We start from the raw sequence: 55,949 nt of genomic DNA, 5'->3' as shown, positions 1-55,949 counted from the left end.
CACCGGCCCCAAGCCCGTCACGTCAGGCGAACCCCAGGATCTGAAACAGAACACGACTCACGAGGCGAGCCCCGACCTCAAAACCAGGTCACTAGGTCCTCTCGTCATGCTCCCGCCTGCCCCTCCGACAGGCCCTGGCGGCGACGGCCGCCACCGCGGCCGCGAGAGGCGGTCGGCGCCGGCGGCCGGAGGTGGAGGGCGTGTGACGGGGCCGGGGCGGAGGGCGCGTACCCGGTCCGGAAGAGAGCCGCGGCCGTGGTGGGGGCTCGGGGGTCTTCCCCGCCACGGCCGTCACCGCGAACAACGCGCCAGGGGCCCGGGTGGTTACGGGCCATCCGGGCCCCGCACCTCGGCCGGGCCCCGCCGGGCGCGTCCTCCGTTCGGCCGAGTCCGTCCGGCACCCGGTTGCCCGCGCACCCTGTCGGCAGTTGACTCGGAGGCCGGGGGTGACCGCGAAAGAGGTGGCAGTCATGCTCTCGGCCCGAAGCCTGTTCCAGGAGATCATCGACAACGACGAGTCCTACCGGCTCTTCTGCTCCATCGCGGCCAGCGGGGAGACGCAGGGCGGCTGGGAGAACGCCCGGATCGCCGCACTCGTGCCGACGGGCATGGCGGACATGGCCCCGAAGATCACCCGGCACGGCGCCGACGAGGACAAGCACGGCCGGATCTTCCAGCAGCTGCTGAGGAAGCGCGGCCTGGAGCCGGTGCCGGTGCCGCCCGAGACGGACTACACGATGCTGCTGGAGAAGAACGGCATCGGCCTGGCCCATGCGAGGCTGCGCGCGCAGGAGCGGCTGACCGAGGAGGACATCGTCGTGTACCTCTCGCACAGCCGGGTCACCGAGCAGCGGGCCGCGGACCAGATGGTGATGCTCAGGAAGTACTTCGGGGACCACCCCGAGGTCGGCCGGGCCATCCGGATGATCAGCAACGACGAGGACAACCACCTCGCGTACTGCCACGAGGAGCTGCTCCGGCTGAACCACGAGGGGTACGGCCGCACGATCCAGCGGGTGCTGCGCGAGAGCGCGCTCGCGGAGATCGTCATCTACCGCGACGTCAGCCTGGCAGTGATGGAGCACATGGGCCGGATCCTGAAGTGGCCGAAGGCGAAGTCGGCCGCGCTGGCCGCCGGCATCCGGGGCATGTACGCGTACGAGCGCTTCGCGGGCTGGCACCGGGCGGTCGGCCTGGCCATGCCGGAGCGGCGCGACGCGCTCGGCGGGCCGGTCACCCCGGTGCCCGAACCGGTCTGACCCGGACCGGTCCGATCCCGGCCGGGCCGGTTTGACCTGGACCGGCCCGACCCCCATGGGTCCGAGTCCGGCCCCGACGGGTTTGACCCGGAGAGGGCCGGGTCTACAGCCAGCCGCGGCGCTTGAAGAGCCGGTAGAGCCCCCACACGGTCAGGCCCATCAGCAACAGCACCCCGGGATAGCCGAGGCGCCAGCCCAGCTCGGGCATGTGGGCGAAGTTCATGCCGTAGATCCCGGCCACCATCGTCGGCACCGCGGCCATGGCCGCCCACGCGGAGATCTTCCGCATGTCGTCGTTCTGGCGCACGCCCATCTGGGCGAGGTGTGCCGAGAGGGCGTCGCTCAGCAGCCGGTCCAGGCCCTCGACGTACTCGTTGGCCTTGGTGAGGTGGTCGGCGACGTCCCGGAAGAACGGCCGGGAGTGCTCGTGCACGAAGGGCACCCCAGGGCCCGCCAGCCGGGCCATCGGCTGGGCCAGCGGGGCGGTGGCCCGCCGGAACTCCAGGACCTGGCGCTTGAAGCCGTAGATCCGCGCGGCGGTGTTCCTGGGGTCCCCGCCGTCCGGCTGGAACACCTCGGCCTCCAGCTCCTCCAGGTCGGCCTGGAGCTCGGCCGCCACCTCGATGTAGTGGTCGACCACCATGTCGCTGACGGCGTACAGCACGGCCGTCGGCCCGTGCCGCAGCACGTCCGACTCCCGCTCCAGGCGGCTGCGTACGGGGGCCAGCGCGCCGCCCCGGCCGTGCCGGACGGTGACCACGAAGGAGTCGCCGACGAAGACCATCAGCTCGCCGGTGGTGACGGTGTCCCGCCGCACGTCGTACAGCACCGGCTTGAGGACGACGAACAGCGAGTCGTCGTAGACCTCCAGCTTGGGCCGCTGATGTGCGGTCAGAGCGTCCTCGACGGCGAGGGGGTGCAGGCCGAACTCGCTGCTGACGTGGTCGAACTCCTTCTCCGTGGGCTCGTGCATGCCCACCCAGAGGAAGGCGTCGCCGGCGGCCCGTGCCTCCTCGAGGGCGTCGGAGAGGTCCGCCGGCCCGGCCACCCGCTTCCCGTCCCGGTAAATCGCGCTGTCCACAATCATTCGGGCATTCTTCCCCGGCCCCGCCCGGGGCGCACGCCAGCGCCTACGCTGGGGGCCATGGCGACCTTGATCCTGGTGCGGCACGGACGCTCGACCGCGAACACCTCCGGCGTACTGGCCGGATTGACCCCCGGCATCGCCCTCGACGAGCACGGGGCCGCGCAGGCGGCGGCCCTGCCGGGCCGGCTGGCGGGCCTGCCGCTGGCCGCGGCGGTGACCAGCCCGCTCCAGCGCTGCCGGGAGACCCTGGCCCCGCTGCTGGCCGCGCGGCCGGAGCTGCCGCTGCACACCGAGGAGCGGATCGGGGAGTGCGACTACGGCGACTGGTCGGGCCGCAAGCTCGCCGAACTGGCCGACGAGCCCCTGATGAAGGTGGTCCAGCAGCACCCGTCCGCCGCCGTGTTCCCGGGCGGCGAATCCATGCGCACCATGCACTACCGGTCGGCGGAGGCGGTGCGCGAGTGGAACACCCGCATCGAGGCCGAGCACGGCCCGGACGCCCTGTACCTGATGTGCTCCCACGGAGACGTCATCAAGTCCCTTGTGGCGGACGCGCTCGGCCTGCACCTCGACCTGTTCCAGCGGGTCTCCGTCGAGCCCTGTTCCGTCACCGTGATCCGCTACACCCGGACCCGGCCCTTCCTGCTCCGGCTGGGCGACACCGGCGACTTCGCCTCGCTCGTGCCCCGCGAGCCGTCCCCCGAGGGCGGGACGGAGGCCGGTGATGGCGGGAACGCGGTGGTGGGGGGCGGTGCGGGCGCGGGTTGATCCACCGGCGCAGTAGGGTGGATGAACCTGAAACATGCTCTGCCCGCCCTGCGCTGTCGGCGCCGATGAATCTGGAGACTGGACGTGCCCCGTCAGGTGTTCCTCTACGACCCGCCGGACCGCTTCGTGGCCGGCACGGTCGGTCTGCCTGGACGCCGTACGTTCTTCCTCCAGGCCTCCGCCGGCCCCCGGGTCACCAGCGTCTCCCTGGAGAAGACCCAGGTCGCCGCGCTGGCCGAGCGGATGGACGAGCTGCTGGACGAGGTCGTCCGGCGCACCGGCGGCAACGCTCCCGTCCCGGCCGTGGCCCCCGCGGAGGCGGCCGACACCGCGCCGCTGGACGTGCCGGTGGACGAGGAGTTCCGCGTCGGCACCATGGCGCTGGCCTGGGACGGCGAGGAGCAGCGGATGATCGTCGAGGCGCAGGCTCTGGTCGAGCTCGACGCGGACTCGGAGGAGGACCTCGCCGAGGCCGAGGAGCGGCTGCTCCAGGACGAGGAGAACGGCCCGCCCATGCTGCGGGTGCGGCTCACCGGGGCGCAGGCCCGCGCCTTCGCCAAGCGGGCCCTGGACGTGGTCAACGCCGGGCGGCCGCCGTGCCCCCTGTGCAGCCTGCCGCTGGACCCGGAGGGACACGTATGCCCGCGCCAGAACGGGTACCGCCGCGGAGCGTGACGGTGGAGCCGAGCGTGCCCGCCGCCGGGGAAGCGGGACGGACCGCGACCGAGGAGCTGCTCGCCCTCGGTGAACTGACCGTGCGCGGACGGATCCGCGAGGCGTCGAACGCGGTGTTGCTGTGCGATGTCACGCGTGACGGTACAACGTCACCGTGCGTGTACAAGCCCGTCGCGGGGGAGCGCCCGCTGTGGGACTTCCCCGACGGGAACCTGGCCCGCCGGGAGGTCGCGGCCTACCTGGTCTCCGAGGCCACCGGCTGGGGCCTGGTCCCGCCCACCGTGCTGCGCGACGGCCCCTACGGCGAGGGCATGGTCCAGCAGTGGATCGACGCCGGCCCGGACGCGCCCGAGGAGGCCCTGCTGGCCCTCGTCGAGGGAGAGGAGCCCGGCGAGGGCTGGAAGGCCGTGGGCTTCGCCGACGTCGGAGAGGGCCGCACCGCCCTCCTCGTCCACGCCGACGACGAACGGCTGCGCCGCCTCGCCGTCCTCGACGCCGTGATCAACAACGGCGACCGGAAGGGCGGCCACCTGCTGCCCGGTCCCGGCGGGCGGCTCTACGGCATCGACCACGGCGTCACCTTCAACACCGAGGACAAGCTGCGCACCCTGCTGTGGGGCTGGGCGGACGAGCCCCTCACCGACGAGGCCCTGGCCGTCCTGGACCGGCTCGCCGCGGAGCTCGCCGCGGGAGCCCCCCTCGCCACCCGACTGGCCGAACTGATCACGGCCGCCGAGCTGGCCGCCGTACGGGACCGAGTGGGCCGGCTGACCGCCACCGGACGGCACCCCAAGCCGAGCGGACAGTGGCCGGCGATCCCCTGGCCACCGGTCTGACCTCCCCAAACGGGCAATGCACAGGGGCGGGGCAGGCGCAAGAGCGCCTATTCGGCCAACCGCCCGGATCCCGTTCGTTTCCGGAACAGGTGTCCGGTTAGGCTCAAGGCATGCATGCCTGGCCCGCTTCTGAGGTTCCCGCCCTGCCCGGCAAGGGCCGCGACCTCCAGATCCACGACACCGCGACCCAGGGGAAGATCACCCTCGACCCCGGTCCCGTCGCCCGCATCTACGTCTGCGGCATCACCCCGTACGACGCGACCCACATCGGTCATGCGGCGACCTACAACGCGTTCGACCTCGTGCAGCGCGTGTGGCTCGACACCAAGCGGCAGGTCCACTACGTCCAGAACGTGACGGACGTCGACGACCCGCTGCTGGAGCGGGCCGAGCGCGACGGCCACGACTGGACCGAACTCGCCGAGCGCGAGACCGCCCTGTTCCGCGAGGACATGACCGCCCTGCGGATGCTCCCGCCGCAGCACTACATCGGCGCCGTCGAGGCCATACCCGGCATCGTCCCGCTCGTCGAGCGGCTCCGGGACGCGGGCGCCGCGTACGAGCTCGAAGGCGACGTCTACTTCTCCGTCGAGTCCGACCCGCAGTTCGGCAAGGTCTCGAACCTCGACGCCGAGGCGATGCGGCTGCTCTCCGCGGAGCGCGGCGGCGACCCGGACCGCCCGGGCAAGAAGAACCCGCTCGACCCGATGCTGTGGATGGCCGCCCGCGAGGGCGAGCCCAGCTGGGACGGCGGCACGCTGGGGCGCGGCCGCCCCGGCTGGCACATCGAGTGCGTCGCCATCGCCCTGGACCACCTGGGCATGGGCTTCGACATCCAGGGCGGCGGCTCCGACCTGGCCTTCCCGCACCACGAGATGGGCGCCTCGCACGCCCAGGTGCTCACCGGCGAGTTCCCGATGGCCAAGGCCTACGTGCACGCGGGCATGGTCGCGCTGCACGGCGAGAAGATGTCGAAGTCCAAGGGCAACCTGGTCTTCGTCTCGAAGCTGCGGCGCGACGGGGTCGACCCGGGCGCCATCCGGCTCGCCCTGCTGGCCCACCACTACCGCGAGGACTGGGAGTGGACCGACCAGGTGCTCGCCGACGCCGAGGCGCGCCTGGCGCGCTGGCGCGCGGCCGTGTCCTGGCCGGACGGCCCCTCGGCCGACGCACTGGTCGAGGAGGTCCGCGAGGCCCTCTCCGACGACCTGAACGCCCCGGCGGCCCTCGCGGCAGTCGACCGCTGGGTGGCGCTCCAGGAGTCCGCCGGCGGCTCCGAGGGCTCCGCCCCGGGCGTGGTGTCCCGCACCGTCGACGCGCTGCTGGGCGTCGCGCTGTAGCCCGCGGCCTGCCGCACACGACCCGGCCCCGGCCGGACCGCTCGCGCGGTCCGGCCGGGGCCGGGGTGTTCCCGGGGGACTACGCCTCCGGCGCGTCCGGCTCCGTGCCGTCCTCCGGCTCCCCGCCGGCCTCCGGCTTCGGCTTCGGCCGGGTCCGCCCGCTCGACGTGTCGCGCAGGTACGAGGCGTCCCCCGACTCCGTCGCATGACCCACCGCGCCCCCGGGCGCGGGGTCGCGCCGCCGCAGGTACCGCTCGAACTCGCGGGCGATGGCGTCGCCCGAGGCCTCCGGCAGGTCCGCCGTGTCCCGGGCCTCCTCCAGCGTCTGGACGTACTCCGCCACCTCGCTGTCCTCGGCGGCCAGTTGGTCCACGCCCAGCTGCCACGCCCGCGCGTCCTCCGGGAGCTCGCCCAGCGGGATGCGGAGGTCGATCAGGTCCTCCAGCCGGTTCAACAGGGCCAGCGTCGCTTTGGGGTTGGGGGGCTGCGACACGTAGTGCGGCACCGCCGCCCACAGCGACACCGCCGGAACTCCCGCGTGCGTACAGGCCTCCTGGAGCACGCCGACGATGCCGGTCGGGCCCTCGTACCGGGTCTCCTCCAGGTCCATCGCGCGCGCCAGGTCGGGATCCGAGGTGACCCCGCTGACCGGCACCGGCCGGGTGTGCGGGGTGTCGCCCAGCAGGGCCCCCAGGATCACGACCATCTCGACGCCCAGCTCATGGGCGAAGCCGAGGAGTTCGTTGCAGAACGACCGCCAGCGCATGGACGGTTCGATGCCGCGGACCAGCACCAGGTCCCGCGGTTTGGCCCCGCCCACGCGCACCACGGAGAGCCGTGTCGTGGGCCAGGTGATCTTCCGTACCCCGCCGTCCAGCCAGACCGTGGGACGGTTGACCTGGAAGTCGTAGTAGTCCTCGGCGTCGAGCGCCGCGAACACCTCGCCCTTCCATTCCCGGTCCAGGTGCGCCACCGCACCGGAGGCGGCGTCACCCGCGTCGTTCCAGCCCTCGAACGCGGCCACCATGACCGGGTCGATCAGCTCGGGCACGCCCTCAAGCTCGATCACCCAGGTCTCCTTCCGAAGTTTCCTTGTGTACGGGCATCAGCCTACGGCTTGGAGCTGCCCCGGCCCACAGGCCCGCAACCGCCCCGTTTCACGCCGATCCCCGCTCCAGCAGCCCCTTCAGGGTCCGTTCGTTGCGCGGAACCTCCTTGCGGGCGTGGGGCCTGACGACGAGCGGGACCAGCACCCTGCCCTTGCCGTGGCCGTGCAGGTCCAGGTCGAGCGTCACCCGTGAGCGGGTGCCGTCGTCGAGGGCCTCGACGGTGCCGTGGAAGTCGGCCCGGATGGGGCCCTCGTCGCCGTGCAGATGCCAACTCCTGGGCGGATCCACCTCGGTGACCTCCATCACCGTCTGGATCTCGCGCTTGCCGATCCGGCGCCTGACCTCCACCCGCTCGCCCACGTGCAGGGGGCCGGAGGCCGGCTGCACGGCGATGGCGCTCTCCTGCCACTCGGTCAGGTGCGACAGGTCGGTGAGGTAGGAGAAGACCTCCTCGGGAGGCCGGGAGATCTCGATGCTTTCCTTGATGGCGGACATGGCCGCCCCCTTCGCATCCCCCCTGGTCGTCCTTTCGTACAAATGATCCCATGGCGGGGCGGGGCCCATCAATGCCGGACGGGGCGGCTTCCTCCCGGAAGCCGCCCCGTCACATGTCACACCGCGATGTCACACCCCGTGGCGGAGCATCTCCTCGACGCGACCGCGCACGGCCTCGTCGTCCAGGCCGCGGATCGTCACCGTCGTACGCCGGCGGAGCACGTCGTCCACGGTCTGGGCCCACTCGAAGTCGCGGGCGTAGGCGACCTGCGCCCAGATCTCCGGGCCGTCCTCGTGGATGCGCTCGCCCAGCTCCGGGCTCTCGTTGACCATGCGGGCGATGTCGAAGGCCAGCGAGCCGTAGTGGGTGGCCAGGTGGCGGGCCGTGAGCGGGTCCATCCGCATGCCGGGCTCGCGGTCCACCAGCAGCCGGTGGGCCACCGCGTTGGGGTTGGCGACACCGGGCAGCGGCACCCGGCGCACCAGCGACTTCACCGGCTCCATGTCCTCGGCCAGCGCCCCGCCGGGCAGCTTCGCGAGCTTGTCCATGACCACGCGGCCGATGTGCCGGTACGTGGTCCACTTGCCGCCGGCCACGGACAGCATGCCGCCCTTGCCCTCGGAGACCACGGTCTCGCGCTTGGCCTTCTCGACCCCGCCGGGGCCGCCGGGCAGCACCCGCAGGCCGGCGAAGGCGTACGTCATCAGCGAGCGGTCCAGGTCGGCGTCCTTCACGGAGAAGGCGGCCTCGTCCAGGATCTGCTGGATGTCCTTCTCGGTGGCGCGCACGTCCGCCGGGTCGCCCTCGTACACCTCGTCGGTGGTGCCGAGGAGCAGCTGGTCCTCCCACGGGAGGGCGAACGTGATGCGGTACTTGTCGATCGGGGTGGCCATGGCGGCCTTCCACGGCGACTTGCGCTTCATCACGATGTGCGCGCCCTTGGAGAGCCGGATCGACGGCATGGAGTGCTTGTCCTCCATGCGCCGCAGGTGGTCCACCCACGGGCCGGTGGCGTTGAGCACGACGCGGGCGTCGACGCCGAACTCGGTGCCGTCCAGACGGTCCTTCAGCTCGGCGCCGGAGACCCGGCCCTGCGTCATGCGCAGGCCGGTGACCTCGGCGTGGTTGAGGACGACCGCGCCGGACTCGACGGCCGCGCGGACCGTCATGACCGCCACGCGGGAGTCGTTCATCTGGTGGTCGTAGTAGACGGCCACGGCCTTGAGGTCGTCGGTGCGCAGGGCGGGGTTCTCGGCGGCGGCACGGGCGGGGGATATGACCTTGCCCATGCCGTCGCCGAAGGCCGAGAGGGCGGAGTACGCGAAGACGCCCGCGCCCAGCTTGGCCGCGCCCACCGGCCCGCCCTTGTAGACGGGCAGGTGGAAGGTGAGCGGGTTGACCAGGTGCGGGGCCACGTCCTTGGCCAGCACCCGGCGCTCGTGGTGGTTCTCGGCGACCAGCTTGACCGCGCCGGTCTGCAGGTAGCGCAGACCGCCGTGGACGAGCTTGGAGGAGGCCGAGGAGGTGGCGCCGGCGAAGTCGCCGGCGTCCACCATGGCGACCCGCAGACCCGTCTGGGCGGCGTGCCAGGCCACCGAGGTGCCCAGGATCCCGCCACCGATGACCAGGAGGTCGTACGTGGCCTTCGCCAGCTGCTCTCTGGTCTCGGCGCGGCTCGCGTTGGCTCCGGCGCTCTGGTGCGTCCCCAGGGCGGGAAGGGTCTGCAGGCTGCTCATCTCTTACTCCTCGTCAGCTCTTAAGCGTCGGCGTCGACTCCTGAGCCGGGGCTCAGTTGTCCTCGTCCTCGTCGATCCAGCCCATGGTCCGCTCGACGGCCTTGAGCCAGTTCTTGTACTCGCGGTCCCGCTGGTCGGCGGGCATCCGCGGGGTCCACTCGGCGGCCCGGCGCCAGTTCGCGCGCAGCGCGTCGGTGTCGGGCCAGAAGCCGACGGCCAGGCCGGCGGCGTAGGCGGCGCCGAGGCAGGTGGTCTCGGCGACCATCGGGCGCACCACGGGGGCGTCCAGGAAGTCCGAGAGCGTCTGCATCAGCAGGTTGTTGGAGGTCATACCGCCGTCGACCTTGAGCGCCGACAGCTCGACGCCGGAGTCCTTGGTCATGGCGTCGGTGATCTCGCGGGTCTGCCAGGCGGTGGCCTCCAGCACGGCGCGGGCGATGTGCGCCTTGGTGACGTACCGGGTGAGGCCGGCGATCACACCGCGGGCGTCGGAGCGCCAGTACGGGGCGAACAGGCCGGAGAACGCGGGCACGAAGTAGGCGCCGCCGTTGTCGTCGACGGAGGAGGCCAGGGTCTCGATCTCGGCCGCGGACTTGATCAGGCCCATCTGGTCGCGCATCCACTGCACCAGCGAGCCGGTGACGGCGATCGAGCCCTCCAGGGCGTAGACCGGCTTCTCGTCGCCGATCTGGTAGCCGACGGTGGTCAGCAGGCCGCTGTAGGAGTTGATGATCTTGTCACCGGTGTTCATGAGCATGAAGGTGCCGGTGCCGTACGTGGACTTGGCCTCGCCCTCGGAGAAGCAGGTCTGGCCGAACAGGGCCGCCTGCTGGTCGCCGAGCGCCGAGGCGACCGGCACGCCCGCCAGGACGCCGTCCTTGACCTCGCCGTAGACCTCGGCCGAGGAGCGGATCTCGGGGAGGACCGCGGCCGGGATGTCGATGGACTGCAGGATGCGCTCGTCCCAGGACAGCTCGTGCAGGTTCATGAGCAGGGTGCGGGAGGCGTTGGTGACGTCGGTGACGTGCCGGCCGCCGTCGACGCCGCCGGTCAGGTTCCAGATGACCCAGGTGTCCATGGTGCCGAAGAGGATGTCGCCCGCCTCGGCGCGCTCGCGCAGGCCCTCGACGTTGTCGAGCAGCCAGCGGACCTTGGGGCCGGAGAAGTACGAGGCCAGCGGGAGGCCCGTCTCGCGGCGGAAGCGGTCCTGGCCGACGTTGCGGCCGAGCTCCTTGCAGAGGGCGTCGGTGCGGGTGTCCTGCCAGACCAGCGCGTTGTGGACCGGCTCGCCGGTGTTCTTGTCCCACAGGACCGTGGTCTCGCGCTGGTTGGTGATGCCGACGGCCTTGACGTCGGCGGCGGTGATGCCGGCCTTGTCGATGGCGCCCGCGACGACTTCCTGGACGTTGGCCCAGATCTCGGTGGCGTCGTGCTCCACCCAGCCCGGCTTCGGGAAGATCTGCTCGTGCTCCTTCTGGTCGACGGAGACGATGCGGCCGTCGCGGTCGAAGACGATGCAGCGGGAGGACGTGGTGCCCTGGTCGATCGCGGCGATGAACGGGCCGGTGCTCGTGGTCATGGAGTCTGCTCCTGGCAACTCGTGAGAGGGAGGCGAAGGTGGTTCGTGCAGCTCTTGCTGTACAGACGAATCAGACGAACGCGATCTTGTACAGACCGCCGGCGACGGCGGCACCGACGAGCGGGCCGACGACCGGGATCCAGGAGTATCCCCAGTCCGAGCCGCCCTTGTTGGGCAGCGGCAGGAGGGCGTGGACGATACGGGGGCCGAGGTCGCGCACCGGGTTGATGGCGTAGCCGGTCGGGCCGCCGAGCGAGAGGCCGATGCCGACGACCACGAACGACGTGATCAGGACGCCGATGACGCCGAGGCCCTTGCCGTTGTCCTGGAGGCCCTGCGTGAGGATCGCCAGGACCAGCACCGCGGTGCCGATGATCTCGGTGACCAGGTTCTGGACGACGTTGCGGATCTCGGGGCCGGTGGAGAAGACGCCGAGGACCGGGCCGGCCGGCTGGCTCAGGTCGGCCTTGAGCTCCGGGTCCGTGAGGTGGGCGCGGAACTGGCCGTAGTAGGTGACCCACATCAGGGCCGCGCCGATCATGGCGCCGAGCAGCTGGCCGGCGAGGTAGACGCCGGTGTCGGCCCAGTCGCCGCTCTGGATGGCGATGCCGACGGTGACCGCCGGGTTCAGGTGGGCGCCGGAGAGCGGGGCGGAGACGTACGCGGCGATCAGCACCGCGAAGCCCCAGCCGAAGGTGATGGCGAGCCAGCCGGCGTTGCGCGCCTTGGAGCTCTTGAGAGTCACGGCGGCGCAGACGCCTCCGCCGAGCAGAGTGAGCAGGGCGGTACCGATGGTCTCGCCGATGAAGATGTCGGAGCTGGACACCCGCGACTCCTTTGCCTACGTCCAGGGGGTTGGCGGAAAGCCGGGTCCCGCCGGCCTTCCGCGCACTCGGTGAGTGCGTTTTCGGCCCTGGCCTTGCCACACCCTAGCGCGTATTGCCGGTAGGTGTTCGACAATGCCGACCGATGAACGGCAGTTTTCCGCCCGTGTGAAGAGCACGTCAAGAGTCGGCGAAGCCAAAGTTCCGGATCGTTACCACGGGGTAAGACGCCCGAAACCGTGCAGGTGTACGCAGCACAAAGGGCCGGTGCGTGACGCACCGGCCCTCGTTCGCCCAGGTCGGAAGGGGTGGGGGAGTCGGGTGGCTCAGAACCGTCCTGCGCCCAGGTCCCGCGAGACGGACCGCGCGCAGTCCCGTACCGCGGCGATCAGGTCCGGCCGCACCTCGCCCGCCGGACCGCACACCCGCTCGACCGCGCCGGCCACCGCGATCGCGCCCACCGGCATCCGCCGGCGGTCGTGGATCGGCGCGGCGATCGAGGCGATGCCCTCCCAGGTCTCCTCGACGTCGGCCGCCCAGCCGCGGGCCCGCGTCAGGTCCAGCACCTCCTCGAACCCGGCCGGGTCCGTGACCGTACGGGGGGTGAACGCCTCCCGCTCGACCTCCAGGGCCTCGCTGTGCGCCACCGGGTCGTACGCCGACAGCACCTTGCCCAGCGCCGTGGAGTGCAGTGGCTGCATCGCCCCCACCTCCAGCACCTGGCGGCTGTCGTCGGGCCGGAACACGTGGTGCATGATCAGCACCCCCTGCTGGTGCAGCACCCCCACGTAGACGCTCTCCCCGCTCGCGCGGGCCAGGTCGTCCGTCCACACCAGCGCGCGGGCGCGCAGCTCGTGCACGTCGAGGTAGCTGTTGCCCAGCCGCAGCAGCTCCGCGCCCAGCTGGTAGCGGCCCGAGGCCGGATCCTGCTCCACGAAGCCCTCCGCCTGGAGGGTGCGCAGGATGCCGTGGGCGGTGCCCTTGGCGAGCCCCAGCGCGGAGGCCACGTCCGAGAGCCCGAGCCGCCGCTCGCCGCCCGCCAGCAGTCGCAGCATCGCAGCAGCCCTTTCGAGCGACTGGATGTTCCGTGCCATCGGCAGCCTCCTGAAGCCTGCGTACAAATCTGGTTCGACAATGACGAACACTATCGGTCGATGCCGACCTCGTGCACTGTTGGGAAAGTCTGTCAATAGCGCGCCGAACAGGCCAGTCCCGCGCACAGGATGCCGTCCGCTCCGTGGGACGCCCCACCCGGGGGACGAGATACGCGGTTACCCTGACCGCGTACGCCCTTGTCAGAAGGGTGTAAAGCCGACAGCCGTCGCACCCCAGGGAGCTCAACCATGGCCTCGTTGCCGAACCCGCCCGCAGACACCCAGACCCGGGCCGACGCCCTCCGAGAGGCGCTGGCCTCCCGCGTGGTCGTCGCCGACGGCGCCATGGGAACGATGCTCCAGGCGCAGGACCCCTCCCTCGAGGACTTCCAGAACCTCGAAGGCTGCAACGAGATCCTCAACGTCACCCGCCCGGACATCGTCCGCTCGGTCCACGAGGCCTACTTCGCCGCCGGCGTCGACTGTGTCGAGACCAACACCTTCGGCGCCAACCACTCCGCCCTGGCCGAGTACGACATCCCCGAACGGGTGCACGAGCTGTCGGAGGCCGGCGCCCGGATCGCCCGCGAGACCGCCGACGCCTTCACCGCCTCCACCGGGCAGCAGCGCTGGGTCCTCGGCTCCGTCGGCCCCGGCACCAAGCTCCCCACCCTCGGCCACATCGGGTACGACACCATCCGCGACGCCTACCAGGCCAACGCGGAGGGACTGCTCGCCGGCGGCGCCGACGCCCTGCTCATCGAGACCACCCAGGACCTGCTCCAGACCAAGGCCTCCGTGATCGCGGCCCGGCGCGCCCTCGACGCACTCGGCGTGAACGTGCCGGTCATCTGTTCCGTCACCGTCGAGACGACGGGCACCATGCTGCTGGGCTCGGAGATCGGCGCCGCGCTGACCTCCCTGGAGCCGCTGGGCATCGACATGATCGGCCTGAACTGCGCCACCGGCCCCGCGGAGATGAGCGAGCACCTGCGCTACCTCGCCCGCAACGCGCGCATCCCGCTGTCCTGCATGCCGAACGCCGGCCTGCCGGTCCTCACCAAGGACGGCGCCCACTACCCGCTCTCGCCGAGCGAGCTGGCCGACGCCCAGGAGTCCTTCGTCCGCGAGTACGGCCTGTCGCTGATCGGCGGCTGCTGCGGCACCACCCCCGAGCACCTGCGCCAGGTCGTCGAGCGCGTCCGCGGCCTCAGCCCCGCCGTCCGCGACCCGCGTCCCGAGCCCGGCGCCTCCTCGCTGTACCAGACCGTCCCCTTCCGCCAGGACACCGCGTACATGGCGATCGGCGAGCGGACGAACGCCAACGGCTCGAAGAAGTTCCGCGAGGCCATGCTGGACGGCCGCTGGGACGACTGCGTCGAGATGGCGCGCGACCAGATCCGCGAGGGCGCGCACATGCTGGACCTGTGCGTCGACTACGTCGGCCGCGACGGCGTCGCCGACATGGCCGAGCTGGCCGGCCGCTTCGCCACCGCCTCCACCCTGCCCATCGTCCTGGACTCCACCGAGGTCGCCGTCATCAAGGCCGGCCTGGAGAAGCTGGGCGGCCGGGCCGTGATCAACTCGGTCAACTACGAGGACGGCGACGGCCCCCAGTCCCGCTTCGCCCAGGTCACCCGGCTGGCCCAGGAGCACGGCGCCGCGCTGATCGCCCTCACCATCGACGAAGAGGGCCAGGCCCGCAGCGTCGAGCACAAGGTCGCCATCGCCGAGCGGCTGATCGCCGACCTGACCGGCAACTGGGGCATCAACGAGTCCGACATCCTCATCGACTGCCTCACCTTCACCATCTGCACCGGCCAGGAGGAGTCCCGCGGCGACGGCATCGCCACCATCGAGGCCATCCGCGAGCTCAAGCGCCGTCACCCGGACGTCCAGACCACGCTCGGCCTGTCCAACATCTCCTTCGGCCTCAACCCGGCCGCCCGGATCCTGCTGAACTCGGTCTTCCTCGACGAGTGCGTCAAGGCCGGCCTGGACTCGGCGATCGTGCACGCCTCCAAGATCCTGCCGATCGCCCGCTTCGACGAGGAGCAGGTCACCACCGCCCTCGACCTGATCTACGACCGCCGCGCCGAGGGCTACGACCCCCTCCAGAAGCTCATGGAGCTCTTCGAGGGCGTCAACACCAAGTCCCTCAAGGCCGGCAAGGCCGAGGAACTCCTGGCACTCCCGCTGGAGGAGCGCCTCCGGCGGCGGATCATCGACGGCGAGAAGAACGGCCTGGAGGCCGATCTCGACGAGGCACTGCAGTCCCGCCCGGCCCTCGACATCGTCAACGACACCCTCCTGGAGGGCATGAAGGTCGTCGGCGAGCTGTTCGGCTCGGGCCAGATGCAGCTGCCGTTCGTGCTCCAGTCCGCCGAGGTGATGAAGACCGCGGTGGCCCACCTGGAGCCGCACATGGAGAAGTCGGACGCCGAGGGCAAGGGCACCATCGTCCTCGCCACCGTCCGCGGCGACGTCCACGACATCGGCAAGAACCTCGTCGACATCATCCTCTCCAACAACGGCTACAACGTCGTCAACCTGGGCATCAAGCAGCCCGTCTCGGCGATCCTCGACGCCGCCGAGGAGCACCGGGCCGACGTCATCGGCATGTCCGGCCTGCTCGTGAAGTCCACCGTGATCATGAAGGAGAACCTGGAGGAGCTGAACCAGCGCAAGCTGGCCGCCACCTACCCGGTGATCCTCGGCGGCGCCGCCCTCACCCGCGCGTACGTCGAGCAGGACCTGCACGAGATCTACGAGGGCGAGGTCCGCTACGCCCGCGACGCCTTCGAGGGCCTGCGCCTCATGGACGCCCTCGTCGCGGTCAAGCGGGGCGTCCCCGGCGCCACCCTGCCCGAGCTCAAGCAGCGCCGCGTGCCCAGGCGCGAGACCGCCCTCCCGGAGGCGGCCGAGCCCGAGGGCACCGTCCGCTCCGACGTGGCCACCGACAACCCGGTCCCCGAGCCGCCGTTCTGGGGCACCCGGGTGATCAAGGGCATCGGCCTGAAGGACTACGCGTCCTGGCTGGACGAGGGCGCCCTCTTCAAGGGCCAGTGGGGCCTGAAGCAGGCCCGCGCCGGCGGCCCGACGTACGAGGAGCTGGTCGAGGCCGAGGGCCGCCCGCGGCTGCGCGGCCTCCTCGACCGCCTGCACACGGACAACCTGCTGGAAGCCGCCGTCGTGTACGGCTACTTCCCCTGCGTCTCCAAGGGCGACGACCTGATCCTGCTGCACGAGGACGGCTCGGAGCGCACCCGCTTCACCTTCCCCCGGCAGCGCCGCGGCCGCCGCCTCTGCCTGGCGGACTTCTTCCGCCCGGAGGAGTCCGGCGAGGTCGACGTGGTGGGCCTCCAGGTGGTCACCGTCGGTTCGAAGATCGGCGAGGAGACCGCCCGGCTGTTCGCGGCGGACGCCTACCGTGAGTACATGGAGCTGCACGGGCTGTCCGTGCAGCTGGCGGAGGCGCTGGCCGAGTACTGGCACGCGCGGGTCCGCGCCGAGCTGGGATTCGCCGCCGAGGACCCCTCCCGCGTCGAGGACATGTTCGACCTGAAGTACCGCGGAGCCCGCTTCTCCCTGGGCTACGGTGCCTGCCCCGACCTGGAGGACCGCGCCAAGATCGCGGACCTGCTGGAGCCCGAGCGGATCGGCGTCCACCTCTCCGAGGAGTTCCAGCTCCACCCCGAGCAGTCCACCGACGCCATCGTCATCCACCACCCCGAAGCGAAGTACTTCAACGCGCGATAGCGGGACACGACGTACACTTGTCGGTCCCACACAGGCCGGTCGCCTGTTCCTCCGGGCACGCCCGCGGGAAGAGGTGACCGGCCTTCTCGTCCCTTGGAGTCCGTATGACCAGCACGGTTCCCGCCTCCGCCGCCCGGACCGCCGACGGATCGGCCCTCCAGGCGGTGCTGCTCGACATGGACGGCACGCTCGTCGACACCGAGGGCTTCTGGTGGGACGCCGAGGTCGCCGTCTTCGCCGAGCTGGGCCACCGCCTCGACGAGTCCTGGCGGGACATCGTCGTCGGCGGACCCATGAGCCGCAGCGCCGGCTACCTGATCCAGGCCACCGGCGCCGAGATCACGCTGGCCGAGCTGACCGTGCTGCTGAACGAGCGCTTCGAGGCCCGCATCGCCGACCACGTGCCGCTGATGCCGGGCGCCGAGCGGCTGCTGGCCGAGCTGGCCCGCAACAACGTGCCCACCGCCCTGGTCTCCGCCTCGCACCGCCGGGTCATCGACCGGATCATGCTCTCGCTGGGCCCCGACCGGTTCGCCTTCAGCGTCGCCGGCGACGAGGTCGCCCGTACCAAGCCGCACCCCGACCCGTACCTCAGGGCCGCCACCCGGCTGGGCGCCCACCCCTCCCGGTGCGCCGTCATCGAGGACACCGCCACCGGCGTGGCCGCCGCCGAGGCCGCCGGCTGCCGCGTGGTCGCCGTACCGTCCGTCGCGGCCATCGCGCCCGCCCCCGGCCGGACCGTGGTCTCCTCGCTGGAGGACGTCGACCTGAGCTTCCTCCGGTCCCTCATGGCCCGCCTGAACTGACGGCCCCGCCGTCAAGGGATGCGGAGGCCGAAATTCCACGGTCGGTCCGCGAGTTGACGAGGTGACCTTTGTCACCCGATTTGGTCCCGCTGGGGTGCCCTGAGGGGGTCTGGACCGTTCCCATGTGTCCGGATTGATCAGCTCCTGAACCGTTTCACCGGGGAGCGGGCCCTACGGAGTGGATACGCACCCATCACAGTGCGATTACACCCCAAGTCCGGCCAGTTCCAGCCAGACCACCCGGGGCCACTATCGTCATCGCGGGCACTTCGCCGCACCCCTTCCGTGGTCCTTCCGCACACACCCCTGTGCCGGACCGCGTGGACCGATCGTCATCACACCGGCCCGATCGTTCCGCCCCGAACGGGCGGCCGCCGCGAAGTGCCCTCACCACAGCTTTGACCAAGTGCCGGTTGAGGGAGATTTTCGAGGATGAACCGCAAGACCCTGGTGCTGACGGCCGCGGCCGCTCTGCTCACCCCCGCGCTCGCCGCGTGCGGCAGCGCGACGGGAGGAGGAGCGGGCGACGGAGCCATCGTCGTCGGCACCACCGACCGGTACGAGGCCGCCGACTACGCGCCCGCACCGCTCGACCCCGCCTACGCCTACGACGCGGGTGCCTGGAACATCCTCCGCCAGACCCTCCAGACGCTGATGCACGTCCCGCGCGGCGGCGGCCAGCCGGTCCCCGAGGCCGCCTCCGAGTGCCGCTTCACCGACCAGGGCAACGAGAGCTACCGCTGCACCCTGCGCCCCGGCCTGAAGTTCGCCAACGGCGACGCGCTGACCGCCGAGGACGTCAAGTTCTCCATCGACCGCGTCCTCGGCATCAAGGACGAGAACGGCCCCGTCGGCCTCCTCTCCACCCTCGACACGGTCGAGACCAAGGGCGAGGACCAGGTCGTCTTCCACCTCAAGGCGCCCGACGCGACCTTCCCGTACAAGCTGTCGACCCCGGCCGCGGCCATCGTCAACAGCAAGGACTACGACGCCCGCAAGCTGCGCGAGGGCTTCGAGGTCGACGGCTCCGGCCCGTACACCATGAAGGCCGAGGTCAAGGACAACCGGCTGGTCCGCGCGGTCTTCACGAAGAACGAGAACTACCAGGGCGACCTCAAGCCGCAGAACGGCAAGGTCGAGCTGCGCACCTTCGAGGACTCCGCCGCCATGGGCCGGGCGCTGGAGGACGGCGACATCCACCTGATGTCCCGCACCCTCTCCCCGGACCAGATCGAGCAGATGTCCACCAGCCCGAAGAAGGGCGTCAAGCTCGTCCCGATGCCCGGCCTGGAGATCCGCTACCTCGCCTTCAACACCGAGGCCAAGCCCGTCGACCAGAAAGCCGTGCGCCAGGCGGTCGCCGCCCTCGTCGACCGCAACGAGCTGATCAACAAGGCGTACGGGAAGTCCGCCCTCCCGCTGTACTCGCTGGTCCCCTCCAGCATCGGCGGCCACGTCAACTCCTTCTACAACAAGTACGGGGACGGCGACACCGCCGCCGCGGCCCGCCTGCTGCGCGACGCCGGCGTGAAGACCCCGGTCAAGCTCACCCTCCACTACACGACCGACCACTACGGCGACGGCACCGCGGTGGAGTTCGAGACCCTCAAGTCCCAGCTGAACGACAGCAGGCTGTTCGACGTGACGGTCCAGGGCACCCCGTGGTCCACGTACCGCCCCGCCCAGAAGAAGGGCGAGTTCGCCGCCTACGGCCTCGGCTGGTTCCCCGACTTCCAGGACGCCGACAATTTCGTCGGCCCCTTCCTGGAGAAGGACAACTTCCTCGGCACCGCCTACGCCAACTCCACGGTCCGCGGCAAGCTCCTGCCCGAGTCGCGGCGTGCCGGCGACCGTACCGACGCCGCCCCGGCGCTCGCCCAGATCCAGGACATCGTCGCCGAGGACGTGCCGGTCCTGCCCCTGTGGCAGGCCAAGCAGTACGTCGCCGCCCGCGACGGCATCACCGGGGTGGAGTGGTCCGTCAACTCCATCTCCGACCTTCAGCTGTGGGAGCTCGGCCGCGGCGTCAGCGGCTGACCCACCCCAACGACCGGCAGCGGACGTCGCGGGCCGGAAGACACACAGTCAAGACAGTGAGGCACGTTCCGTGAAACGACGTAACCAGTGGTTGGCGGCCCCGCTCGGAGCGGCGACCGCAGCCGCCCTGCTCAGCGGTTGCGGTGCGCAGGAAGGCGCTTCCGAGGGCGACGGCACGACCGTCGTCATGGGAATCTCCGACGACGTCCAGGCCACGGACCCGGCCTCGGGTTACGACCCGGGCTCCTGGCTGCTGTTCAACAACGTCTTCCAGTCCCTGCTCAGCTTCCCCAAGGGCAGCACCACCCCGCAGCCGGACGCCGCGCAGAGCTGCGCCTTCGAGAGCGGCAGCAAGGTCTACCGCTGCACCCTGCGCTCCGGCCTGAAGTTCAGCAACGGCAACGACCTCACCGCCGAGGACGTGAAGTTCTCCTTCGAGCGCACGCTGAAGATCAACGACGAGAACGGCCCCGCCGTCATGCTCGCCTCGATCGACAGCATCGAGACGCCGGACGCCAAGACCGTCGTCTTCAAGCTCAAGACCCCCGACGCGACCTTCCCCAGCAAGATCGCGTCGGGCGCGGGCTCGATCGTCGACCACCGCGAGTACCCGGCGGACAAGCTCCGCACCGACGGCAAGGCCGTCGGCTCGGGCGTCTACTCGCTGGAGTCCTTCGACGACAAGGGCGCCAAGTTCGTGGTCAACAGCGCCTACTCCGGCGAGGCCAAGCCGAAGAACAACGGCATGACCATGAAGTTCTTCCACAACGACCAGGCCGCCCTGAAGGCCGCCCTGGAGAAGGGCGAGGTCGACTTCGCCTTCCGCGGCCTGGCCGCCAAGGACGTCGCCGCGCTCGGCGCCGCCTCCGGCACCCAGCAGATCGACGTCGTCCAGGGCACCGGCGCCGAGGTCGAGCACCTGGTCTTCAACATGGACGACCCGGTCGCCGGCCAGCTCGCCGTCCGCAAGGCCATCGCCTACCTCGTCGACCGCGACGCCCTCGTCCGCGACGTGTTCCAGGGCACCGCCAGCCCCCTGTACTCGATCGTCCCGTCGGGCATCGCCGCCCACACCACGCCCTTCTTCGACCGCTACGGCGGCAGCCCGCAGGCGGACAAGGCCAAGCAGGTCCTCCGCAAGGCCGGCATCGACAAGAAGGTCAAGATCACCCTCTGGTCGACCCCGTCCCGCTACGGCCCCGCCACCGACCAGGAGATGTCCACCATCGCCAAGCAGCTCACCGACAGCGGGCTGTTCGAGGCGGACATGAAGTCCGTGGAGTTCTCCCAGTACGAGAAGGACATAGCCGCCGGCAAGTACGGCGTCTACGTCAAGGGCTGGGTGCCCGACTACCCGGACCCCGACAACTTCACCCAGCCGTTCTTCGGCGAGGGCAACGTCCTCGGCAACAACTACAAGAACGACACCATCACCGGCACGATCATCCCGAAGACCGCGGCCGTCGCGGACCGCGCCTCCACCGAGGCCGACTTCACCAAGCTCCAGGACATCGTCGCCCAGGAGCTGCCGGTCCTCCCGCTCTGGCAGGGCAAGCAGTACGCCGTCGCGCGCGAGAACGTCCAGGGCCTCCAGTGGTCCCTCGACGCCTCGACCGTCTTCCGCTTCTGGGAGATCAGCAAGGGCTGACCGGAGCACCGCCCGGGACAGGCAGAAGGGCCGGGCCCACCGCACCTGCGGCGGGCCCGGTCTCCGTCGCGTCCTGCCGGCCCACGCCCTGCCGCGTCGTGTCCTGCCGCGACCGCGCCGGGTGGCCCCGCGTCCTACTGGGCCCCCGGCCGGACCAGCCCGCTCTCGTACGCGTACACCGCCGCCTGCACCCGGTCCCGCAGCCCCAGCTTCGTCAGCACGTGCCCCACGTGCGTCTTCACCGTGGTCTCGCTGACGAACAGGTCCGCCGCGATCTCCGCGTTCGACAGCCCCCGCGCCACCAGCTTCAGCACCTCGACCTCGCGCTCCGTCAGCGTGCCCAGCGTGTCCGGCACCCGCTCCTCACCCGACGGCAGGTGCCCCGCGTACTTGTCCAGCAGCCGCCGCGTGATGCTCGGCGCCAGCATCGCCTCACCCGCCGCGACCACCCGGATCGCCTGCACCAGCTCGGCCGCCGGCGCGTCCTTCAGCAGGAAGCCGCTCGCCCCCGCCCGCAGCGCCTCCACCACGTACTCGTCCAGGTCGAAGGTGGTCAGCACCAGCACCTTCGCCGGACCCGACCGGTCGGGACCCGTGATCTGCCGGGTCGCCTCCACCCCGTCCATCCGCGGCATCCGGATGTCCATCAGCACCACGTCCGGCTGCAGCGCACGCACCTGCTCCAGGGCCTGCAGACCGTCCCCGGCCTCACCCACGACCGCCAGGTCCCCCTCCGCCTCCAGGATCATCCGGAAACCGGTGCGCAGCAGCGGCTGGTCGTCGACCAACAGGACACGGATCGCCACGGAGTACCTCTTCGCAGTCGGCGCTTTCGCTGGACCGTGCCATTCTGCCCTGCGCCCGGGATCACTCCCCGGCCGGGCGCTCCGCCGCCGCCCCGCCCGCGGCACCCTCCGCACCGTCCCGCCGCACCACCGGCAGCGGGTACACCGGGGGAGTCCCCCCGAACTCGGGGCACACCGCCCGGTGGTCGCACCAGCCGCACAGCTTCGTCGGCCGCGGCCGCCACTCGCCCGAGTCCGTCGCCTCCCGGATCGCCTCCCACAGCGCGAGCAGCTTCCGCTCCACCCGCTCCAGGTCGCCCATCACCGGGTCGTACGTCAGCACGTCCCCGCTCCCCAGGTACACCAGCTGCAGCCGGCGCGGCAGCACCTGCCGCAGCCGCCACACCACCAGCGCGTAGAACTTCATCTGGAACAGCGCACCGTCCGCGTACTCGGCCCGCGGAGCCTTGCCCGTCTTGTAGTCGACGATCCGCACCTCGCCCGTCGGCGCCACGTCCACCCGGTCGATGATCCCGCGCAGCCGCAGCCCCGACTCCAGCTCGGCCTCCACGAAGAACTCCCGCTCCACCGGCTCCAGCCGCGTCGGGTCCTCCAGCGTGAACCACCGCTCCACCAGCGACTCGGCCTCGCCCAGCCACTGCGCCAGCCGCTCCCCGCCCTCGTCCTCGGCGAACAGCTCCGACAGCTCCGGCTTCGTCTCCAGCAGCCGGTCCCACTGCCCCGGGATCAGCGCCTTCGCCCTCGGCGCCGTACGCTCCGCCGCCGGATGGTCGAAGAGCCGCTCCAGCACGGCGTGCACCAGCGTTCCCCGGGTAGCAGCCTCACTGGGCTTCTCCGGCAGCCGGTCGATCACCCGGAACCGGTACAGCAGCGGGCACTGCATGAAGTCGCTCGCCCGGGACGGGGAGAGCGACGTGGGCCGCGCGGCCTCGGGCTCGGCCTGCACAGGCCCGGGAGGAGTCGTCATGACACAGAACAGTACGGCCCCGCACCGACAGAAGGACCCCGCCGGCGGGGCGCCCCCGCGGCGACGGAGCCCGCCCCGCGCATACCATCGACGACGAACCCCCTCACACTGCATGATCGAAGCATCACCATCCGACAGAAGGGCAGCCGTGGCCGACAGCGACACAGCCGGGGACGACGGAGACCGCGGACAGCGCCGCCCCGGACCCGGCGGCGGCCTCCCGATGGGCCGCCCCTTCGGCGTGCCCGTGTACGTCTCGCCCAGCTGGTTCCTCGTCGCCGCCCTCATCACCTGGGTCTTCGGCGGCCAGCTCGACCGCGTCCTGCCCGACCTCGGACTCCTCAGGTACCTGGTCGCCCTCTTCTTCGCGATCGCCTTCTACGGCTCCGTCCTCGTCCACGAGCTCGCGCACACCGTCGCCGCGCTGCGCTTCAAACTCCCCGTCCGCCGCATCCGGCTCCAGTTCTTCGGCGGCGTCTCCGAGATCGAGAAGGAGAGCGAGACGCCCGGCCGCGAATTCGTCCTCGCCTTCGTCGGCCCGCTCCTCTCCCTCGCCCTCGCCGGCCTCTTCTACGCCGGCATGCAGGCCGTCGACCCCGGCACCGTCCCCGGCGTCCTCCTCGCCGGCCTGATGATCTCCAACCTGATCGTCGCCGCCTTCAACCTCCTCCCCGGCCTCCCCCTCGACGGCGGCCGCATGCTCCGCGCCGTCGTCTGGGGCATCACCGGCAAGCCCATGGCCGGCACCGTCGCCGCCGCCTGGGTCGGCCGCGCCCTCGCCGTCGCCGTCCTCCTCGGCCTCCCCGTCCTCACCCAGACCGGCCTCCTCGGCAACGCCCCCGCCGACACCGTCGGCATGGACACCGTCATGGACGCCCTGCTCGCCGCCATCCTCGCCGCGATCATCTGGACCGGAGCCGGCAACAGCCTCCGCATGGCCCGCCTCCGCGAGCACCTCCCCGAACTCCGCGCCCGCACCCTCACCCGCCGCGCCCTCCCCGTCCCCGCCGACACCCCCCTCTCCGAGGCCCTCCGCCGCGCCAACGAGGCCGGCGCCCGCGCCCTCGTCGTCGTCGACGGCCACGGCGACCCCACCGCCCTCGTCCGCGAGAGCGCCATCGCCGCCGTCCCCGAACACCGCCGTCCCTGGGTCACCGTCAGCACCCTCGCCCAGGACCTCACCGACGGCATGCGCCTGCCCGCCTCCCTCGAAGGCGAGGAGCTCCTCGACGCCCTCCGCACCACCCCCGCCACCGAGTACCTCGTCGTCGAGGAAACCGGCGCCGTCTACGGCGTCCTGGCCACCACCGACGTCGAGCAGGCCTTCGTCCGGGCCATGGCACGGCCCTCCGCATAACCCCGGTACTCTGGTCACATGTCCGAACCGACCGGTGCCGCCCGCCGTCGCGGGCCCTTCAAGGTCGGGGACCAGGTCCAGCTCACCGACCCCAAGGGACGCCACTACACGTTCACGCTCGAAGCCGGGAAGAACTTCCACACCCACAAGGGTTCCTTCCCGCACGACGAGCTGATCGGCGCTCCCGAGGGCAGTGTTGTCCGTACCACCGGGAACGTCGCGTACCTCGCGCTGCGCCCCCTGCTCCCCGACTACGTCCTGTCCATGCCCCGCGGCGCCGCCGTGGTCTACCCCAAGGACGCGGGCCAGATCCTGGCCTTCGCCGACATCTTCCCCGGCGCACGCGTCGTGGAAGCGGGAGTGGGATCCGGCTCGCTCAGCAGCTTCCTGCTGCGCGCCATCGGCGACCAGGGCATGCTGCACAGCTACGAGCGGCGGGCCGACTTCGCCGAGATCGCCAAGGAGAACGTGGAGCGCTACTTCGGTGGCCCACACCCCGCCTGGCAGCTCACCGTCGGCGACCTCCAGGACAACCTGTCCGACACCGACGTCGACCGCGTCATCCTGGACATGCTCGCCCCCTGGGAGTGCCTGGAGGCCGTCTCCAAGGCCCTCGTCCCCGGCGGCATCCTCTGCTGCTACGTGGCCACCACCACCCAGCTCGCCCGGACCGTCGAGTCCATCCGCGAGGCCGGCTGCTTCGCCGAGCCGCAGCCGTGGGAGTCGATGATCCGCAACTGGCACGTCGAGGGCCTCGCCGTCCGCCCGGACCACCGGATGATCGGCCACACCGGCTTCCTCGTCACCGCCCGCCGCCTCGCCGACGGCGTCGAGCCCCCGCTGCGCCGCCGCCGCCCCGCCAAGGGCGCGTACGGCGAGGACTACGAGGGCCCCGGCAGCCAGTCCGGTGGGGGTACCTCCCAGCGAAACTAGGGGGAGCTCCGGCCGCGGCTGACGCCCCGCCGGGACCCCGCACAACGCACCCGCGCCGTGGCGCAGTTCCCCCGACCCCGGGGGAACTGCGCCACGGCGCCTTTTCGTTGCCCGTGGACCCGCCCGTTCCGCCTCCGTGTGAGGTGTGGCACGATGCTGGCTCCCCCTCAGCCCGGCCAGCGAACCGCACAGGAGACACCCCGCGTGCAGACCCCCGTACTCCCGGAACTGGCGCACTCACGCACCCGGCCGGTCCACTGGGTCGCCACCGCGGCCGCCATGGCCGCCGTCGTCGCCACAGCCGGGCTGCTCCAGCCCGACCGGGCCGCCGGCAGCCCCCAGGCCGCCCAGGGACCCGCAGCGACCGCACCGGACCCCGCCGGCACCGACTTCCCCCTCGACTGCCACGGAGCCCCCGAGACGGTCACCGCCCGCGCCCAGGGGGACCTCGACGGCGACGGCCGCCCCGAGACCGTCGCCGCCGTACGCTGCGACGCCGGCTCCGGCACCCCGCCGCACGGGATCTACGTACTGACCCGCGACACCACCCCCGCGGCCCGCCCCCGCGTCGTGGCCACACTCCTCGCACCCGCCCGGCGCCGCAGCGTGACCGCCCTCGCGGTCACCGGCGGAACCGTCCGCGCCGACCTGATCGGCTACTCCTCCCCGGAGGTTCCCCGCTGCTGCCCCGACGTACACCGGCGCACCGAATGGCGCTGGGCGGGAGGCAAGTTCCTGGAGGAGGAGCGCACGGTCCCGGCCACGCCGGACGGTGTGTGATCCGTCACTCCGCGTCGGGGCCGTAGACCTCGACGCCGTCGGAAACCCGACGCACGTGGATGCAGTCGCCGGGGCACTCCTTGGCCGAGTCCACCACGTCCCGGAGCAGCGGCAGCGGAACCGGCGTGGTCGCACCGGCCTCCTGGAGCAGCTCGTCGTCGGCGCTCTTCACGTACGCCAGCCCGTCGATGTCGAGCTCGAAGACCTCCGGCGCGTACTGCGCGCAGATCCCGTCCCCGGTGCACAGGTCCTGATCGATCCAGACCTCCAGGGGCTCCTGGCTCTCGCCGGCCGCCCCCGTGGGCACCTCGTGCTGCACGGTCATATCTCCCGCTCTTCCCTGCGCGCTCTGATCCAACCTGACGCAAGTCGCGCCAGCCCTGACGGGTGTTGAACACTTCGACCTTACAACCGGCCGCTTTCAGATGTTGATGGGTGGGTATTTCCTTGGCGTGAGGGAGTACGCAAGGGTGAAGATCGGACACGCCCCTACCGTCTTTGTGATCTAGGGGTTTCAATCACCACCAGCCCAGGTAGGGTCAGGAAGCGTCCAGCTCCCCTTGGAGGAGGTGAGGACCGTGGCAGCCCACGACGACGACATCAACCGCGGCATCCGGCCGGGGCGGGGGTCCGACGACCCCGCCGGCCAGGTCGCCTATCTCGAGCAGGAAATCGCCGTCCTGCGCCGCAAGCTCGCCGACTCTCCGCGACACACGAGGATTCTCGAAGAGCGGATCGTCGAGCTGCAGACGAATCTGGCGGGCGTTTCCGCTCAGAATGAGCGGCTCGCCAATACGCTCCGTGAGGCCCGCGACCAGATCGTCGCGCTCAAGGAGGAAGTCGACCGGCTCGCACAGCCGCCGGCCGGTTTCGGTGTCTTCCTGCAAGCCAACGAGGACGGCACCGTCGACATCTTCACCGGAGGCCGGAAACTCCGCGTGAACGTCAGCCCCAGCGTCGAGCCTGACGACCTCAGGCGCGGCCAGGAGGTCATGCTCAACGAAGCGCTCAACGTGGTCGAGGCCATGGAATTCGAGCGGGCCGGGGACATCGTCACCCTCAAGGAAGTCCTGGAGGACGGCGAGCGCGCCCTGGTCGTCGGCCACACCGACGAGGAGAGGGTGGTCAGGCTCGCCGAGCCGCTGCTGGACGCCGTCCTGCGTCCCGGAGACGCCCTCCTGCTCGAAGCCCGCTCCGGCTACGTCTACGAGGTCGTCCCCAAGAGCGAGGTCGAGGAACTCGTCCTCGAAGAGGTCCCGGACATCGACTACGACAAGATCGGCGGCCTGGGCAACCAGATCGAGCTGATCCGCGACGCAGTCGAGCTCCCCTACCTCTACCCCGACCTCTTCAAGGAGCACGAACTGCGGCCGCCCAAGGGCGTCCTGCTGTACGGGCCCCCCGGCTGCGGCAAGACGCTCATCGCCAAGGCCGTCGCCAACTCCCTTGCCAAGAAGGTCGCCGAGGTCTCCGGCCAGCCCGCCGGGAAGTCCTACTTCCTGAACATCAAGGGCCCCGAACTCCTCAACAAGTACGTCGGCGAGACCGAGCGGCACATCCGCCTGGTCTTCCAGCGGGCCCGCGAGAAGGCCAGCGAGGGCACCCCCGTCATCGTCTTCTTCGACGAGATGGAATCGCTCTTCCGCACCCGCGGATCCGGCGTCAGCTCGGACGTGGAGAACACCATCGTCCCGCAGCTGCTCGCCGAGATCGACGGCGTCGAAGGCCTGGAGAACGTCATCGTCATCGGCGCCTCCAACCGCGAGGACATGATCGACCCGGCCATCCTGCGCCCCGGCCGGCTCGACGTGAAGATCAAGATCGAGCGTCCGGACGCCGAAGCGGCCAAGGACATCTTCGCCAAGTACCTCAAGGCCTCCCTGCCCCTGCACGCGGACGACCTGTCCGAGCACCAGGGATCGCCCCAGGTCGCGGTCGCCAGCATGATCCAGACCGTCGTCGAGCAGATGTACGCCGAGTCCGAGGAGAACCGCTTCCTCGAAGTCACGTACGCGAACGGCGACAAGGAAGTCCTGTACTTCAAGGACTTCAACTCCGGAGCCATGATCCAGAACATCGTGGACCGGGCGAAGAAGATGGCGATCAAGAACTTCCTCGACCACAACCAGAAGGGACTCCGGGTCTCCCACCTCCTCCAGGCGTGCGTGGACGAGTTCAAGGAGAACGAGGACCTGCCCAACACCACCAACCCGGACGACTGGGCCCGGATCTCCGGAAAGAAGGGCGAGCGGATCGTCTTCATCCGCACCCTCGTCACCGGAAAGCAGGGCGCGGACACCGGCCGCTCCATCGACACGGTGGCCAACACCGGTCAGTACCTCTGAAAATCAGGGCGGCTGCGGGTGCCCTCCACGAGGGCACCCGCAGCCGACTGCATTCCCGCCCGGGAAGCCCCCACAGCGACCCGAAACGGACCACCGGCAATGACTGAAATGATCTCCCCACCAGCGCGGAGCCGCTCTAGGCTCTTCCATACCGCCGGGCGCGCAGTGCGGGGACGGGCACCGCACACGCACCGGAGCACCAGCGGTACTTGAGCGCCGCTCCCGGAGGGGAGCGCCGCCGGGCAAGGAGGGCCGCATGACCGTACGGCGAGTAATGGGGATCGAGACGGAGTACGGGATCTCCGTCCCCGGCCACCCGAACGCCAATGCCATGCTCACCTCGTCCCAGATCGTCAACGCCTACGCGGCGGCGATGCACCGGGCGCGACGCGCCCGCTGGGACTTCGAGGAGGAGAACCCGCTGCGGGACGCCCGCGGCTTCGACCTCGCCCGCGAGGCCGCCGACAGCAGCCAGCTCACCGACGAGGACATCGGCCTCGCCAACGTCATCCTCACCAACGGAGCACGGCTCTACGTCGACCACGCCCACCCCGAGTACAGCTCGCCGGAGATCACCAATCCCCGCGACGCCGTCCTCTGGGACAAGGCCGGCGAACGCATCATGGCCGAGGCCGCCGAACGCGCCGCCCAGCTCCCCGGCGCCCAGCCGATCCACCTCTACAAGAACAACACCGACAACAAGGGCGCCTCCTACGGCACGCACGAGAACTACCTGATGAAGCGGGAGACCCCCTTCTCGGACATCGTGCGGCACCTCACGCCCTTCTTCGTCAGCCGCCAGGTCGTCACCGGCGCCGGACGCGTCGGCATCGGCCAGGACGGCCGCGAACACGGCTTCCAGATCAGCCAGCGTGCGGACTACTTCGAGGTCGAGGTCGGCCTGGAGACCACCCTCAAGCGCCCCATCATCAACACCCGCGACGAACCCCACGCCGACGCCGAGAAGTACCGCCGCCTCCACGTGATCATCGGCGACGCCAACCTCTCGGAGATCTCCACCTACCTCAAGCTCGGCACCACCGCACTGGTCCTGTCGATGATCGAGGACAACTTCATCGCGGTGGACCTCGCCGTGGACCAGCCGGTGCGCACCCTGCACCAGGTCTCCCACGACCCCGGGCTGACCCACCTGATCACGCTGCGCAGCGGCCGCACGCTGACCGCCGTACAACTCCAGATGGAGTACTACGAGCTCGCACGGAAGTACGTCGAAGAGCGTTTCGGTTCCGACGCGGACGAGCAGACCAAGGATGTCCTCTCACGGTGGGAGGACGTGCTGGGCAGGCTGGAGAGCGACCCCATGAGCCTGGCCGGCGAGCTCGACTGGATCGCCAAGCGGGAGATCCTGGAGGGCTACCGCCGCCGGGACGGGCTCGACTGGGACGCCGCCCGGCTGCACCTGGTGGACCTCCAGTACTCGGACGTGCGCCCCGACAAGGGCCTGTACAACCGCCTGGTGGCCCGCGGGAAGATGAAGCGGCTCCTGACCGAGGACGCGGTGGAACGCGCCGAGAGCAAGCCCCCGGAGGACACCAGGGCCTACTTCCGGGGCCGCTGCCTGGAGCAGTACGCGGACGACGTCGCCGCGGCCTCCTGGGACTCGGTGATCTTCGACCTGCCGGGGCGGGACTCGCTCCAGCGGGTGCCGACCCTGGAACCCCTGCGGGGTACCCGCAACCACGTCAAGGAGCTGCTGGACCGCTGCCGGACGGCCGAGGACCTGGTCCGGGTGCTGTCGGGCGGCTGACCGCCGCGATCGCGGCTGAAAGCCGGCGCGTCCGGGAATCATGGAAGAGACTCCCGGACCTTCGAAAAGTACGGGACCGAAAGTCGGACCCTCCTTGTAGGGTCTGAGCAGGGTCTGATCTTGAGATCTCGAACCGAGTAGCGGGGTGAGGTAGACATGGCGACCAAGGACACCGGCGGCGGGCAGCAGAAGGCCACGCGCTCCACCGAAGAGGTTGAGGAGCAGACCGCGGAAGCGAGCTCCGACCTCAAGGAGCGCCAGGAGAAGCTCTCGGACGACGTCGACTCCGTCCTCGACGAAATCGATGATGTGCTCGAGGAGAACGCCGAGGACTTCGTGCGCTCCTTCGTTCAGAAGGGTGGCGAGTAGCGGCCGTCTGGGCCGCGTAGCCTTCGAATCCAAGGTCGGGGTGGGCGGAGTCGTCCGCGAGCGCGTGGCTGCCCCAGGGCGCCACGAGGCCACCGCGCCGGACGGACCGTCCGCCCCGATGCAATCCCGGATCATGTTGATCGCGATCATCGGACGGGTAAGGTCCGAGGCGTAACTCTGCTTCAGCTGCAATGCCGCATAGGCCAGTTCAAGGATCGGCCGGACGTCACAAGGCGTGCAGCCGCATACGTGGAAGGAAACCTGTGGAAGCCAACATTCACAGCACAGGGCGTCTGCCGGCAGCCTTCCTGACGCCGGGGTCCTCGTCCTTCATGGACTTCCTGGGGAGTCACTCGCCGGAGCTGCTGCCGGGGAACCGGCGGCTGCCGGACGGGGTCGTCGAGGCCCCGCACGGCACGACCATCGTGGCCGCGACCTTCCCCGGGGGCGTCGTCCTCGCCGGTGACCGCCGCGCCACCATGGGCAACATGATCGCCCAGCGCGACATCGAGAAGGTCTTCCCGGCCGACGAGTACTCCGCGGTGGGCATCGCGGGCACGGCCGGCCTGGCCGTCGAGATGGTCAAGCTGTTCCAGCTGGAGCTGGAGCACTTCGAGAAGGTCGAGGGCGCCACCCTCTCCCTGGAGGGCAAGGCCAACCGCCTCTCCACGATGATCCGCAGCAACCTCGGCATGGCCATGCAGGGCCTGGCCGTGGTGCCGCTGTTCGCCGGCTGGGACGAGGGCAAGGAGAAGGGCCGCATCTTCTCCTACGACGTGACCGGCGGCCGCTCCGAGGAGCACGGCTACGCCGCCACCGGCTCCGGCTCGATCTTCGCCCGCGGTTCCATGAAGAAGCTGTACCGCGAGGACCTGACGGAGGACCAGGCCACGACGCTGGTCGTGCAGGCCCTCTACGACGCCGCCGACGACGACTCGGCGACCGGTGGGCCGGACCTGTACCGGAACATCTACCCGATCGTCACCGTCATCACTGACGAGGGCTTCCGACGCCTGACCGACCAGGAGTCCTCGGAGGTCGCCCGCCGGGTGACCGACCGTCGCCTCCAGGAGCCCGACGGGCCGCGCGCCGCGCTGCTCTGACCATTCGTCACTGATTTCGTCACTGAGAAGGAAGGGACGGATAGCCGGTGTCGACGCCGTTCTATGTGTCACCCCAGCAGGCCATGGCCGACCGGGCGGAGTACGCCCGCAAGGGCATCGCCCGCGGCCGCAGCCTTGTCGTGCTGCAGTACGCCGACGGCATTGTGTTCGTCGGTGAGAACCCGTCCCGCGCGCTGCACAAGTTCAGCGAGATCTACGACCGGATCGGCTTCGCGGCCGCCGGAAAGTACAACGAGTACGAGAACCTGCGCATCGGCGGCGTGCGCTACGCCGACCTCCGCGGGTACACCTACGACCGTGACGACGTGACGGCCCGCGGGCTGGCCAACGTCTACGCGCAGACGCTGGGCACGATCTTCTCGAGCGCGGCGGAGAAGCCGTACGAGGTGGAGCTGGTCGTCGCCGAGGTGGGCACCACCGCCGCGGGCGACCAGATCTACCGGCTGCCGCACGACGGCTCGATCGTGGACGAGCACGGCTCGGTCGCGGTCGGCGGCAACGCCGAGCAGATCAGCAGCTACCTCGACCAGCGTCACCGTGACGGGATGACGCTGCCGGAGGCGCTGAAGCTGGCGGTGCAGGCGCTGTCGAACCAGGCCAACGGCGCGGACCGGGAGATCCCGGCGGACCGGCTGGAGGTGGCGGTGCTGGACCGTACGCGGACCCAGCAGCGGAAGTTCAAGCGGATCCGGGGCCGGCAGCTGGCGCGGCTGCTGGAGCCGGAGGTGACCGCCGAGGTGCAGGCGGACGCGGTGTCCAAGGACGAGGACCCGGAGGACGCCGAGTAGGCGCGGTGGTCCGCGTGGTGTGAGTGCGGGGGAGCCCCGGTCGCGATGGGCGGCCGGGGCTTCGTCGTGTCCGGAGCCGGGGCCGGGGCCGGGCCGGGTGCGCGCGGTCGGTCAGCGGGCCGGGGGCGGGGCGGTGGAGCCGCGCACGACGAGCTCGACGGGGAGTTCGGGGGTCTCCCGGGGGCGGCCTTCGAGGACGGAGAGGAGGGCGCGCATGCCTTCCTGGCCGACCTGTTCGGCGGGGAGGCGGACGGTGGTGAGTTCGGGTTCGACGGCGGTGGCGAGGGAGAGGTCGTCGAAGCCGGTGACGGAGAGGTCGTCGGGGATGCGCAGGCCGAGGCGGCGGGCGGCCTTGCAGGCGCCGGCGGCGAGGATGTCGTCGTCGCACAGGACGGCGGTCGGCCGGTCGGGGCCCGCGGTGGTGAGGGCCGCCTCGACGGCGGCCCGGGCGGCGTCGACGGTGAGCGGGGCGTGGGTGGTGCGCAGCCGGGTGCCGGGGGTGTCGCGGAGGGTGTCGGCGAGGGTGCGGGCGCGGACCCGGAAGGTCCAGGTGTCGACCGTGGAGGCGAGGTGGAGGAGGTGCCGGTGGCCGAGGCCGAGGAGGTGTCCGGCGGCCTGGCGTACGCCGTCGGCGATGGCGAGGTTGACGTGGGCGGCGGCGCCGTCGGCGGGGTCGCTGTCGAGCATGACGAGGGGGAGGTCGGCGCCTTTGATGGCTTCGAGGGCTCCGGCGGCCATGGAGGAGGCGATGACGCCGTCGAGGGCGGCGCGGGCTGAGGCGAAGGGGTCGCGGGCGGGGCCGGTGCCGTCGGGCGAGGGGTAGAGGACGACGCCGAAGCCGTGTTCGGCGGCGACGGCCGCGGCGCCGGTGTAGACGCGGGCGAAGAACTCGTTGGTGAGGGCGGGGACGACGAGGAGCGCGGTGCGGGTGCTGCCGAGGCGGAGGCTGCGGGCGGCGAGGTTGGGGCGGTAGCCGAGTTCCTCGGCGGCGGCGCGGACGAGGTCGGCGGTGCGGCGGGAGACGCGTCCGGTCCACTTGTCTCCGAGGACGAGGGAGACGGTGGCCTGGGAGACGCCGGCGTGGGCGGCCACGTCCCGGCTGGTGGGCCTCGTCACGTCGTGCCTCCGTCGTGCCTGGTGGTGGGTGCGCGAGGTGGACCCGCGGCTGTCGTCATGGTACGTATAACGGGAGACGTTATACGTAAAACCCCGGGGGTGTTCCCGGCGGAAGGGACGCACACATGGCCGCGGGATACGCGGAACTCCTCAGGACGCGGCACGCGGCACGGCTGCTGGCGGGGACGCTGGTCGGCCGGCTGCCCACGGCCACGGCGAACATCGCGATCGTGCTGTTCATCCGCGCCGAGGGCGGCAGCTACACCCTGGCCGGCGCCCTGGCGGCCGCCTACGGCCTGGCCACGGCCGCCGGGCAGCCGCTGCTGGGCCGCGCCGTGGACGTGTACGGGCAGCCACGCATCCAGCTGCCGGCCGCCGTGGTCTCCGCGCTCGCGATGGGGGTGCTGGCGCTCTCGGGGACCGGCTCGCTGGTGCTGGCGTACGCGGCGGCGATCGTCGCGGGTCTGTTCACGCCGCCGCTGGAGGGCGGTCTGCGGGCGCTGTGGCCGAGCGTGCTGGGCGGCCGTGAGGACAAGGTGCACGCCGCGTACGCGATGGACGCGGTGGCCCAGGAGATCATGTACACGGTCGGTCCGCTGCTGGTGACGCTGATGGTCGCGGTCTGGTCCCCGGCGGCCGCGCTGATGGTGATCAACGTGCTGGGCGTGCTGGGGGCGCTGGCCGTGGTGACGTCCGAGCCGGCCCGGAGGTGGCGCTCGGAGCCGCGGGAGGCGCACTGGCTCGGGGCCCTGCGCTCGCGCGGGCTGCTGGCCCTGCTGGCGGCGTTCTTCTTCGTGGGGTCGGCGCTGGGTTCGATCAGCGTCGCGGGCGTCGCGTACGCCGACGACCACGGCGGCCAGGCGGTGTACGGCTGGCTGATGGCCGCGCTGGGTCTCGGCGCGCTGGTCGGCGGTGTGGCGTACGGGGCGCGGCAGTGGGCCGGGTCCGCGGAGCGGCGGCTGACGGTGCTGGTGGGGCTGCTGGCGCTGGGGTACGTGCCGCTGCTGCTGACGCCGGGTCCGGTGCCGATGGCGGCCCTGTCGGCGCTGGCGGGCGTGTTCCTGGCGCCGTCGCTGGCCTGTGCCTTCGTCGTGGTGGACCGGCACGCGCCGGCGGGCACGGTGACGGAGGCCTTCTCGTGGCTGGTGACCTTCTTCGGGGTGGGCGCGGCGATCGGTACGGCGGCGGCGGGTCCGGTGGTGGAACTCGCGGGCACGGCGGCGAGCTTCGGCGTGGCGGTGGCCGGAGGCGGCGCGGCGTTCCTGGTCCTGATGGGCACTCAGCGGGTGCTGTGCGGTCCGGGGCGGGCGCGGCGCGTGGCGGGCTCGCCCGCGGGCCGGGGTACGGAGGAGGCCGTGGTGGGCCCGGAGGCGGGCGTTTCCGCGGGCTGATCCGAAAATGATCGGAACGCCGCCGCCGAACCCGGTTTGCGAGCACGGCTGAAGGCGTAATGTTCAGACATGGACCGCCGCATTTTCGGGCTGGAGAACGAGTACGGCGTCACGTGCACGTTCAGGGGACAGCGCCGACTGTCTCCTGACGAAGTGGCGCGCTACCTCTTCCGCCGTGTCGTGTCATGGGGCCGCAGCAGCAATGTCTTCCTGCGGAACGGCGCCCGCCTGTATCTCGATGTGGGTTCGCATCCGGAATACGCAACTCCCGAATGCGACAACGTGACCGAACTGGTCACCCACGACAAGGCGGGCGAGCGCATTCTCGAAGGCCTGCTCGTCGACGCAGAGCGCCGCCTGCACGAGGAGGGAATCGCGGGCGACGTTTACCTGTTCAAGAACAACACGGACTCGGCGGGGAACTCGTACGGCTGCCACGAGAACTATCTGGTGGCGCGGCACGGGGAATTCTCGCGGCTCGCGGACATTCTCATCCCGTTCCTGGTGACGCGGCAGCTCATCTGCGGCGCGGGCAAGGTGCTGCAGACCCCGCGCGGCGCCGTGTACTGCGTGAGCCAGCGGGCCGAGCACATCTGGGAGGGCGTCAGCTCCGCGACGACGCGGTCCCGGCCCATCATCAACACCCGCGACGAGCCGCACGCGGACGCCGAGCGGTACCGCCGGCTCCACGTCATCGTGGGCGACTCGAACATGTCCGAGACGACGATGCTGCTGAAGGTCGGCGCGACGGACCTGGTGCTGCGGATGATCGAGGCGGGCACGGTGATGCGCGACCTCACGCTGGAGAACCCGATCCGGGCGATCCGCGAGGTCAGCCACGACATCACCGGTCAGCGCAAGGTCCGGCTGGCGAGCGGCCGGGAGGCCTCGGCGCTGGAGATCCAGCGCGAGTACTTCGACAAGGCGGTCGACTTCGTCGAGCGCCGCGGGATCCGTACGGGCACGGTCGAGCAGGTGCTGGAGCTGTGGGGCCGTACCCTCGACGCGATCGAGGCCGAGGAGCTCGACCGGATCGAGACCGAGATCGACTGGGTCATGAAGTACAAGCTCATCGAGCGGTACCGCGCCAAGCACAACATGACCATGTCCAACCCGCGGGTGGCGCAGATAGACCTCGCGTACCACGACATCCACCGCCGCAGGGGCCTGTACTACCTGTTGGAGCGGAAGGGCCAGGCCGCGCGGATCTGCAACGACATCAAGATCTTCGAAGGGAAGTCGGTGCCGCCGCAGACCACGCGTGCGCGGCTGCGCGGTGACTTCATCCGCCGGGCCCAGGAGCAGCGCCGGGACTTCACGGTCGACTGGGTGCACCTGAAGCTCAACGACCAGGCGCAGCGCACCGTGCTGTGCAAGGACCCGTTCCGGTCGGTGGACGACCGGGTGGAGAAGCTGATCGCCGGGATGTAGGCCGGCCGGGCGGCCGGGTCGCGGCGCAGGGGCCCCGTAGCTTCCTCGTACGGGGCCCTTGCTACGCCTTAGAGTGGCGGCGACCGATGTGCCGTTAGAGATCTGAGGAACACGTGCGCCGACTTGCCGGCCTGCTGGTCGTCCCCCTCCTGCTGCTGTCGACAGCGGCGTGCGGTGACGACAAGGGCTCCGACTCCGCCACCGTAGAGAGCACGAACGGGGTGCCCGCGATCACCGCCGGTGCCAAGTTCGGGGAGAAGCCGACCCTCGCCAAGGGAGTGGGCACTCCGCCGAAGGACCTGAAGGTCGTGGTCATCAGCGAGGGCAAGGGCCCGAAGCTGAAGAAGGGCGACGAGGCCAAGGTCAACTACCTGGGCCAGGAGTGGGACGAGGACAAGCCCTTCGACAACAGCTTCGACCGCGGTGAGCCGTTCGCGCTGACGATCGGCGCGGGCAGCGTCATCAAGGGCTGGGACCAGGGGCTGGAGGGCCAGAAGGTCGGCAGCCGCGTCGAGCTGGTGATCCCGCCGGACATGGGCTACGGCGCCTCGGGCCAGGGCGACATCAAGCCCAACGCCACGCTGGTGTTCGTGGTGGACATCCTGGAGGGCAAGACGCCCAAGCCGGTGCCGACGTCCGCCAAGGGCACGGTCGTCCCGCAGGACGACAAGACGCTCCCGCAGGTGGGCACCAACACCGACGGCAAGGCCCCGTCGCTGGACATCCCGAAGAACGACCCGCCGAAGAAGCTGGTCTCGAACTACGTGATCGAGGGTTCCGGCGCGGCCGTGAAGCCCACCGACTCCGTGGTCGTGAAGTACGTCGGCAAGCTGTGGAAGGACGGGAAGGTGTTCGACAGCACCTACGCCCAGAACACCACGCAGACCTTCCCGCTGGGCCAGCTGACGCTGAAGGGCCTCAAGGACGGCATCGCCGGCAAGAAGGAGGGCAGCCGCATCCTGCTGGTCATCCCGCCGGACCAGGGCCTGGGTGACAAGGAGCAGGGCGGCATTCCGCCGAATTCCACGCTGGTCTTCGCGCTGGACATCCTGCAGATCAAGTAGCGGGGCCCCCGGGATGGCAAACTGTCCCGGTTGACCGGTTCGCAAGTTTGAGGAGCAAGTGCTGTGAGCATCGAGAAGCCCGAGATCGACTTCCCGGAGGGCCCCGAGCCCACCGACCTCGTCATCGAGGACATCTGGGTCGGCGAGGGCGCCGAGGCCAAGGCCAAGGACGTCGTCAAGGTCCACTACGTGGGCGTGGCCTTCTCCACCGGTGAGCAGTTCGACGCGTCCTGGGACCGCGGCCAGCCGCTGCAGTTCCAGCTCGGTGTCGGCCAGGTCATCGCCGGCTGGGACCAGGGCGTCCAGGGCATGAAGGTCGGCGGCCGTCGCAAGCTGACGATCCCGGCGCACCTGGCGTACGGCGACCGCGGCGCCGGCGGCGTGATCAAGCCGGGCGAGACGCTGATCTTCGTCTGCGACCTGGTCGCCGTCTGATCGGTTCGTTCGCGACCGTTGTGGGACCCCTGCCTTACGGCGGGGGTCCCTCGCTTTTGTCCGTGGGCGAAGGGGCGGTACGGTCAACGGTCACAAGCACGATGAGAGGGGCGAGGGGCGTCGTGGCGATTGCCAAGGCCGAGCGGCTGATGAATCTGGCGTTGTGCCTGCTCGGCACCCGCCGACCACTCAGCAAGCGGGAGCTGCGCGGCTCCATCGAGGCCTACATGGAGGCGGGCAACGACGACTCCTTCAACCGCATGTTCGAGCGGGACAAGGACGACCTGCGCGAGCTGGGCCTGGTGATCGAGACGGTCGAGGCCCTGGACGGGGAGATCGGCTACCTCGCCCGCCGCGACAGCAACCGGCTGCCGCCGGTGTCGCTGGACGCCGAGGAGGCGGCGGCCCTCGGGCTCGCGGCCAAGGTGTGGCAGCAGGCCCGGCTGGCGGGTGCCGCGTCCGGGGCCCTGCAGAAGCTGCGGGCCGCGGGGATGCCGGAGGCGGAGGACCCGTACGAGGGGCAGCACAGCGCCATCGAGCCGCGGATCCCGGTCCACGAGGCGGCCTTCGAGCCGCTGATGCTGGCCTGCCGGGACCGGCGGCCGGTGACCTTCGACTACCGCAAGTCCAACGCGGTACGCCCGGAGCAGCGGCAGGTGGAGCCCTGGGCGCTGGAGTGCTGGCGCGGGCAGTGGTACCTGGCCGGATTCGACCGGGAGCGCGGTGCGGAGCGGGTGTTCCGGCTCTCGCGCATCACCGGCAAGGTGAAGTCGCGGGCCGGGAAGTACACGGCCGAGGTGCCGGACGTGGTGACCGTGCGCGAGACCGTCGCGGGCTGGGCCGGGGAGACCGCCGACCGTTCGGCGCGGATCCGGCTGCGGCAGGGCGCCGGCTACCCGCTGCGGGCCCGCGCCACGGCCGTGCGGGACGCCGGCGGGGGCTGGGACGAGCTGGAGATCCCGTACGGGCACGGACTGGACGCCTGGCTGGTCGAGTTCGGACCGGACGTGATCGTGCTGGAGCCCGCGGACCTGCGGGCGGACGTGGTGGACCGGCTGCGCGCCGTCGCCAAGGGCTGAGGGGGACTCGTACGACATGGCCGCCAACGCCATCGACCAGACGCGCCGGATGCTGTCCCTGGTGACGTACCTGCGGGAGCGCCCCGGGGCGCGGATCGCGGACGTCGCCCGGGCCTTCGGGATCAGCGAGGACGAGCTGATCTCGGACCTCGACGTGCTGCCCATGTGCGGGACCAGCTTCCGCGGCGGGGACCTGCTGGACATCGACACCGACGGCGAGCGGATCTGGTGGCGCAATCCCGATGCCTCGGGGGAGTCCACCGCGGAGCCGCTCCGGCTCGCCGCCGACGAGGCCACCGCCCTGCTGGTGGCCGCGCGCGCCGTGGCCACCCTGCCCGGGCTGCGCGAGAGCGACCGGGAGGCCCTGCTGCGGGCCACCGCGAAGCTGGAGGGCGCCGCCGGTGACGCGGCGGGAGCCAGCTCCCGGCTGAACGTGACCTTCGAGTCCGAGGGCGGTGTCTTCGCCGACGTGGACCGGGCGATCTCCGAGCGGCGCCGGCTGTGGCTGCGCTACTACTCGCCGGCCCGGGACGAGCTGACCGAGCGGGAGGTCGACCCGATCCGGCTGTTCGCCGTCGGCCACACGTACCTGGAGGGCTGGTGCCACCTCTCCGAGGCCCGGCGCACCTTCCGGCTCGACCGGGTGGCCGAGATCCGGCTCCTCGACGAGCGGGCCGAGCCGCCGGCCATCGAGCCGCGGGACCTGTCCGAGGGGCTGGTGCAGCCCTCGGCCGAGGACCCCGAGGTGGTCGTCGAGGTCGGTCCCGGCGGGCGCTGGGTGGCCGAGTACTACCCGCACGACAGCGCGCGTGAGCTGCCCGACGGCGGCCTGCGGATCACCCTGCGGACCCCGGAGCCGGCCTCCCTGCGCCGGCTCGCGCTGCGGCTCGGCGCCGACGGGCGGATCGTCGCCCCGGCAGAGCTGGCGGACAGCGCCCGGCGGGCGGCGGCCGAGGCACTCGCCGCGTACGACGCGCACTGACCCGGTACCGCGGCGGGCGGCAGGCCCCGGCGGGCGGGCCGGCACGGGGGAAGGCGGAGCCGGGCGGCGGCCGCGGCCCCGCGGTACGACGGCACACCGCACACACGCCACGCCGGACGGCACCGGCCGGCACACCGCACACCGCCCGGCCCGGGGCCGGCACACCGAACACGACACCGAGACGGACACGGAGGGGGATCCGCGGATGACGCCGGGAATGCCGGGGGTGGCGGCGCTGTCCGCGGCGGTCGAGCAGGTGCTGTTCAAGGCTGCCTGCCCGGACTGCCGGGCCCGCTTCGAGCTCCACGCGGAGGCGCTGCGGCTGGCCATCGGCGGCAGCAAGCGGAGCACCTTCTACTCCTTCACCTGCCCCGAGTGCGGGGTGGCCGTCCGCAAGCCGGCCGGCGAGCGGATCGTGGAACTCCTCACGGGCGGCGGGGTCAGCACGCTGCGCAGCGTGTAGCCCGTCCGGGACGCGGGCACCGCCCGGCATCGGCGCGGCCGGCGGAGCCGGGCCGTCCGGGGCGGGGCGCCGGGCCGGTTAGGCTCAGCCCATGCTCTGGCCGATGCTCGCAATTGCCCTGGGGTTCCTCGGACTCGCCGTCCTGGGCGTCCTCGCCGTCCGCGTGTACGTCGAGGTCCGGCGGCTGGCCCGGCAGGTGGACGACGCGAGCCGCCGCATCGCCGGCGCGGCGGGCGACCTGGAGAGCGCGACCGCCGATCTGGCCAGGGCGGGCGGCACCCTGTCCTGACCTGCGGATCCTGCGGATCACGGAATGCGCCCCGCAATCGGGAAGACGCCAGGGGATTGCAAGGCGTTCACCGGTGCGGGTTACGATCCTTCACAGTGCGCCGCTCCCGGACGTCCGTCCGGACCGGCGTCCGCACCACTCCAGCCGCCCCGGTGAGAAGGAAGCCACACATGATCGGCAATCTGAAGCCCCTCGAGATCGTTCTGATCATCGCTGTCATCCTGCTGCTGTTCGGCGCCAAGAAGCTCCCGGAGATGGCGCGCTCCCTCGGCAAGTCGGCCCGCATCCTCAAGAGCGAGGCCAAGGCCATGAAGAAGGACGACGAGGTGCCCGCCGAGCCGGCCGCCGACCCGTCCGCCGCGCAGCAGGCCGCCCCGCGCACCATCCAGGCCGCGCCCGGTGACGTCAGCAGCTCCCGCCCGGTCAGCGAGCCGAACCGCACCGCCCAGAGCTGACACCGCAGCTCCGCCCAGCTGTTGGCCGCGCACGAGACGAGGGACGTGGGTTGCTCAAGTCTGCCCGCAAGCAGGAGAAGCAGGAGAAGGACGCCGAGGGGCGGATGCCGCTCGCGGAGCACCTTCGCGAGCTGAGGAACCGCCTGCTCAAGTCGGTCCTGGTGATCCTGGTGATCACGGTGGTCGCCGCGGTCTTCTACAAGGACCTGATCGACTTCATGCTCCGGCCGATGCTGGAGTCGGTCGGCTGCACCGACGGCGTGGTCACCCAGCGCAACGGGCGGCCGTGTGCGGACATGACCGTCAACGGTCTGATCGCACCGTTCTCGATCGCCCTGAAGGTGTCCCTCGCGGCCGGTGTCGTGCTGTCCGCACCGGTCTGGCTGTACCAGCTGTGGGCCTTCATCGCCCCCGGCCTGCACGGCCACGAGAAGCGGTACGCGATCAGCTTCGTGCTGGTCGGCGCCCCGCTCTTCCTCGGCGGCGCGGTCCTCGCGTACAACATCCTCCCGCAGACCGCGCAGATCCTGCTCGAGTTCACCCCCGAGCACGCGCGGAACCTGCTGCCGGTGGACGACTACCTCGACCTGGTCACGCGCATGGTCGTGGTCTTCGGCCTGGCCTTCGAGCTGCCGCTGCTGCTGATCCTGCTGAACTTCACCGGGGTGCTCACCGCCAGGCGGCTGGCGGGCTGGTGGCGCGCCATGGTGATCGGCATCACGGTCTTCTCGGCCTTCGCGACCCCGACCGGCGACCCGCTGACCATGCTCTCGCTGGCCGCGCCGATCGTCGCCCTGTACTTCATCGCCCTGGGCGTCTGCCTGCTCAACGACCGACGGCGGCGGCGCAACAACCCCGACGCCGGTCTGGACGACGACGAGGCGTCGCACCTGGACCTCACCCCGGAGACGATCGGGGGGGTCGAGCCGGTCGGGGCGCCGGCCGCCCTGCCCGAGCAGTCTGACGGCGGCCGGAGCCGGATCAACGGGTACGACGACGCGACCTGAGCCGGGGCCCCGTCGGCACCGCCCGAACGAGGGGCGGCCGGCGGGTGACGGCCCGGCGCGGTACGGGTACGCAGAGGGCACGGACGGTTTTCCACGAACCGTTCGTGCCCTTCGTCATGGTTCGTCACCCCTTCAATAAAGATCGCGCCGCGTGTCAGAGGTGCCGGGTAGGCTCGGAGACAAGATGACAGAGGACCTCTCACCCGCCGAGCGGTACGCCGCTTCCCGGATCCGCGCCGCAGAGGAGGCCACTGCCCTGGCCCCCTTCCGCGAGCTCTACGACTTCGGGCTCGACCCCTTCCAGATCGAGGCCTGCCAGGCCCTGGAGGCCGGAAAGGGCGTGCTCGTCGCAGCCCCCACCGGCTCTGGCAAGACCATCGTCGGCGAGTTCGCCGTGCACCTGGCCCTCACCCAGGGCCGCAAGTGCTTCTACACCACCCCGATCAAGGCCCTGTCGAACCAGAAGTACGCCGACCTGGTCAAGCGCTACGGCGCGGAGAAGGTCGGCCTGCTCACCGGCGACAACAGCGTCAACAGCGAAGCGCCCATCGTGGTCATGACCACCGAGGTGCTCCGCAACATGCTGTACGCGGGCTCCCAGTCGCTGCTCGGCCTCGGGTACGTGGTCATGGACGAGGTGCACTACCTCTCCGACCGCTTCCGCGGCGCCGTCTGGGAGGAAGTGATCATCCACCTCCCCGAGTCGGTGACCCTGGTCTCCCTCTCCGCCACCGTCTCCAACGCCGAGGAGTTCGGCGACTGGCTCGACACGGTGCGCGGCGACACCGCCGTGATCGTCTCCGAGGAGCGGCCGGTCCCGCTCTGGCAGCACGTGATGGCCGGACGCCGGATCTACGACCTCTTCGAGGAGGAGAGCGACCACGGCGGCCGCGGCTCCGCCCGCCGCGAGGTCAACCCCGACCTGCTGCGCATGGCGCGCATGGAGAACAGCAGGACGTACAACCCGCGCGACCGGCGCCGCGGCAAGATGGTCCGCGAGGCCGACCGCGAGCGGGAGCGCCGCTCCCGCAGCCGCATCTGGACGCCCGGCCGCCCCGAGGTCATCGAGCGCCTCGACAACGAGGGCCTGCTCCCCGCCATCACCTTCATCTTCAGCCGGGCCGGCTGCGAGGCCGCCGTACAGCAGTGCCTGTACGCGGGGCTGCGGCTGAACGACGACGCGGCGCGCCTGCAGGTGCGCGAGCTCGTCGAGGAGCGCACCGCCTCCATCCCCGCCGAGGACCTGCACGTGCTCGGCTACTACGAGTGGCTGGAGGGCCTGGAGCGCGGCATCGCCGCCCACCACGCGGGCATGCTGCCCACCTTCAAGGAGGTCGTGGAGGAGCTGTTCGTCCGGGGCCTGGTGAAGGCCGTGTTCGCCACCGAGACCCTGGCGCTGGGCATCAACATGCCCGCCCGCACGGTGATCCTGGAGAAGCTCGTCAAGTGGAACGGCGAGCAGCACGCCGACATCACGCCCGGCGAGTACACCCAGCTCACCGGCCGCGCAGGCCGGCGCGGCATCGACGTCGAGGGCCACGCGGTGGTGCTCTGGCAGCGCGGCATGGACCCGGGTGCCCTCGCGGGCCTCGCGGGCACCCGCACGTACCCGCTGCGGTCCAGCTTCAAGCCCTCGTACAACATGGCCGTCAACCTCGTGCAGCAGTTCGGGCGGCACCGGTCCCGGGAGCTGCTGGAGACCTCCTTCGCGCAGTTCCAGGCCGACCGCTCGGTCGTCGGGATCTCCCGGCAGGTGCAGCGCAACGAGGAGGGCCTGGCCGGCTACCGCGAGGGCATGACCTGCCACCTCGGGGACTTCGCCGAGTACGCGCGGCTGCGCCGCGACCTCAAGGACCGCGAGACCGAACTGGCCAAGCAGGGTGCCGCCCAGCGGCGCGCCCAGGCCGCGGCCTCCCTGGAGAAGCTCAAGCCGGGCGACGTCATCCACGTGCCCACCGGCAAGTTCGCCGGGCTCGCGCTGGTGCTGGACCCGGGCGTGCCGGGCGGGCGGTCCAACGGCCACCGCGGCTTCGAGTACCAGGAGGGCCCGCGCCCGCTGGTGCTGACCGCCGAGCGGCAGGTCAAGCGGCTCGCGTCGATCGACTTCCCGGTGCCGGTGGAGGCGCTGGAGCGGATGCGGATCCCGAAGTCCTTCAACCCCCGCTCCCCGCAGTCCCGCCGGGACCTCGCGTCGGCCCTGCGCACCAAGGCCGGCCACATCGTGCCGGACCGCCACAAGCGGGGGCGGGCGGCCGCGGCGGACGACCGCGAGATCGCCCGGCTGCGCGCCGAGCTGCGGGCGCACCCCTGCCACGGCTGCGACGAGCGCGAGGACCACGCCCGCTGGGCGGAGCGGTACCACCGCCTCCAGCGCGACACCAGGCAACTGGAGCGGCGCATCGAGGGGCGGACGAACACCATCGCCCGCACCTTCGACCGGATCCACGCCCTGCTCACCGAGCTGGACTACCTGCGGGAGGACGAGGTCACCCCGCACGGCAGGCGGCTGGCCCGGCTCTACGGCGAGCTCGACCTGCTCGCCTCCGAGTGCCTGCGCGCCGGCGTCTGGGAGGGCCTGGACCCGGCCGAACTGGCCGCCTGCGTCTCGGCGCTGGTCTTCGAGGCGCGGCAGTCGGACGACGCCGTCGCCCCGAAGGTGCCGGGCGGGGCCGCGAAGGCGGCGCTCGGCGAGATGGTGCGGATCTGGGGGCGGCTCGACGCCCTGGAGGAGGAGCACCGGATCAATCAGGCCGAAGGCGTGGGCCAGCGCGAGCCCGACCTGGGCTTCGCCTGGGCCGCGTACCAGTGGGCTTCGGACAAGAGCCTCGACGAAGTGCTGCGTGAGGCGGAGATGCCGGCCGGCGATTTCGTGCGCTGGTGCAAGCAGGTCATCGACGTCCTGGGCCAGATCGCGGCCGCGGCGCCCGCCGAGGGCTCCACGGTGGCCAGAAATGCCCGCAAGGCCGTCGACGCGCTGCTGCGGGGTGTGGTGGCCTACAGCTCCGTGGGCTGAGCCCCTTCGGCTGTTCCTCCGAATCGGGGAATGGCCTGATGGTGCTCTTGTCATGATCGGTCTTCCGTGCGTTGTGCGACGATCGGTCCATGAACTCAACTGGTCGTCGCGTCGGGCGTCCGCGCGCCGACCAGCGCGCGGACAGCGGGGTGCCGCCCCGGGAGGAACTCCTCGGGGCGGCTGCCGAACTGTTCACCCGCCGCGGGTACGCGGCCACCACCACCCGGGCCGTGGCCCAGTTGGCCGGAATGCGGCAGGCCACGATGTACCACTACTTCGGCGGCAAGGAGGAACTCCTCGTCGAGTTGCTGGAGTCGACGGTCAGTCCCTCCCTCGCGGTGGCCCGGCGGATGGTGGCCGACACCACGCGTCCGGCCGCCGAGCGGCTGTGGGAGCTGTGCCGCTCGGACGTGCTGCTGCTGTGCGGGGGACGGCACAACCTGGGCGCCCTCTACCTGCTGCCCGAGGTCCGGGGCGAGAGCTTCGCCGGCTTCCGCCGGATCCGCGGCGAACTCAAGTCTGCCTACCGCGAGTTGCTGCGACTCACCCCGGTCGGGGAGGAACTCGCCGGTGAGGAGGACGAGTTGGTACTGCGCAACGACCTCGTCTTCGGTCTGATCGAGGGCGTGATCCTGATCCGCGGCTCCGATCCCGGGCGCTCCGCCGTGGAGTTCGCCGAGGCGACCGCCGATGCGGCGCTGCGGATAGCGGGACTGACTCAGGCGGTCTCCTGTGGGCTCCCGTCGGCCCAGCCCTCGGGGTCGTCCCAGGCCTGAAGGGTCCGGCCGGACTCGAAGCGGTGTGCCGCGCCCGTCACCGGGTCGGTGAACTCCAGCACCCGGGCCAGCAGTTGGAGCGGGCGCCGGTAGTCGTCCGGGGCGGGGTCGGTGACCTCCGGGTAGACCGGGTCGCCGAGGATCGGCAGGCCCAGGGAGTTCATGTGCACCCGCAGCTGGTGGGTGCGGCCGGTGGCCGGGGTCAGCCGGTAGCGGCCGAGCGCGCCGCGGCGCTCCAGGAGTTCGATGCGGCTCTCCGCGTTGGGCTCGCCGGGCTGTTCCGCGGCGGCGATCACGCCGCGGGTCTTCTCGATGCGGCTGCGGACGGTGCGCGGGAGGGCGAGGGAAGGCGCGTACGGGGCCAGGGCCTCGTACTCCTTGCCGACCCGGCGGCCGGCGAAGAGCTGCTGGTAGGCGCCGCGGTCCTCGCGGCGGACGCTGAACATCACCAGGCCGGCCGTGAGCCTGTCCAGCCGGTGCGCGGGGCTCAGCTCCGGGATTCCCAGCCGGTGCCGGAGCAGCGCGAGGGCCGTCTGCGTGACGTGGCTGCCGCGCGGGGTGGTGGCGAGGAAGTGCGGCTTGTCCACGACCAGCAGGTGCGGGTCGCGGTGCACCACGCGCAGGGGGAACGGCACGGGCGCCTCGGGCGCCAGTTCCCGGTGGAACCACACGTGGTCGCCGGGGCGGTACGGGGCATCGGCGGCGAGGGGACCGGCGCTGCCGTACACCCGGCCGTCGCGCAGCAGCCGGTCGACAGCGGCCTCGCCCGCGCCGCCGCGGTAGTGCGCTCGCAGGTAGCTGCCCAGGTCGGGCCATTCGCCCTCGGGCAGCCGCAGGCGGACCGGGTCGATGCCGAGGCGCTGGGGGAGGGGCGAGGGGGGTGCGTGCGCGGGGCGTCTCATCGTGGGTCCCAGCGTACGACGCCGACCAGGCCGCCCGGGTTCCGGGCGGGCGCCGGCCGCCCGTCACCCCGGATTACGGGCGGCCGCCGGCCGCCGCCGTCACTGCTGCCGCCGGAAGGTGCCCAGGCCGTTCTCGTCCAGGTACTCCACGCGCATCCCGCCGTCGGTGAAGAACACCCCGGTGCGGCCGACGGCGTTCTCGCCGGCTGTCTGGAAGCTGAACGTGTTCCCGTCGTAGTGGGTGAGCGGGTAGTTCTGCGGCTCCGGGCCCAGGTGCAGCACGAGTTTGCCGTCCCGGCCGGCGGTGACGGTGGCCCGGCCGTAGAACGGGTTGGTGTACCTGCCGGTGTACGCGCTGTCCGGCCGGGCCGGCTTCGCGTTGGCCGGCGGCTTGGTGTAGTCCGTGTCCGAGCCGCCCTGGTTGAGCTGCTCCTCGTAGCCCTTGGCCACGATCGGCAGCCAGTCCCGGGTGGGCTTGCCGTGCTCGGCGACGTCGAAGAAGTTGAGGGCGATGGTGTCGGGCAGGCCCGAGGGCGCGCCGTTGGTCAGCACCACGATGCCGAGGTTGTCGGACGGAACCAGGGTGACGTTGGTGTTGGTACCGAGTGCGAAGGCTCCGGAGTGGCTCAGGCGCAGCCGGCCGTTCTCGTCGTAGCGCACGTTCCAGCCCAGGCCGTAGAAGCCGGGCTGGGCGTTCGCCTCGGCGGGGGGATGGCTGATGCTGTGCGGGACGTGGGTCTCGGCCAGGCCCTCGCTGTTCACGACCTGCTTGCCGTCGATCTTCCCGGCGCCCATCTGGAGGCGCAGCCAGCGGGCCATGTCCTCGGCGTTGGAGCTGACGCCGCCGGCCGCCGTCTGCGCGTCGGCGTCGCGGACGTACAGCGGCTTCCAGGTGCCGTCGGCGGTCTTGACGTGCGTGAGGGCGCGGTTCGGCGCCTTCTCGTAGTCGCTGAAGCGGGAGCTGGTGTGCGTCATCCCGGCGGGCTTGTACAGCAGGTCGTCGGAGAGCTGGTCCCAGGGCACGCCCTTGGCCTTGGCGACGGCCTCGGCGGCCGCCGTGAAGCCGAAGTTGGTGTAGGCGTAGCTGGTGCGGAACGGGGTGAGCGGCTCGTAGCGCAGACGGGACAGGATGTACTCCTGGTCGTATCCCAGGTCCTCCAGGAGGTCGCCGGAGTGGTCGGGCAGGCCCGAGCGGTGGGAGAGCAGGTCGGCCGCCGTGACGTGCGAACTCACCCAGGGATCCTTGAGGGTGACGCCCTTCAGCGGATCGTCGAAGCCGTCGGCGCCGACGGCCTGTGCCACGACGGTGGTGGCCACCGGCTTGGAGACCGAGGCGAGTTGGAAGACGGTGTCCGGGCTGACCTTCTTGTCCGGGGAGTTGGTGTCGCGGACGCCGAAGCCCTTCTGGTAGACGACCTTGTCGTCGTGGACCACGGCCACGGCGACGCCGGGCACGCCGGTGCGCTTCATGCCGTCCTGCACCTGTGCGTCCAGCTGGTCGAGCGCCGTCTGCACGTCGAAGTCGCCGGGGCTCGGGCTCGGTGACGGTGCGGCGGCGACGGCTCCGGCCACCAGGGCGAGCCCGGCGGCGAATGACAGCCCCCTGCGCTTGCTGTTGCGTCGCATAGGTCCATTGAACGACGGTCCCACGTCGCCCGCCCGGGGAGGACCGGGGTGCGAACACGCCGGTGACAGGGTACGGGGCGTCCGCGCCCGGATGCGGAAACGCCGGCGGGGCCGCTCTCGCGGCCCCGCCGGCGTGATGGGTCACAGCGCCCCGGTCAGCCCTCCTGCTCGGCCTCCACCTGGGCGTTCCAGGCGCGCTTGGTCTCGCGCCACGCCTCGTCGGTGTGGCCCAGGCGCCAGTACCCGGAGATCGACAGCCGCTCGCGCGGGACACCGCGCTCCAGGCGCAGGTGGCGGCGGAGCGCCTTCACGAAGCCCGCCTCGCCGTGGACGAAGGCGTGCACGGAGCCCAGCGGGAACTCCAGGGAGGTGACGGCCTCCAGCAGGGCCTCGCCGACCGGGCGGCCGGCCCGGTGCAGCCAGACCGGCTGCACGCCGTCGGGCGTGGTGACCTTCAGCTCGTCCGCCTTGCCCTCGACCTCGACGAAGGCGCGCACGACCGCGCCGGCCGGCATCCGCTCCATCGCGGCGGCGATCGCCGGCAGGGCGCTCTCGTCGCCGACCAGCAGGTGCCAGTCCGCCACCGGGTCCGGGGCGTAGCCGCCGCCGGGGCCGAGGAAGTGGACGCGCTCGCCGGGCTGCGCGCGCAGGGCCCACGGGCCGGCGAGGCCCGTGTCGCCGTGCACGACGAAGTCGATGGTCAGCTCGCGGTGGACCGGGTCCCAGTTCCGCACGGTGTACGCGCGCTGGCGCGGCCACTGCTCGCGGGGGAGCGTGGCGCGGATCTGCTCCATGTCCCAGGGCTCGGCGTGGGTGACTCCGTCGGCGGGGAACAGCAGCTTGACGTAGTGGTCCGTGAACTCGCCGGCTTCGAACCCGGCCAGCTCCGGGCCGCCCAGCACCAGCCGCACCATGTGCGGGCTGAGCCGCTCGGTGTGTACGACCGTGGCCGTGCCAACCATGCGCGTACGAGCCTCCTTGAGGGCGACTCCTTCTGCCACGGTGGTACCCCGTTTCCCCAGACGTGTCACTTAGGTTTGCCTAACCTAGCACCTCAGGCGCGAAGTGTGGAGACAAGCCTGTCCACGGCTCCACCGAGACCCCAGCGTCGGGCCAGGTCAGCCAGCGCCTCGGGGTGGGCGGGGGCCTTCGGCAGCGTTGCGTCGAACGGGGGAAGCGGCACGTCAGAGGCCACCCGGACCACCTTGGGGGCCACCGCCACGTACGCCCGCGCCTCGTCCAGCCGCCTGCGCTGCGAGGGGGTGAGCCCCGACGCCGGGTCGTCGACGGCGGCCATGATCCCGTCCAGGTCCCCGAAGGCGTCCAGCAGCTTGGCCGCGGTCTTCTCCCCGATCCCGGGCACGCCCGGCAGGCCGTCGCTCGGGTCGCCGCGCAGCAGCGCCAGGTCCACGTATCCGGGGCCGTCGACCCCGTACTTCTCGCGCAGCACCGCCTCGTCCGTGATCTGGAGGGTGCCGACGCCCTTGAGCGGGTACAGCACGCGGGCCTGCCGGGCGTCGCTCACCAGCTGGTAGAGGTCGCGGTCGCCGGTGACGATGTCGACCGGACCGGTGGCACGGCCGGCGAGGGTGCCGATCACGTCGTCCGCCTCGTACCCGGCGACGCCGATCCGGGCGATGCCGAAGGCGTCGAGCGCCGCCTCGATCACCGGGACCTGCGGGGAGAGGGTGTCCGGGATCTCCTCCTCGTCGGGACCGGCCGGGGTCTCGACCGCGACGCGGTGCGCCTTGTACGAGGGGATCAGCTCGACCCGCCAGTGCGGCCGCCAGTCGGCGTCCATGCACGCGACCAGCTCGTCGGGGCGGTGGTCCTGGACCAGCCTGGCGATGAAGTCGAGCAGCCCGCGGACGGCGTTGACCGGAGTGCCGTCCGGGGCCCGCACGGAGTCCGGCACACCGAAGTACGCGCGGAAGTACAGGGAAGCGGTGTCGAGGAGCATCAGACGTCGGGTCATTCTGACGATGATGCCGCACCCCACCGACCGTGACGGTGCGGGCGCAGGCGTTCACCGGGGGCGTAGAGCCGCTGGGCCGTGAGCGCGAAACGGGGGGCGGAAGCTGCGTAAGGTGCTTACAGCACATCCATGTGCGACCGGACCAAGGGGAGGGCAGCCCCGGCCATGGACGACAAGGACAAGGAAAGGGACGGCAAGGACCCGCTTCGGGTGGGTGCCGCGGTGCGCAAGCGGCGCAGGGCGCTGAAGCTCACCCTCGCCGCCGTGTCGGCGCGCAGCGGGCTGTCGGTGCCGTTCCTGAGCCAGATAGAGAACGAGCGGGCCCGGCCGAGCATGCGCTCCCTGGAACGCGTGGCCGACGCCCTGGAGACCACCGCCGTCGAACTCCTCGCGGCCTCCGACAGTGCCCGCACCGTGGACCTCGTGCGCGCCGGGGACGACACCGGGCTCGCGCCCGCCGCGGGCGTGCGGCCCCTCGTCCGCGGCCACCACCAGCTGCACGCGCTGGAGTTCACCGGGGAGCAGGACGCCGGGCGCGAGTACCAGCACCGCAACGACGAGCTGATGTACGTGGTCGAGGGGTCCTGCCAGGTCGAGGCCGAGGGCCGGGCCTACCGGCTGGAGGCGGGCGACTCGCTGTTCCTGTCCGGCGGGGTGCGCCACCGCTGGCGGGCCACGGGCGAGGGCACCCGGCTGTTGGTGGTCGCCGTCGGCGACCACGTGGACGCGGTCACCGAACCGCCGGGGCGCTGATGCGGGTCGTGCGCCGGGCGGGGGCCGGCTGATGCGGGTCGTCTCGCTGGTGCCCTCGCTCACCGAGGCGGTCGCCGCCACGGAGCCGGGGCTGCTGGCCGGCGCCACCGACTGGTGCAGCCATCCCGCGGACCTGGACGTCGTCCGCATCGGCGGCACCAAGAACCCCGACGTGGCGGCGGTCGTCGCGCTGCGCCCGGACCTGGTGGTCGCCAACGAGGAGGAGAACCGCCTCCCCGACCTCGACGCCCTGCGCGCGGCGGGGCTGCGGGTGCTGGTGACCGAGGTGCGGGACCTGCCCGGTGCCTTCCGGGAGCTGGACCGGGTGCTCGTCGGGGGGTGCGGGCTGTCCCGGCCGGCCTGGCTGGACGAGGCCGAGGAGGCCTGGGCCGCGGTGGAGCCGGTGGGCGACCTGCGGGCCGTCGTCCCGGTGTGGCGGCGGCCCTGGATGGTGCTGGGCCGGGACACCTTCGCCGGCGACGTGCTGGCCCGGCTGGGGGTGCGGAACCTGTACGCCGGCCACGCCGAGCGGTACCCGAGGGTGCCGCTCGCGGAGCTCAACGCCTCGGGCGGCGACCTGGTGGTGCTGCCCGACGAGCCGTACGCCTTCCACGCGGGCGACGGCCCCGAGGCGTTCCCGGCGATGGCGGCCGCCCTGGTGAGCGGCCGCCATCTGACCTGGTACGGGCCCTCGCTGAGCGAGGCCCCCGCGGTGCTCAGCGGGGCGCTGCGAGCAGCTTTCCGCTGACCAGCCCCCGTACGGTGTGCACGGCCGCGGCCAGCCAGGCGGCGACCAGGGCCACGTACAGGGCCAGGGCCAGCCACTGGAGGGCGACCAGGCCGGTGTGGCGGGCGAGGCCCTCGAAGCCGGTGACGCAGGTGCCGACGGGGAAGGTGAAGGCCCACCAGGTCATCGCGAAGCCCATGCCCCGGCGGGCGGCGCGGACCACCATGGCGACGGCGAGGGCGGTCCAGAGGAGGGCGAAGCCCATCACGGGGACGCCGTAGACGACGGCGAAGGCGCCCAGGGCGCCGGCGTAGGGGGCGCCGATGGAGGTGGCGGCCTGGTCGGCGAGCTGGTTGACGGCGGTGGTGGACTGCCCGAGGGGGCCGAGCACCAGGAACAGGGTGGGGGTCAGGGCCAGGGGCAGGGGCCCGCCGACGATCAGCCGGCCGAGGATCAGGGGCAGCATCAGCAGGGTGGCCAGCAGGCTGATCCCGAACATCGCGTAGCAGGCCAGCAGCATCGCCTCGCGGGGCTGGCCGGCGGGCAGGTGGGGGATGAGCAGGGGGCCGAGGGCGGCGGAGACCATGGGGGCGACGAGGGGCAGCAGCCAGACGGGGCTGGCGGAACCGGCCTCGACCTTGTGCCGCACGACCATCAGGTAGGGCACGGCCACGGCGGCGAGCAGGCCGATCGCGGTGCCGGCGGTGAAGAGGACGGCGTCGGCGGCCACGGCCGCGCCCTCCCCGATCAGGTCCTTGCCGACCAGCAGGGTGCCGCCGCCGACGGCGAGCAGCGCCATGGACAGACAGCCGTAGAAGGGGGCGACGGCGGGGTCGAGGAGGTGGGCGCGGGCCTGGTCGCGGTGGTGCAGCCAGTGGCCGGTGCGGGCGGCCAGGACGGCGGCCAGGGCCACGGCCGACAGGACCCACATGACCTCGGCGAAGACGCGCATGCCCGGGAAGTGGTACGGGAGGCCCGCGCCGGCGTTGGCGATGATCGCCGTGCCCATCACGGAGGCGTACCAGTTGGGGCCGAGGTGGCGCAGGGCGGGCAGCCGGCGCTCGGCGCCGGTGCCGGGCCCGCTGCTGAGGCGGGGGCGGGTGAGGGGTCGGGGTTGCGCGATGGTGGCCATGACCTCAGCCTCGCGCGGGGGCGGGCGGCCGCGTAGGGGTGATCTTCCTATGAGGTCATAAACTGGATTTATGAGTGAGGAGCGCCGTGCTGCGGGGCGGGTGGGTGCCGTGGCTGCCGAGCAGGGGTCCCCGCTGGCGCACCGGGTGCCGGACCTGGGGTCGCTGGAACTGCTGCTGGCCGTGGCCCGGCTGGGCAGCCTGGGCGCGGCCGCCCGGGAGCTGGGCATCACGCAGCCCGCCGCCAGCAGCCGGATCCGGGCCATGGAGACGCGGCTGGGGGTGGCGCTGGTGGACCGTTCGCCGCGCGGCTCCCGGCTCACCGCCCAGGGCGCGCTGGTCACGGACTGGGCGCAGCGGGTGGTGGAGGCGGCCGAGGCCTTCGACGCGGGGGTGCAGGCGCTGCGGGGGCGGCGGGACTCCCGGCTGCGGGTGGCGGCCAGCCTGACGATCGCGGAGTACCTGATGCCGGGCTGGCTGATCGCGCTGCGCGCGGAGCGGCCGGACACCGCGGTGTCCCTGCGGGCCGGCAACTCGGTGGCGGTGGCGGATGCGGTGCTGGCCCGGGAGGCCGACCTGGGGTTCGTGGAGGGCCTGACCGTGCCGGACGGGCTCGACAGCGCCGCGGTGGCCCGGGACCGGCTGGTGGTCGCGGTGGCGCCGGGGCACCCGTGGGCGCGGCGGCGGTCGGGGGTGACGGGGCGGGAACTGGCGGCCACCCCGCTGATCCTGCGGGAGCGGGGGTCGGGGACGCGGCAGGTGCTGGATGCGGCGCTGCGTGCGTACGGGGGGCTGGCCGAGCCCCTGCTGGAACTGGCGTCCACCACCGCGGTGAAGGGTGCGGCGGTGAGCGGGGCGGGGCCGTGCGTGCTGTCCGAGCTGGCCGTGGGGGATGAGCTGGGGGCGCGGCGGCTGGTGGCGGTGCCGGTGGGCGGGGCCGCGCTGGAACGGGTGCTGCGGGCGGTGTGGCCCTCGGGGGCCCGTCCTGCCGGTCCGGCGCGGGACCTGCTGTCGCTGACGCGCGGCTGACGTCTTCCGGTACCGGCCCGGTGCCGGTCCCGTGCCGGGTGCGGGTCCCGCGCCGGGTGCGGGTCGTTGCCTCCCCCAGCTACCGCTGGGAGGTGCCCCCAGCGGGGCTTTCTCCCCGCCCCGCCCTTTCTCCGTTTCCCGGGCTTCGCCCGGACCCTTCGGGGGCGGAGCCCCGGTTTCGGGAAAGGGGCGGGGTGGGGCACGGCTCCGCGCAGCGGCGTGCGGTGGCCCTGGGGCTGGGGACTGCCCCAGGGACACCGCCCACCACGGGGGGCCGGGACCGGCACGGGACCGGGTGGGGGTCCGGAGCCGGCCGGGCGAGGGGCCCGGGGGCGAGCGGGGCCCGCGCCGCGGGCGGGTTACGCGACCGGCGCCGCCGTGAGGGCCGTGGCCGCGAGGAGGGAGCGCATGACGCGTACGTCACGGCCCCGCTCCGGGTGCCACTGCACGCCCAGGACCCACTGCGGGCCCGGGAGTTCGACGGCCTCCACCGTGCCGTCCAGGGCCCGGGCCGAGACGATCAGGTCCCGGCCCAGGCGGTCCACCGCCTGGTGGTGGTACGTCGGCACGTCCGTCGGCTCCGGCGCGATCTCCCCGTACCGCGTCCCGGCCACCGGCAGCACCCGGTGCTCGGACATCACGCCCGGTGCCTTCACGTGCCCCTCGATGTGCTGGACGAGGGTGCCGCCCAGGGCGACGTTCAGGGCCTGCATGCCCCGGCAGATGCCCAGCAGCGGGATCCGGCCCTCCGTCAGGGCCGCCCGGATCAGGGCCAGTTCCCACGCGTCGCGCTCCGGCGCCGGGGCGCCCGTACGCTCGTCGCGCACCGCCCCGTACCGCGCCGGGTCCACGTCCGGGCCGCCCGCGATGACCAGGCCGTCCAGCCGGGGCAGCAGCTCCTCCGCCGTCTCCGGGTCGTCGGGCGGCAGCAGGATCGCCGTGCCGCCGCACGCCTGCACGTACTCGTGGTATCCCGAGGGCGCCAGCGCCGCGGGGACGTCCCACGGGCCGTAACGGGCGGACTTCTCCAGGTAGGTGGTGATGCCGATGAGCGGCTTGGGCACGGTGGGGCCTTCCGTAGAACCTGCGGGGCGTACGGGCGTACGAGGGTCAGTCGCGGTCGAGCTCGGCCTCGGCCGCCGCGAGCGCCGCGAACTCCTCCTCCGGCGCGGAGGCCACCAGCCGGTGCCGACTGTAGAACGCGAAGTAGGCGAGGGCGACGGCGTACACGGCGAGGGCGATGAACGCGGCGTCCTTGTCCACCAGGAAGGTGGCGACCAGGGCCGACAGGGCGAGGACGAAGGCGGCCGTGGAGGTCGCCACCCCGCCCGGGGTGCGGTAGGGCCGGGCCAGGCCGGGCTCGCGGCGGCGCAGCACGATGTGGGAGAGGGCCATCAGCGCGTAGCTGATCGTGGCGCCGAAGACGGCGATGTTCAGCATCCGGGGGCCGTCGCCGGTGCCGGCGGCGAGCGCGAAGCCGAGGGCACCGGGGATCAGCAGGCCCAGGTACGGGGCCTTGCGCTTGCTGGTGAGGGAGAGGAACCGCGGCAGGTAGCCGGCCCGGGAGAGGGCGAAGAGCTGGCGCGAGCCCGCGTAGATGAGGGAGAAGAAGGAGGCGACCAGGCCCGCCAGACCCGCGTAGTTGACGAAGGTCTTCAGCCAGGACAGGCCCGGTGTCCCCTCCAGCGCGACGACGAGCGGGTTGCCGGCGTCCTTGACGGCGTCGGCGCCGCGCGCGCCGGTCGAGGCGAGGAAGGTGATCAGGGCGAGCAGCGCGAGGATGCCCATGGAGATGGCGAGCGCGCGGGGCATGGAGCGGACCGGGTCCTTGGCCTCCTCGGCGGCGAGCGGCACGCCCTCGACCCCGAGGAAGAACCACATGCCGAAGGGGAACGCCGCCCAGATGCCCAGCAGTCCGAAGGGCAGCCAGGAGTTCGCGCCGAGCGCGGAGGTGTCGACGGCGATGTCGTCGAGGCGGCCCGCGTCGAACTCGGTGAACGCGCCGACTGCGAAGAC

Annotated in this window: 51 protein-coding genes (1 of these 51 running past the window's edge); 33 read left to right on the top strand and 18 right to left on the bottom strand. The window is 71.7% G+C overall.

Going from position 1 to position 55,949, the window contains the following annotated elements; genetic code table 11:
* Positions 1–470: 470 nt before the first annotated feature.
* Positions 471–1,259 carry a ferritin-like domain-containing protein gene (locus tag ACIF6F_RS18795; protein ID WP_399947830.1) on the top strand — a complete coding sequence of 263 codons (789 nt, stop codon included), beginning with the start codon at positions 471–473 and terminating at the stop codon, positions 1,257–1,259.
* A gap of 103 nt (positions 1,260–1,362) precedes the next feature.
* On the opposite strand, the gene ACIF6F_RS18790 is transcribed toward ACIF6F_RS18795, so the two are convergent.
* Positions 1,363–2,346 carry a magnesium and cobalt transport protein CorA gene (locus tag ACIF6F_RS18790; RefSeq protein ID WP_399947828.1) on the bottom strand — a complete coding sequence of 328 codons (984 nt, stop codon included), beginning with the start codon at positions 2,344–2,346 and terminating at the stop codon, positions 1,363–1,365.
* Positions 2,347–2,403: 57 nt separating this feature from the next.
* Between ACIF6F_RS18790 and ACIF6F_RS18785 the strand changes: the two genes are divergently transcribed.
* The 4 genes from ACIF6F_RS18785 (at position 2,404) to mshC (ending at position 5,965) form a co-directional block, all read left to right on the top strand.
* Positions 2,404–3,114, top strand: coding sequence for a histidine phosphatase family protein (locus ACIF6F_RS18785; RefSeq protein WP_399947826.1), 711 nt, complete (start codon positions 2,404–2,406; stop codon positions 3,112–3,114).
* 84 nt (positions 3,115–3,198) lie between these two features.
* On the top strand, positions 3,199–3,789 hold the full coding sequence (locus ACIF6F_RS18780; protein WP_399947824.1) for a DUF3090 domain-containing protein: 591 nt from the start codon (positions 3,199–3,201) through the stop codon (positions 3,787–3,789).
* Positions 3,753–4,625, top strand: a complete 873-nt coding sequence (locus ACIF6F_RS18775; RefSeq protein ID WP_399947822.1) for an SCO1664 family protein — start codon at positions 3,753–3,755, stop codon at positions 4,623–4,625. The genes ACIF6F_RS18780 and ACIF6F_RS18775 overlap by 37 nt, the downstream gene beginning before the upstream one ends.
* Before the next feature lie 110 nt (positions 4,626–4,735).
* Positions 4,736–5,965, top strand: a complete 1,230-nt coding sequence (mshC, locus tag ACIF6F_RS18770; protein WP_399947820.1) for a cysteine--1-D-myo-inosityl 2-amino-2-deoxy-alpha-D-glucopyranoside ligase — start codon at positions 4,736–4,738, stop codon at positions 5,963–5,965.
* A gap of 79 nt (positions 5,966–6,044) precedes the next feature.
* Here mshC and ACIF6F_RS18765 read toward each other — a convergent pair whose 3' ends face one another.
* The 6 genes from ACIF6F_RS18765 to ACIF6F_RS18740 form a co-directional block, all read right to left on the bottom strand.
* The gene (locus ACIF6F_RS18765; RefSeq protein WP_399947818.1) at positions 6,045–7,034 is read right to left on the bottom strand and encodes a PAC2 family protein; all 990 of its coding nucleotides are present in this window, start codon (positions 7,032–7,034) and stop codon (positions 6,045–6,047) included.
* A gap of 88 nt (positions 7,035–7,122) precedes the next feature.
* Positions 7,123–7,569, bottom strand: a complete 447-nt coding sequence (locus ACIF6F_RS18760; RefSeq protein WP_399947816.1) for an SRPBCC family protein — start codon at positions 7,567–7,569, stop codon at positions 7,123–7,125.
* 129 nt (positions 7,570–7,698) lie between these two features.
* Positions 7,699–9,306, bottom strand: coding sequence for an FAD-dependent oxidoreductase (locus ACIF6F_RS18755; protein WP_399947814.1), 1,608 nt, complete (start codon positions 9,304–9,306; stop codon positions 7,699–7,701).
* Between the two features lie 52 nt (positions 9,307–9,358).
* The gene (gene glpK / locus ACIF6F_RS18750) at positions 9,359–10,885 is read right to left on the bottom strand and encodes a glycerol kinase GlpK (protein WP_399947812.1); all 1,527 of its coding nucleotides are present in this window, start codon (positions 10,883–10,885) and stop codon (positions 9,359–9,361) included.
* Positions 10,886–10,955: 70 nt separating this feature from the next.
* Positions 10,956–11,711 (bottom strand): MIP/aquaporin family protein, encoded by a 756-nt coding sequence (locus ACIF6F_RS18745; protein WP_399947810.1) that lies wholly within the window; start codon positions 11,709–11,711, stop codon positions 10,956–10,958.
* Between the two features lie 324 nt (positions 11,712–12,035).
* Positions 12,036–12,803: an IclR family transcriptional regulator gene (locus ACIF6F_RS18740; protein ID WP_399947808.1), complete on the bottom strand. Its 768-nt coding sequence runs from the start codon at positions 12,801–12,803 to the stop codon at positions 12,036–12,038.
* Positions 12,804–13,052: 249 nt separating this feature from the next.
* Between ACIF6F_RS18740 and metH the strand changes: the two genes are divergently transcribed.
* From metH to ACIF6F_RS18720, 4 genes are all read left to right on the top strand, one after another.
* Complete coding sequence (metH, locus tag ACIF6F_RS18735; protein WP_399947806.1) at positions 13,053–16,562, top strand: methionine synthase; 3,510 nt, start codon at positions 13,053–13,055, stop codon at positions 16,560–16,562.
* 104 nt (positions 16,563–16,666) lie between these two features.
* Positions 16,667–17,368 (top strand): HAD family hydrolase, encoded by a 702-nt coding sequence (locus tag ACIF6F_RS18730; protein WP_399947804.1) that lies wholly within the window; start codon positions 16,667–16,669, stop codon positions 17,366–17,368.
* A gap of 432 nt (positions 17,369–17,800) precedes the next feature.
* On the top strand, positions 17,801–19,405 hold the full coding sequence (locus ACIF6F_RS18725) for an ABC transporter substrate-binding protein (RefSeq protein WP_399947802.1): 1,605 nt from the start codon (positions 17,801–17,803) through the stop codon (positions 19,403–19,405).
* 70 nt (positions 19,406–19,475) lie between these two features.
* Positions 19,476–21,053 carry an ABC transporter substrate-binding protein gene (locus ACIF6F_RS18720; protein WP_399947799.1) on the top strand — a complete coding sequence of 526 codons (1,578 nt, stop codon included), beginning with the start codon at positions 19,476–19,478 and terminating at the stop codon, positions 21,051–21,053.
* A 134-nt stretch (positions 21,054–21,187) separates the two neighbouring features.
* On the opposite strand, the gene ACIF6F_RS18715 is transcribed toward ACIF6F_RS18720, so the two are convergent.
* Together ACIF6F_RS18715 and ACIF6F_RS18710 are read right to left on the bottom strand one after the other, a co-directional pair.
* Positions 21,188–21,859 carry a response regulator gene (locus ACIF6F_RS18715; protein ID WP_399947797.1) on the bottom strand — a complete coding sequence of 224 codons (672 nt, stop codon included), beginning with the start codon at positions 21,857–21,859 and terminating at the stop codon, positions 21,188–21,190.
* Positions 21,860–21,920: 61 nt separating this feature from the next.
* On the bottom strand, positions 21,921–22,826 hold the full coding sequence (locus ACIF6F_RS18710; RefSeq protein WP_399947795.1) for a RecB family exonuclease: 906 nt from the start codon (positions 22,824–22,826) through the stop codon (positions 21,921–21,923).
* A gap of 112 nt (positions 22,827–22,938) precedes the next feature.
* Here ACIF6F_RS18710 and ACIF6F_RS18705 point away from each other — a divergent pair, with 112 nt between their 5' ends.
* From ACIF6F_RS18705 to ACIF6F_RS18695, 3 genes are all read left to right on the top strand, one after another.
* Positions 22,939–24,183, top strand: coding sequence for a site-2 protease family protein (locus tag ACIF6F_RS18705; RefSeq protein WP_399947793.1), 1,245 nt, complete (start codon positions 22,939–22,941; stop codon positions 24,181–24,183).
* 18 nt (positions 24,184–24,201) lie between these two features.
* Entirely contained in the window at positions 24,202–25,116 is a 915-nt protein-coding gene (locus tag ACIF6F_RS18700; protein ID WP_399947791.1) for a tRNA (adenine-N1)-methyltransferase, read from the top strand.
* A 204-nt stretch (positions 25,117–25,320) separates the two neighbouring features.
* Positions 25,321–25,896 (top strand): hypothetical protein, encoded by a 576-nt coding sequence (locus ACIF6F_RS18695; RefSeq protein ID WP_399947789.1) that lies wholly within the window; start codon positions 25,321–25,323, stop codon positions 25,894–25,896.
* A gap of 4 nt (positions 25,897–25,900) precedes the next feature.
* Here the strand turns inward: ACIF6F_RS18695 and ACIF6F_RS18690 are convergent, their stop codons facing one another.
* Positions 25,901–26,221 (bottom strand): ferredoxin, encoded by a 321-nt coding sequence (locus tag ACIF6F_RS18690; RefSeq protein ID WP_399947787.1) that lies wholly within the window; start codon positions 26,219–26,221, stop codon positions 25,901–25,903.
* A gap of 253 nt (positions 26,222–26,474) precedes the next feature.
* On the opposite strand from ACIF6F_RS18690, the gene arc reads away from it, so the two are divergent.
* The 6 genes from arc (at position 26,475) to prcA (ending at position 32,290) form a co-directional block, all read left to right on the top strand.
* Positions 26,475–28,241 (top strand): proteasome ATPase, encoded by a 1,767-nt coding sequence (gene arc / locus ACIF6F_RS18685; RefSeq protein WP_399947784.1) that lies wholly within the window; start codon positions 26,475–26,477, stop codon positions 28,239–28,241.
* A gap of 256 nt (positions 28,242–28,497) precedes the next feature.
* Complete coding sequence (gene dop / locus ACIF6F_RS18680) at positions 28,498–30,009, top strand: depupylase/deamidase Dop (RefSeq protein ID WP_399947782.1); 1,512 nt, start codon at positions 28,498–28,500, stop codon at positions 30,007–30,009.
* Between the two features lie 156 nt (positions 30,010–30,165).
* Positions 30,166–30,378 (top strand): ubiquitin-like protein Pup, encoded by a 213-nt coding sequence (locus ACIF6F_RS18675; RefSeq protein WP_226727284.1) that lies wholly within the window; start codon positions 30,166–30,168, stop codon positions 30,376–30,378.
* A 27-nt stretch (positions 30,379–30,405) separates the two neighbouring features.
* On the top strand, positions 30,406–30,690 hold the full coding sequence (locus tag ACIF6F_RS18670; RefSeq protein WP_399947862.1) for an endonuclease domain-containing protein: 285 nt from the start codon (positions 30,406–30,408) through the stop codon (positions 30,688–30,690).
* On the top strand, positions 30,642–31,481 hold the full coding sequence (gene prcB / locus ACIF6F_RS18665) for a proteasome subunit beta (RefSeq protein WP_399947779.1): 840 nt from the start codon (positions 30,642–30,644) through the stop codon (positions 31,479–31,481). Before ACIF6F_RS18670 ends, prcB begins: the two co-directional genes overlap by 49 nt.
* Positions 31,482–31,528: 47 nt before the next feature.
* Complete coding sequence (gene prcA / locus ACIF6F_RS18660) at positions 31,529–32,290, top strand: proteasome subunit alpha (protein ID WP_399947777.1); 762 nt, start codon at positions 31,529–31,531, stop codon at positions 32,288–32,290.
* 111 nt (positions 32,291–32,401) lie between these two features.
* On the opposite strand, the gene ACIF6F_RS18655 is transcribed toward prcA, so the two are convergent.
* A complete protein-coding gene (locus tag ACIF6F_RS18655; RefSeq protein ID WP_399947774.1) occupies positions 32,402–33,406 on the bottom strand; it encodes a LacI family DNA-binding transcriptional regulator in 1,005 nt (334 codons plus the stop codon).
* A 125-nt stretch (positions 33,407–33,531) separates the two neighbouring features.
* On the opposite strand from ACIF6F_RS18655, the gene ACIF6F_RS18650 reads away from it, so the two are divergent.
* From ACIF6F_RS18650 to ACIF6F_RS18595, 12 genes are all read left to right on the top strand, one after another.
* On the top strand, positions 33,532–34,797 hold the full coding sequence (locus ACIF6F_RS18650; RefSeq protein ID WP_399947772.1) for an MFS transporter: 1,266 nt from the start codon (positions 33,532–33,534) through the stop codon (positions 34,795–34,797).
* A gap of 69 nt (positions 34,798–34,866) precedes the next feature.
* Positions 34,867–36,228 carry a Pup--protein ligase gene (pafA, locus tag ACIF6F_RS18645; protein ID WP_399947771.1) on the top strand — a complete coding sequence of 454 codons (1,362 nt, stop codon included), beginning with the start codon at positions 34,867–34,869 and terminating at the stop codon, positions 36,226–36,228.
* A gap of 113 nt (positions 36,229–36,341) precedes the next feature.
* Positions 36,342–37,292, top strand: a complete 951-nt coding sequence (locus tag ACIF6F_RS18640; RefSeq protein WP_399947769.1) for an FKBP-type peptidyl-prolyl cis-trans isomerase — start codon at positions 36,342–36,344, stop codon at positions 37,290–37,292.
* 63 nt (positions 37,293–37,355) lie between these two features.
* Positions 37,356–37,727, top strand: coding sequence for an FKBP-type peptidyl-prolyl cis-trans isomerase (locus tag ACIF6F_RS18635; protein ID WP_399947767.1), 372 nt, complete (start codon positions 37,356–37,358; stop codon positions 37,725–37,727).
* Positions 37,728–37,849: 122 nt separating this feature from the next.
* A complete protein-coding gene (locus ACIF6F_RS18630) occupies positions 37,850–38,806 on the top strand; it encodes a helix-turn-helix transcriptional regulator (protein WP_399947765.1) in 957 nt (318 codons plus the stop codon).
* A 16-nt stretch (positions 38,807–38,822) separates the two neighbouring features.
* Positions 38,823–39,788 carry a helix-turn-helix transcriptional regulator gene (locus ACIF6F_RS18625; protein ID WP_399947763.1) on the top strand — a complete coding sequence of 322 codons (966 nt, stop codon included), beginning with the start codon at positions 38,823–38,825 and terminating at the stop codon, positions 39,786–39,788.
* Positions 39,789–39,993: 205 nt separating this feature from the next.
* Complete coding sequence (locus tag ACIF6F_RS18620; protein WP_399947761.1) at positions 39,994–40,251, top strand: hypothetical protein; 258 nt, start codon at positions 39,994–39,996, stop codon at positions 40,249–40,251.
* Between the two features lie 91 nt (positions 40,252–40,342).
* A complete protein-coding gene (locus ACIF6F_RS18615; protein ID WP_399947759.1) occupies positions 40,343–40,540 on the top strand; it encodes a hypothetical protein in 198 nt (65 codons plus the stop codon).
* A gap of 170 nt (positions 40,541–40,710) precedes the next feature.
* Positions 40,711–40,995 carry a Sec-independent protein translocase subunit TatA gene (tatA, locus tag ACIF6F_RS18610; protein ID WP_399947757.1) on the top strand — a complete coding sequence of 95 codons (285 nt, stop codon included), beginning with the start codon at positions 40,711–40,713 and terminating at the stop codon, positions 40,993–40,995.
* 50 nt (positions 40,996–41,045) lie between these two features.
* Entirely contained in the window at positions 41,046–42,002 is a 957-nt protein-coding gene (gene tatC / locus ACIF6F_RS18605) for a twin-arginine translocase subunit TatC (protein ID WP_399947755.1), read from the top strand.
* A 184-nt stretch (positions 42,003–42,186) separates the two neighbouring features.
* On the top strand, positions 42,187–45,015 hold the full coding sequence (locus tag ACIF6F_RS18600; protein WP_399947753.1) for a DEAD/DEAH box helicase: 2,829 nt from the start codon (positions 42,187–42,189) through the stop codon (positions 45,013–45,015).
* 89 nt (positions 45,016–45,104) lie between these two features.
* A complete protein-coding gene (locus ACIF6F_RS18595; RefSeq protein ID WP_399947751.1) occupies positions 45,105–45,791 on the top strand; it encodes a TetR/AcrR family transcriptional regulator in 687 nt (228 codons plus the stop codon).
* Here the strand turns inward: ACIF6F_RS18595 and ACIF6F_RS18590 are convergent.
* From ACIF6F_RS18590 to ACIF6F_RS18575, 4 genes are all read right to left on the bottom strand, one after another.
* Positions 45,734–46,693: an RluA family pseudouridine synthase gene (locus ACIF6F_RS18590; RefSeq protein ID WP_399947749.1), complete on the bottom strand. Its 960-nt coding sequence runs from the start codon at positions 46,691–46,693 to the stop codon at positions 45,734–45,736. The genes ACIF6F_RS18595 and ACIF6F_RS18590 overlap by 58 nt on opposite strands.
* A 99-nt stretch (positions 46,694–46,792) precedes the next feature.
* Positions 46,793–48,319 (bottom strand): serine hydrolase, encoded by a 1,527-nt coding sequence (locus ACIF6F_RS18585; RefSeq protein WP_399947747.1) that lies wholly within the window; start codon positions 48,317–48,319, stop codon positions 46,793–46,795.
* A 155-nt stretch (positions 48,320–48,474) separates the two neighbouring features.
* Positions 48,475–49,281, bottom strand: coding sequence for a siderophore-interacting protein (locus tag ACIF6F_RS18580; protein ID WP_399947745.1), 807 nt, complete (start codon positions 49,279–49,281; stop codon positions 48,475–48,477).
* A 92-nt stretch (positions 49,282–49,373) separates the two neighbouring features.
* Positions 49,374–50,279: a 5'-3' exonuclease H3TH domain-containing protein gene (locus ACIF6F_RS18575; protein WP_399947860.1), complete on the bottom strand. Its 906-nt coding sequence runs from the start codon at positions 50,277–50,279 to the stop codon at positions 49,374–49,376.
* A gap of 180 nt (positions 50,280–50,459) precedes the next feature.
* Between ACIF6F_RS18575 and ACIF6F_RS18570 the strand changes: the two genes are divergently transcribed.
* Both ACIF6F_RS18570 and ACIF6F_RS18565 read left to right on the top strand, forming a co-directional pair.
* Entirely contained in the window at positions 50,460–51,047 is a 588-nt protein-coding gene (locus ACIF6F_RS18570; protein WP_399947858.1) for a helix-turn-helix domain-containing protein, read from the top strand.
* 31 nt (positions 51,048–51,078) lie between these two features.
* Positions 51,079–51,795 carry a helical backbone metal receptor gene (locus ACIF6F_RS18565; RefSeq protein WP_399947743.1) on the top strand — a complete coding sequence of 239 codons (717 nt, stop codon included), beginning with the start codon at positions 51,079–51,081 and terminating at the stop codon, positions 51,793–51,795.
* Here the strand turns inward: ACIF6F_RS18565 and ACIF6F_RS18560 are convergent.
* A complete protein-coding gene (locus tag ACIF6F_RS18560; RefSeq protein ID WP_399947741.1) occupies positions 51,764–52,906 on the bottom strand; it encodes a TDT family transporter in 1,143 nt (380 codons plus the stop codon). The two genes, ACIF6F_RS18565 and ACIF6F_RS18560, sit on opposite strands and share 32 nt — an antisense overlap.
* A 70-nt stretch (positions 52,907–52,976) precedes the next feature.
* Between ACIF6F_RS18560 and ACIF6F_RS18555 the strand changes: the two genes are divergently transcribed.
* Positions 52,977–53,933 carry a LysR family transcriptional regulator gene (locus ACIF6F_RS18555; RefSeq protein WP_399947739.1) on the top strand — a complete coding sequence of 319 codons (957 nt, stop codon included), beginning with the start codon at positions 52,977–52,979 and terminating at the stop codon, positions 53,931–53,933.
* A gap of 359 nt (positions 53,934–54,292) precedes the next feature.
* On the opposite strand, the gene ACIF6F_RS18550 is transcribed toward ACIF6F_RS18555, so the two are convergent.
* On the bottom strand, positions 54,293–54,997 hold the full coding sequence (locus ACIF6F_RS18550; protein WP_399947737.1) for a gamma-glutamyl-gamma-aminobutyrate hydrolase family protein: 705 nt from the start codon (positions 54,995–54,997) through the stop codon (positions 54,293–54,295).
* A gap of 46 nt (positions 54,998–55,043) precedes the next feature.
* A protein-coding gene (gene eat, locus ACIF6F_RS18545) for an ethanolamine permease (RefSeq protein ID WP_399947735.1) crosses the window boundary here: on the bottom strand, positions 55,044–55,949 show its 3' portion. The gene runs 579 nt beyond the window's last position; 906 of the gene's 1,485 nt are visible here — the last part of the coding sequence; the start codon falls outside the window, past its right edge — the gene reads right to left on this strand; its stop codon occupies positions 55,044–55,046.

It is taken from the genome of Streptomyces sp. NPDC086023, assembly GCF_044540325.1.
GTDB lineage: Bacteria > Actinomycetota > Actinomycetes > Streptomycetales > Streptomycetaceae > Streptomyces.
This window is presented reverse-complemented; position numbering and strand designations above follow the sequence as displayed.

Bases quoted from the DNA above. Each gene is read 5' to 3' on its own strand.
- ACIF6F_RS18795 (WP_399947830.1), top strand. From the start codon at position 471: ATGCTCTCGGCCCGAAGCCTGTTCCAGGAGATCATCGACAACGACGAG.
- ACIF6F_RS18790 (WP_399947828.1), bottom strand. From the start codon at position 2,346: ATGATTGTGGACAGCGCGATTTACCGGGACGGGAAGCGGGTGGCCGGG.
- ACIF6F_RS18785 (WP_399947826.1), top strand. From the start codon at position 2,404: ATGGCGACCTTGATCCTGGTGCGGCACGGACGCTCGACCGCGAACACC.
- ACIF6F_RS18775 (WP_399947822.1), top strand. From the start codon at position 3,753: ATGCCCGCGCCAGAACGGGTACCGCCGCGGAGCGTGACGGTGGAGCCG.
- mshC (WP_399947820.1), top strand. From the start codon at position 4,736: ATGCATGCCTGGCCCGCTTCTGAGGTTCCCGCCCTGCCCGGCAAGGGC.
- ACIF6F_RS18760 (WP_399947816.1), bottom strand. From the start codon at position 7,569: ATGTCCGCCATCAAGGAAAGCATCGAGATCTCCCGGCCTCCCGAGGAG.
- ACIF6F_RS18755 (WP_399947814.1), bottom strand. From the start codon at position 9,306: ATGAGCAGCCTGCAGACCCTTCCCGCCCTGGGGACGCACCAGAGCGCC.
- glpK (WP_399947812.1), bottom strand. From the start codon at position 10,885: ATGACCACGAGCACCGGCCCGTTCATCGCCGCGATCGACCAGGGCACC.
- ACIF6F_RS18740 (WP_399947808.1), bottom strand. From the start codon at position 12,803: ATGGCACGGAACATCCAGTCGCTCGAAAGGGCTGCTGCGATGCTGCGA.
- metH (WP_399947806.1), top strand. From the start codon at position 13,053: ATGGCCTCGTTGCCGAACCCGCCCGCAGACACCCAGACCCGGGCCGAC.
- ACIF6F_RS18730 (WP_399947804.1), top strand. From the start codon at position 16,667: ATGACCAGCACGGTTCCCGCCTCCGCCGCCCGGACCGCCGACGGATCG.
- ACIF6F_RS18725 (WP_399947802.1), top strand. From the start codon at position 17,801: ATGAACCGCAAGACCCTGGTGCTGACGGCCGCGGCCGCTCTGCTCACC.
- ACIF6F_RS18710 (WP_399947795.1), bottom strand. From the start codon at position 22,826: ATGACGACTCCTCCCGGGCCTGTGCAGGCCGAGCCCGAGGCCGCGCGG.
- ACIF6F_RS18705 (WP_399947793.1), top strand. From the start codon at position 22,939: ATGATCGAAGCATCACCATCCGACAGAAGGGCAGCCGTGGCCGACAGC.
- ACIF6F_RS18700 (WP_399947791.1), top strand. From the start codon at position 24,202: ATGTCCGAACCGACCGGTGCCGCCCGCCGTCGCGGGCCCTTCAAGGTC.
- ACIF6F_RS18690 (WP_399947787.1), bottom strand. From the start codon at position 26,221: ATGACCGTGCAGCACGAGGTGCCCACGGGGGCGGCCGGCGAGAGCCAG.
- dop (WP_399947782.1), top strand. From the start codon at position 28,498: ATGACCGTACGGCGAGTAATGGGGATCGAGACGGAGTACGGGATCTCC.
- ACIF6F_RS18675 (WP_226727284.1), top strand. From the start codon at position 30,166: ATGGCGACCAAGGACACCGGCGGCGGGCAGCAGAAGGCCACGCGCTCC.
- ACIF6F_RS18650 (WP_399947772.1), top strand. From the start codon at position 33,532: ATGGCCGCGGGATACGCGGAACTCCTCAGGACGCGGCACGCGGCACGG.
- pafA (WP_399947771.1), top strand. From the start codon at position 34,867: ATGGACCGCCGCATTTTCGGGCTGGAGAACGAGTACGGCGTCACGTGC.
- ACIF6F_RS18625 (WP_399947763.1), top strand. From the start codon at position 38,823: ATGGCCGCCAACGCCATCGACCAGACGCGCCGGATGCTGTCCCTGGTG.
- ACIF6F_RS18620 (WP_399947761.1), top strand. From the start codon at position 39,994: ATGACGCCGGGAATGCCGGGGGTGGCGGCGCTGTCCGCGGCGGTCGAG.
- ACIF6F_RS18615 (WP_399947759.1), top strand. From the start codon at position 40,343: ATGCTCTGGCCGATGCTCGCAATTGCCCTGGGGTTCCTCGGACTCGCC.
- tatA (WP_399947757.1), top strand. From the start codon at position 40,711: ATGATCGGCAATCTGAAGCCCCTCGAGATCGTTCTGATCATCGCTGTC.
- ACIF6F_RS18600 (WP_399947753.1), top strand. From the start codon at position 42,187: ATGACAGAGGACCTCTCACCCGCCGAGCGGTACGCCGCTTCCCGGATC.
- ACIF6F_RS18595 (WP_399947751.1), top strand. From the start codon at position 45,105: ATGAACTCAACTGGTCGTCGCGTCGGGCGTCCGCGCGCCGACCAGCGC.
- ACIF6F_RS18590 (WP_399947749.1), bottom strand. From the start codon at position 46,693: ATGAGACGCCCCGCGCACGCACCCCCCTCGCCCCTCCCCCAGCGCCTC.
- ACIF6F_RS18585 (WP_399947747.1), bottom strand. From the start codon at position 48,319: ATGCGACGCAACAGCAAGCGCAGGGGGCTGTCATTCGCCGCCGGGCTC.
- ACIF6F_RS18580 (WP_399947745.1), bottom strand. From the start codon at position 49,281: ATGGTTGGCACGGCCACGGTCGTACACACCGAGCGGCTCAGCCCGCAC.
- ACIF6F_RS18575 (WP_399947860.1), bottom strand. From the start codon at position 50,279: ATGCTCCTCGACACCGCTTCCCTGTACTTCCGCGCGTACTTCGGTGTG.
- ACIF6F_RS18570 (WP_399947858.1), top strand. From the start codon at position 50,460: ATGGACGACAAGGACAAGGAAAGGGACGGCAAGGACCCGCTTCGGGTG.
- ACIF6F_RS18565 (WP_399947743.1), top strand. From the start codon at position 51,079: ATGCGGGTCGTCTCGCTGGTGCCCTCGCTCACCGAGGCGGTCGCCGCC.
- ACIF6F_RS18560 (WP_399947741.1), bottom strand. From the start codon at position 52,906: ATGGCCACCATCGCGCAACCCCGACCCCTCACCCGCCCCCGCCTCAGC.
- ACIF6F_RS18555 (WP_399947739.1), top strand. From the start codon at position 52,977: ATGAGTGAGGAGCGCCGTGCTGCGGGGCGGGTGGGTGCCGTGGCTGCC.